This window comes from Rhodococcus sp. UYP9 (genome assembly GCF_040547235.1).
In the GTDB taxonomy this organism is placed as follows: domain Bacteria; phylum Actinomycetota; class Actinomycetes; order Mycobacteriales; family Mycobacteriaceae; genus Rhodococcoides.
On the sequence record NZ_JBEPPH010000009.1, the window covers coordinates 1 to 56,636 of the forward strand.

55 protein-coding genes and 2 pseudogenes (1 of these 57 running past the window's edge) are annotated in these 56,636 nt (G+C 61.6%); 29 read left to right on the plus strand and 28 right to left on the minus strand.

Annotated features, from left to right (window positions below; translation table 11 throughout):
• Positions 1-356, plus strand: a pseudogene (locus tag ABIB36_RS20225) (integrase core domain-containing protein); the annotation flags it as partial.
• A gap of 97 nt (positions 357-453) precedes the next feature.
• On the opposite strand, the gene ABIB36_RS21985 reads toward ABIB36_RS20225, so the two are convergent.
• Positions 454-885: a DUF8548 family protein gene (locus tag ABIB36_RS21985; RefSeq protein WP_502950154.1), complete on the minus strand. Its 432-nt coding sequence runs from the start codon at positions 883-885 to the stop codon at positions 454-456.
• Between the two features lie 781 nt (positions 886-1,666).
• On the opposite strand from ABIB36_RS21985, the gene ABIB36_RS20235 reads away from it, so the two are divergent.
• Positions 1,667-3,274 carry an AMP-binding protein gene (locus ABIB36_RS20235; RefSeq protein ID WP_354562997.1) on the plus strand — a complete coding sequence of 536 codons (1,608 nt, stop codon included), beginning with the start codon at positions 1,667-1,669 and terminating at the stop codon, positions 3,272-3,274.
• 256 nt (positions 3,275-3,530) lie between these two features.
• Entirely contained in the window at positions 3,531-4,373 is an 843-nt protein-coding gene (locus tag ABIB36_RS20240; RefSeq protein ID WP_354563013.1) for a glycoside hydrolase family protein, read from the plus strand.
• Positions 4,374-4,390: 17 nt separating this feature from the next.
• Here the strand turns inward: ABIB36_RS20240 and ABIB36_RS20245 are convergent, their stop codons facing one another.
• Positions 4,391-5,233, minus strand: coding sequence for an alpha/beta fold hydrolase (locus tag ABIB36_RS20245; RefSeq protein WP_354562996.1), 843 nt, complete (start codon positions 5,231-5,233; stop codon positions 4,391-4,393).
• A gap of 195 nt (positions 5,234-5,428) precedes the next feature.
• The gene (locus ABIB36_RS20250; RefSeq protein WP_084347919.1) at positions 5,429-5,809 is read right to left on the minus strand and encodes a hypothetical protein; all 381 of its coding nucleotides are present in this window, start codon (positions 5,807-5,809) and stop codon (positions 5,429-5,431) included.
• A gap of 133 nt (positions 5,810-5,942) precedes the next feature.
• Between ABIB36_RS20250 and ABIB36_RS20255 the strand changes: the two genes are divergently transcribed.
• The gene (locus ABIB36_RS20255) at positions 5,943-6,770 is read left to right on the plus strand and encodes a helix-turn-helix domain-containing protein (protein ID WP_354562993.1); all 828 of its coding nucleotides are present in this window, start codon (positions 5,943-5,945) and stop codon (positions 6,768-6,770) included.
• On the opposite strand, the gene ABIB36_RS20260 is transcribed toward ABIB36_RS20255, so the two are convergent.
• Positions 6,723-7,325 (minus strand): TetR/AcrR family transcriptional regulator, encoded by a 603-nt coding sequence (locus ABIB36_RS20260; protein ID WP_084347923.1) that lies wholly within the window; start codon positions 7,323-7,325, stop codon positions 6,723-6,725. The two genes, ABIB36_RS20255 and ABIB36_RS20260, sit on opposite strands and share 48 nt — an antisense overlap.
• Before the next feature lie 222 nt (positions 7,326-7,547).
• Here ABIB36_RS20260 and ABIB36_RS20265 point away from each other — a divergent pair, with 222 nt between their 5' ends.
• Both ABIB36_RS20265 and ABIB36_RS20270 read left to right on the plus strand, forming a co-directional pair.
• Positions 7,548-8,492, plus strand: coding sequence for a metal-dependent hydrolase (locus ABIB36_RS20265; RefSeq protein WP_084348091.1), 945 nt, complete (start codon positions 7,548-7,550; stop codon positions 8,490-8,492).
• Positions 8,489-9,652: a hypothetical protein gene (locus ABIB36_RS20270; RefSeq protein ID WP_084347926.1), complete on the plus strand. Its 1,164-nt coding sequence runs from the start codon at positions 8,489-8,491 to the stop codon at positions 9,650-9,652. Before ABIB36_RS20265 ends, ABIB36_RS20270 begins: the two co-directional genes overlap by 4 nt.
• A gap of 18 nt (positions 9,653-9,670) precedes the next feature.
• Here the strand turns inward: ABIB36_RS20270 and ABIB36_RS20275 are convergent, their stop codons facing one another.
• A complete protein-coding gene (locus ABIB36_RS20275) occupies positions 9,671-11,119 on the minus strand; it encodes a short-chain fatty acyl-CoA regulator family protein (RefSeq protein WP_084348092.1) in 1,449 nt (482 codons plus the stop codon).
• 171 nt (positions 11,120-11,290) lie between these two features.
• Here ABIB36_RS20275 and prpD point away from each other — a divergent pair, with 171 nt between their 5' ends.
• From prpD to ABIB36_RS20325, 10 genes are all read left to right on the plus strand, one after another.
• The gene (prpD, locus tag ABIB36_RS20280) at positions 11,291-12,793 is read left to right on the plus strand and encodes a 2-methylcitrate dehydratase PrpD (protein ID WP_354562989.1); all 1,503 of its coding nucleotides are present in this window, start codon (positions 11,291-11,293) and stop codon (positions 12,791-12,793) included.
• Positions 12,793-13,707 (plus strand): methylisocitrate lyase, encoded by a 915-nt coding sequence (prpB, locus tag ABIB36_RS20285; protein ID WP_084347930.1) that lies wholly within the window; start codon positions 12,793-12,795, stop codon positions 13,705-13,707. Before prpD ends, prpB begins: the two co-directional genes overlap by 1 nt.
• Positions 13,704-14,825: a bifunctional 2-methylcitrate synthase/citrate synthase gene (locus tag ABIB36_RS20290; protein WP_084347932.1), complete on the plus strand. Its 1,122-nt coding sequence runs from the start codon at positions 13,704-13,706 to the stop codon at positions 14,823-14,825. The genes prpB and ABIB36_RS20290 overlap by 4 nt, the downstream gene beginning before the upstream one ends.
• A 131-nt stretch (positions 14,826-14,956) precedes the next feature.
• Complete coding sequence (locus ABIB36_RS20295; protein WP_502944960.1) at positions 14,957-16,297, plus strand: TrkH family potassium uptake protein; 1,341 nt, start codon at positions 14,957-14,959, stop codon at positions 16,295-16,297.
• A 16-nt stretch (positions 16,298-16,313) separates the two neighbouring features.
• Positions 16,314-16,955, plus strand: coding sequence for a potassium channel family protein (locus tag ABIB36_RS20300; protein ID WP_502944959.1), 642 nt, complete (start codon positions 16,314-16,316; stop codon positions 16,953-16,955).
• Between the two features lie 97 nt (positions 16,956-17,052).
• Positions 17,053-18,357, plus strand: coding sequence for a DUF2254 domain-containing protein (locus tag ABIB36_RS20305; protein ID WP_354562981.1), 1,305 nt, complete (start codon positions 17,053-17,055; stop codon positions 18,355-18,357).
• A 61-nt stretch (positions 18,358-18,418) separates the two neighbouring features.
• Positions 18,419-19,210, plus strand: a complete 792-nt coding sequence (thiD, locus tag ABIB36_RS20310) for a bifunctional hydroxymethylpyrimidine kinase/phosphomethylpyrimidine kinase (RefSeq protein WP_354562979.1) — start codon at positions 18,419-18,421, stop codon at positions 19,208-19,210.
• Between the two features lie 124 nt (positions 19,211-19,334).
• Positions 19,335-20,036, plus strand: a complete 702-nt coding sequence (locus tag ABIB36_RS20315; RefSeq protein WP_354562977.1) for a GAF and ANTAR domain-containing protein — start codon at positions 19,335-19,337, stop codon at positions 20,034-20,036.
• Between the two features lie 101 nt (positions 20,037-20,137).
• Positions 20,138-20,938, plus strand: coding sequence for an alpha/beta fold hydrolase (locus ABIB36_RS20320; protein WP_354562974.1), 801 nt, complete (start codon positions 20,138-20,140; stop codon positions 20,936-20,938).
• Positions 20,935-22,179, plus strand: a complete 1,245-nt coding sequence (locus tag ABIB36_RS20325; protein ID WP_354562972.1) for a SpoIIE family protein phosphatase — start codon at positions 20,935-20,937, stop codon at positions 22,177-22,179. Before ABIB36_RS20320 ends, ABIB36_RS20325 begins: the two co-directional genes overlap by 4 nt.
• Here ABIB36_RS20325 and ABIB36_RS20330 read toward each other — a convergent pair.
• The 6 genes from ABIB36_RS20330 to ABIB36_RS20355 all read right to left on the minus strand — a co-directional run bounded on the left by ABIB36_RS20330 (position 22,131) and on the right by ABIB36_RS20355 (position 26,965).
• Complete coding sequence (locus tag ABIB36_RS20330) at positions 22,131-22,502, minus strand: STAS domain-containing protein (RefSeq protein ID WP_084347944.1); 372 nt, start codon at positions 22,500-22,502, stop codon at positions 22,131-22,133. The two genes, ABIB36_RS20325 and ABIB36_RS20330, sit on opposite strands and share 49 nt — an antisense overlap.
• Before the next feature lie 119 nt (positions 22,503-22,621).
• Positions 22,622-23,824: an NAD(P)/FAD-dependent oxidoreductase gene (locus ABIB36_RS20335; RefSeq protein WP_354562969.1), complete on the minus strand. Its 1,203-nt coding sequence runs from the start codon at positions 23,822-23,824 to the stop codon at positions 22,622-22,624.
• Positions 23,821-24,093, minus strand: coding sequence for a DUF4235 domain-containing protein (locus ABIB36_RS20340; protein ID WP_084347948.1), 273 nt, complete (start codon positions 24,091-24,093; stop codon positions 23,821-23,823). Before ABIB36_RS20340 ends, ABIB36_RS20335 begins: the two co-directional genes overlap by 4 nt.
• On the minus strand, positions 24,090-24,371 hold the full coding sequence (locus ABIB36_RS20345; protein WP_084347950.1) for a DUF3618 domain-containing protein: 282 nt from the start codon (positions 24,369-24,371) through the stop codon (positions 24,090-24,092). Before ABIB36_RS20345 ends, ABIB36_RS20340 begins: the two co-directional genes overlap by 4 nt.
• Positions 24,368-25,900 carry a YhjD/YihY/BrkB family envelope integrity protein gene (locus ABIB36_RS20350; RefSeq protein ID WP_354562966.1) on the minus strand — a complete coding sequence of 511 codons (1,533 nt, stop codon included), beginning with the start codon at positions 25,898-25,900 and terminating at the stop codon, positions 24,368-24,370. The genes ABIB36_RS20345 and ABIB36_RS20350 overlap by 4 nt, the downstream gene beginning before the upstream one ends.
• A gap of 111 nt (positions 25,901-26,011) precedes the next feature.
• The gene (locus ABIB36_RS20355; RefSeq protein WP_084347954.1) at positions 26,012-26,965 is read right to left on the minus strand and encodes a hypothetical protein; all 954 of its coding nucleotides are present in this window, start codon (positions 26,963-26,965) and stop codon (positions 26,012-26,014) included.
• A gap of 357 nt (positions 26,966-27,322) precedes the next feature.
• On the opposite strand from ABIB36_RS20355, the gene ABIB36_RS20360 reads away from it, so the two are divergent.
• Both ABIB36_RS20360 and ABIB36_RS20365 read left to right on the plus strand, forming a co-directional pair.
• Positions 27,323-28,420, plus strand: coding sequence for a ferredoxin reductase (locus tag ABIB36_RS20360; protein WP_179142354.1), 1,098 nt, complete (start codon positions 27,323-27,325; stop codon positions 28,418-28,420).
• A gap of 19 nt (positions 28,421-28,439) precedes the next feature.
• Positions 28,440-29,852 (plus strand): fatty acid desaturase family protein, encoded by a 1,413-nt coding sequence (locus tag ABIB36_RS20365; protein WP_084347956.1) that lies wholly within the window; start codon positions 28,440-28,442, stop codon positions 29,850-29,852.
• A gap of 83 nt (positions 29,853-29,935) precedes the next feature.
• On the opposite strand, the gene ABIB36_RS20370 is transcribed toward ABIB36_RS20365, so the two are convergent.
• Genes ABIB36_RS20370 through ABIB36_RS20380 form a run of 3 tightly spaced genes read right to left on the minus strand, consistent with a single transcriptional unit; the run spans position 29,936 to position 32,739 of the window.
• Positions 29,936-30,316: a nuclear transport factor 2 family protein gene (locus ABIB36_RS20370; RefSeq protein ID WP_354562963.1), complete on the minus strand. Its 381-nt coding sequence runs from the start codon at positions 30,314-30,316 to the stop codon at positions 29,936-29,938.
• Entirely contained in the window at positions 30,313-31,818 is a 1,506-nt protein-coding gene (locus ABIB36_RS20375) for an FAD-dependent oxidoreductase (protein WP_354562961.1), read from the minus strand. Before ABIB36_RS20375 ends, ABIB36_RS20370 begins: the two co-directional genes overlap by 4 nt.
• Before the next feature lie 15 nt (positions 31,819-31,833).
• Positions 31,834-32,739 (minus strand): AurF N-oxygenase family protein, encoded by a 906-nt coding sequence (locus ABIB36_RS20380; protein WP_354562959.1) that lies wholly within the window; start codon positions 32,737-32,739, stop codon positions 31,834-31,836.
• A gap of 186 nt (positions 32,740-32,925) precedes the next feature.
• Between ABIB36_RS20380 and ABIB36_RS20385 the strand changes: the two genes are divergently transcribed.
• The 3 genes from ABIB36_RS20385 to idi all read left to right on the plus strand — a co-directional run bounded on the left by ABIB36_RS20385 (position 32,926) and on the right by idi (position 35,517).
• On the plus strand, positions 32,926-33,351 hold the full coding sequence (locus tag ABIB36_RS20385) for a nitroreductase family deazaflavin-dependent oxidoreductase (RefSeq protein ID WP_084348096.1): 426 nt from the start codon (positions 32,926-32,928) through the stop codon (positions 33,349-33,351).
• Between the two features lie 36 nt (positions 33,352-33,387).
• Positions 33,388-34,686, plus strand: coding sequence for a trans-sulfuration enzyme family protein (locus ABIB36_RS20390; protein WP_354562956.1), 1,299 nt, complete (start codon positions 33,388-33,390; stop codon positions 34,684-34,686).
• Positions 34,687-34,902: 216 nt separating this feature from the next.
• The gene (gene idi / locus ABIB36_RS20395; protein ID WP_354563009.1) at positions 34,903-35,517 is read left to right on the plus strand and encodes an isopentenyl-diphosphate Delta-isomerase; all 615 of its coding nucleotides are present in this window, start codon (positions 34,903-34,905) and stop codon (positions 35,515-35,517) included.
• A gap of 38 nt (positions 35,518-35,555) precedes the next feature.
• Here the strand turns inward: idi and ABIB36_RS20400 are convergent, their stop codons facing one another.
• Entirely contained in the window at positions 35,556-36,152 is a 597-nt protein-coding gene (locus ABIB36_RS20400) for a TetR/AcrR family transcriptional regulator (RefSeq protein ID WP_354562955.1), read from the minus strand.
• Positions 36,153-36,280: 128 nt separating this feature from the next.
• Between ABIB36_RS20400 and ABIB36_RS20405 the strand changes: the two genes are divergently transcribed.
• Complete coding sequence (locus ABIB36_RS20405; protein WP_354562954.1) at positions 36,281-38,032, plus strand: acyl-CoA dehydrogenase; 1,752 nt, start codon at positions 36,281-36,283, stop codon at positions 38,030-38,032.
• Between the two features lie 10 nt (positions 38,033-38,042).
• Here ABIB36_RS20405 and glgX read toward each other — a convergent pair whose 3' ends face one another.
• The gene (glgX, locus tag ABIB36_RS20410; protein ID WP_354562952.1) at positions 38,043-40,091 is read right to left on the minus strand and encodes a glycogen debranching protein GlgX; all 2,049 of its coding nucleotides are present in this window, start codon (positions 40,089-40,091) and stop codon (positions 38,043-38,045) included.
• Positions 40,092-40,163: 72 nt separating this feature from the next.
• Here glgX and ABIB36_RS20415 point away from each other — a divergent pair, with 72 nt between their 5' ends.
• Entirely contained in the window at positions 40,164-40,346 is a 183-nt protein-coding gene (locus tag ABIB36_RS20415) for a hypothetical protein (RefSeq protein WP_084347974.1), read from the plus strand.
• Positions 40,347-40,403: 57 nt separating this feature from the next.
• Here the strand turns inward: ABIB36_RS20415 and ABIB36_RS20420 are convergent, their stop codons facing one another.
• The 7 genes from ABIB36_RS20420 to ABIB36_RS20450 all read right to left on the minus strand — a co-directional run bounded on the left by ABIB36_RS20420 (position 40,404) and on the right by ABIB36_RS20450 (position 46,312).
• Entirely contained in the window at positions 40,404-40,847 is a 444-nt protein-coding gene (locus ABIB36_RS20420) for a PRC-barrel domain-containing protein (protein WP_354562949.1), read from the minus strand.
• Complete coding sequence (locus ABIB36_RS20425; protein ID WP_084347978.1) at positions 40,847-41,461, minus strand: PRC-barrel domain-containing protein; 615 nt, start codon at positions 41,459-41,461, stop codon at positions 40,847-40,849. The genes ABIB36_RS20420 and ABIB36_RS20425 overlap by 1 nt, the downstream gene beginning before the upstream one ends.
• 296 nt (positions 41,462-41,757) lie before the next feature.
• Entirely contained in the window at positions 41,758-42,249 is a 492-nt protein-coding gene (locus ABIB36_RS20430; RefSeq protein ID WP_084348097.1) for a GNAT family N-acetyltransferase, read from the minus strand.
• A 76-nt stretch (positions 42,250-42,325) separates the two neighbouring features.
• Entirely contained in the window at positions 42,326-43,150 is an 825-nt protein-coding gene (locus tag ABIB36_RS20435; protein ID WP_084347980.1) for a glycosyltransferase family 2 protein, read from the minus strand.
• Positions 43,147-44,148 carry a glycosyltransferase gene (locus ABIB36_RS20440; protein ID WP_354562945.1) on the minus strand — a complete coding sequence of 334 codons (1,002 nt, stop codon included), beginning with the start codon at positions 44,146-44,148 and terminating at the stop codon, positions 43,147-43,149. Before ABIB36_RS20440 ends, ABIB36_RS20435 begins: the two co-directional genes overlap by 4 nt.
• Positions 44,145-45,236, minus strand: coding sequence for a glycosyltransferase (locus tag ABIB36_RS20445; protein WP_502944958.1), 1,092 nt, complete (start codon positions 45,234-45,236; stop codon positions 44,145-44,147). Before ABIB36_RS20445 ends, ABIB36_RS20440 begins: the two co-directional genes overlap by 4 nt.
• Positions 45,236-46,312, minus strand: coding sequence for a glycosyltransferase family protein (locus ABIB36_RS20450; protein WP_354562943.1), 1,077 nt, complete (start codon positions 46,310-46,312; stop codon positions 45,236-45,238). Before ABIB36_RS20450 ends, ABIB36_RS20445 begins: the two co-directional genes overlap by 1 nt.
• A gap of 124 nt (positions 46,313-46,436) precedes the next feature.
• Here ABIB36_RS20450 and ABIB36_RS20455 point away from each other — a divergent pair, with 124 nt between their 5' ends.
• Genes ABIB36_RS20455 through ABIB36_RS20465 form a run of 3 tightly spaced genes read left to right on the plus strand, consistent with a single transcriptional unit; the run spans position 46,437 to position 49,713 of the window.
• Positions 46,437-47,366 carry a WcbI family polysaccharide biosynthesis putative acetyltransferase gene (locus ABIB36_RS20455; RefSeq protein ID WP_256895776.1) on the plus strand — a complete coding sequence of 310 codons (930 nt, stop codon included), beginning with the start codon at positions 46,437-46,439 and terminating at the stop codon, positions 47,364-47,366.
• The gene (locus tag ABIB36_RS20460) at positions 47,363-48,379 is read left to right on the plus strand and encodes a glycosyltransferase family protein (RefSeq protein WP_354562940.1); all 1,017 of its coding nucleotides are present in this window, start codon (positions 47,363-47,365) and stop codon (positions 48,377-48,379) included. Before ABIB36_RS20455 ends, ABIB36_RS20460 begins: the two co-directional genes overlap by 4 nt.
• Complete coding sequence (locus tag ABIB36_RS20465) at positions 48,376-49,713, plus strand: glycosyltransferase (protein WP_354562937.1); 1,338 nt, start codon at positions 48,376-48,378, stop codon at positions 49,711-49,713. The genes ABIB36_RS20460 and ABIB36_RS20465 overlap by 4 nt, the downstream gene beginning before the upstream one ends.
• 3 nt (positions 49,714-49,716) lie before the next feature.
• Here ABIB36_RS20465 and ABIB36_RS20470 read toward each other — a convergent pair whose 3' ends face one another.
• Together ABIB36_RS20470 and ABIB36_RS20475 are read right to left on the minus strand one after the other, a co-directional pair.
• Positions 49,717-50,826, minus strand: a complete 1,110-nt coding sequence (locus tag ABIB36_RS20470) for a DICT sensory domain-containing protein (protein WP_354562936.1) — start codon at positions 50,824-50,826, stop codon at positions 49,717-49,719.
• Positions 50,827-50,854: 28 nt separating this feature from the next.
• Positions 50,855-51,313, minus strand: coding sequence for a hypothetical protein (locus tag ABIB36_RS20475; protein ID WP_354562934.1), 459 nt, complete (start codon positions 51,311-51,313; stop codon positions 50,855-50,857).
• 38 nt (positions 51,314-51,351) lie between these two features.
• Here ABIB36_RS20475 and ABIB36_RS20480 point away from each other — a divergent pair, with 38 nt between their 5' ends.
• A complete protein-coding gene (locus ABIB36_RS20480) occupies positions 51,352-52,104 on the plus strand; it encodes an SIR2 family NAD-dependent protein deacylase (RefSeq protein WP_354562932.1) in 753 nt (250 codons plus the stop codon).
• Positions 52,105-52,147: 43 nt separating this feature from the next.
• On the opposite strand, the gene ABIB36_RS20485 is transcribed toward ABIB36_RS20480, so the two are convergent.
• From ABIB36_RS20485 to ABIB36_RS20495, 3 genes and pseudogenes are all read right to left on the minus strand, one after another.
• A complete protein-coding gene (locus ABIB36_RS20485) occupies positions 52,148-52,285 on the minus strand; it encodes a hypothetical protein (protein WP_354563015.1) in 138 nt (45 codons plus the stop codon).
• A 37-nt stretch (positions 52,286-52,322) separates the two neighbouring features.
• Positions 52,323-52,652 (minus strand): annotated as a pseudogene (locus tag ABIB36_RS20490) (FAD-dependent oxidoreductase); the annotation flags it as partial.
• A 72-nt stretch (positions 52,653-52,724) separates the two neighbouring features.
• On the minus strand, positions 52,725-53,330 hold the full coding sequence (locus tag ABIB36_RS20495; protein ID WP_354562930.1) for an SACE_7040 family transcriptional regulator: 606 nt from the start codon (positions 53,328-53,330) through the stop codon (positions 52,725-52,727).
• A 111-nt stretch (positions 53,331-53,441) separates the two neighbouring features.
• Here ABIB36_RS20495 and ABIB36_RS20500 point away from each other — a divergent pair, with 111 nt between their 5' ends.
• Positions 53,442-55,019 (plus strand): carboxyl transferase domain-containing protein, encoded by a 1,578-nt coding sequence (locus ABIB36_RS20500; protein WP_354562928.1) that lies wholly within the window; start codon positions 53,442-53,444, stop codon positions 55,017-55,019.
• Between the two features lie 6 nt (positions 55,020-55,025).
• A protein-coding gene (locus tag ABIB36_RS20505; RefSeq protein ID WP_354562926.1) for an acetyl/propionyl/methylcrotonyl-CoA carboxylase subunit alpha crosses the window boundary here: on the plus strand, positions 55,026-56,636 show its 5' portion. 402 nt of this gene lie beyond the right edge of the window; the window shows 1,611 of its 2,013 coding nt (coding positions 1-1,611); it begins with the start codon at positions 55,026-55,028; its stop codon lies beyond the right edge, outside the window.

The following is a 56,636-nucleotide window of genomic DNA, read 5'->3' on the forward strand; positions in this document are numbered from 1 at the left end:
CGTTGACGAATGCGGCATCGACGACCCTGATCGAGTCGGGAGCGATTTTTCACTCCGATCGCGGCAGTGTCTACGCATCGCGGGCCTACCGGGCTCTGGTGAGCTCGCTGGGGATGCGGTCGTCGATGGGGCGAACCGGGGTGTGTTGGGACAACAGTATGGCGGAAAGTTTCTTCGCGGCCCTCAAGAACGAGTGCGTCTATCGGACGATCTATTCCACGAAAGACACAGCGTGACAGGACATCATCAGATACATCGAGGGGTTCTACAATTCGCGACGCCGGCATTCGGCAATCGGGTACCGATCCCCGAACGACGTCCACTACAGTTATCGGCAGCCCGCGATCGCGGCCTGAGAATAGTCATCTCCATTGTCCGAAATCCTCGCGGCAGATCAGAGCGGACATCGTCGGCCGCGTCGGAAGCGTGTTGCCAAGAGTCATCTGCTGGACTCTACTTGTGAGTACTGACCGAGTTGGTCATGCAGTTCCAGATCGCGGCGTCGAGCGCACCGGGGCTGAACCCCATCTCCGAAGCGGCAGCTTTCACGAGCGAACCGATTGAGTCGTAGTCCAGGCCGGGGACGCCGGCAGCGGCCACGAACGCGGCTACGTGTTGATCTACGGCTACATGCTGGTTCGACCGGGTGAGGATGGCGATGTAGTCCAGTGTCTTGGGGCCGACGTGCTTCACGCGTCGAAGCGCTACACGAGTGGCCCGTTCCAGTACTGGATCACTAAACTTCGTGGCCAGGTCGGCTACCGTCTCGACTTCAGGGCTACTGAGCGCCGTAGCCAGGTCGTGGATCTTCGTGACCTCATCGGACGCGCACAGAAGGTTGAGGTTTTCTCCAGATCGGACACCGGATCCATGGGGATCCGGGATGGAACATCCTGGTCCGAGTGGGTCTGATCAATTGTTCTCGTTGACACGAGAGTGACACAAGTCGGTACAGATCGGCATGGATTGGCATGTACCTGGATGTACGAAACTTGTTGTTGTGCAGAGAAATATGGATTCAGGGGAGTCCATCAGAATTCATCCTTCCGGACTTAATATCCGTACAGTGTCGGTTCGAGTCCGATCGGGGGCACAGGAGTCCATACGGATCCATGATCTTGGACCAGGACAGCGATTTTCGAGGCGTACAGTCGCCGCCCTTGCATCTATTTGATCGAGCGAGGCAAAGGACTCGGATCCGCTACACGGTCCATCGCCCTTCTTGTCGAGTTTTCATTTTGGAGCAGTTGAAGACCTGCCCTACAACGTCTCTCAGAGCCCCGCTCACCCTGCACCGCTGTCCGCTGCACCCAGGTCGTCGCCGCCTACGACACCGGGTCCTGTCGAATCGACAGCTTGCCTGCCGGGTGAATCCGTGGTGCCGCAAGGTCGTGAGCTCTCTCGCGGTTCGGAAGGTTGTTGAGCGGACAAAAGTCAAAACGTCGTACCCCGTGCAACCGGAAGACTCCGGGATCGGTCTTCACCCTTGTGAAGTATCACGGCTGCACCGCGCCTGCGCAGTCCGGCGGAGTGTGGAAGTTGCGGTCTCCCCGGGCGCGACCGAAACAGAACAAATCGGACTGTATTGCTCCGGCAACCTAGAACGTGTTCTAGACTCGGGTCACCCGCTTCGCGATCGCGGCGCTGTCGCTTGAGAGGAATGACGATGCAGTTCAACCTTGCCGACGTTTTCGAGACAGTCGCCGGTGCGGTGCCCGATAGGGTTGCCTTGACCTACGAGGGCGAGAACCTCAGCTACGCCCAGTTGGACGCGGAAGCTAACAGGACTGCCCGGCTGCTCACGCAGGCCGGCATCTCCCGAGGCGACCATGTCGCACTGTTCCTCAAGAACAGTGTCGAGCACGTGACTTCCATCCTGGGATTGATCAAGATCCGCGCGGTCCCGATCAACGTCAACTACCGGTACACGCCCGCTGAACTCGAGTACATCTTCGTCAACTCCGATTCGGCTGCGGTGATCGTCGAAATCCCCGAGCATCAGTGCGTCCTTGCTTCCCTCTTGGAGAAGTGCCCGACGATCCGGACGGTGATCGTGATCGGCGAGATCGCCGCCGATCTGCTGTCCGCCGCAAAGGAGCGCGGAGTTTCGGTGGTTTCATTCGCCGATGCTCATGATTTGTCGCCCACAACCGAGTTCGAGCCCCGCACGGGCGACGATCTGTACCTGCTGTACACGGGAGGGACCACTGGATACCCGAAGGGCGTCATGTGGCGGCAGGATGACTTTTTCCGCAAGCCACTTTCCGGCGGAAACCCATACGGTGAGGGGGCGCGAGAATCCCTCGCCGAGATCGCCAGTGGTGCAAAGGAATTTCCCGAACTCTCGTTCCTGATCGCTGCGCCCCTGATGCACGGTGCGGCGTTGTATTCGTTGTTCACCTTTTTCACCCTCGGCGCTCGTGTGGTCCTCAGGCGTGACTTCGATCCGCAGAAGGTCGTCGAATCGATCGAGAGAGATTCGGTGCAGGTGATCCTGATCGTCGGCGATGCTATGGGTCTTCCGCTGGTCGACGAGATGGAACGACGAAAGGGCGAGGTCGATCTCAGCTCCCTGTTCTCGATCACCTCAGGTGGCGCGATTTGGTCCACCAGCGTTCGGGAACGCATGCTGGCGGTCAAACCGGACCTGCTGTTGCGGGACAATTTCGGCGCCTCGGAGTCCGGGAACGACGGAGCCTTCAGCATCGACGAGGCCGGCACTCTGCGTATGCCCCCCTCGCCGAGCATGACCCTCGTCGACGAGCGTCTGAACGAGATTCCAGCCGGCTCCGAGGATGTGGGCTATATCGCCAGGATCGGCAACGTCCCCCTCGGCTACTACAAGGACGAGGAGAAGACTGCCAGGACGTTCCCGACACGCAGTGATGGCACCCGTCTGTCGGTGCTCGGCGACATGGGCAAGGTGGAGGCTGACGGCACGATAGTCTTCCTCGGACGCGGTTCGCAATGCATCAACACCGGCGGCGAAAAGGTCTTCGCCGAGGAGGTCGAGGCCGCCCTCCACGCGCACCCGTCGATCGCCGATGCGCTCGTCGTCGCGGCACCCGACCCGCGCATGGGCCAACAGGTTGCCGCGGTGATCGCAACCTATCCCGAGGCTCCTGAGCTAACCCTCGACGACATTCAGGAGCATTGCCGCAAGACGTTGGCCGGCTACAAGATCCCGCGTTCGGTCGTGCTGGTCGATGAGGTCAAGCGAACCCCTGCCGGCAAAGCGGACTACCGCTGGGCGACGGCAGTGGCGAGCTCCTGACATCCAGGCGGAGCAGCGGTTGCACGCTATGAATACAACGCCGGCCGGTCAGTGCATGACGGCCGCCCGCCCGTAACGATCTTGATCGGAGTCGGCCAAAACGGTACGAACCGCGGCAGTTGCCGTTGATACTGCTCCCGTGACTTCGACCGAACGAACTTGTTTGTCCGCGATATCTACGGCGTTACTTGTTTTGGCAGCCACACTGGTTGCAGGCCCGGGAAGCAGTGCTGCACAGCCTGCCTCGCGGTACACGATGGTGGCGTTCAGCAACGCCAGTGATCGCGATATGGATGTGTACGAGTCGGGGGACGCTACTTCGTTCCAAGCCGTCCAACATTCGGCGTATCGGCCACCGTCGGGGCTTGTGCGTGACCCGTCCATCTTCAAGAACACAGACGGGCTGTATTACGTCACCTACACAACGGCCAACGGGGCGAATATCGGCTTCGCGCGCAGCCCCGACCGCATCAACTGGACGTCCATGGGTACGTATCCGGTCCCGTTTTGCTGCGCCTTCATGCCAGGTACGGGCGACGGTGTCGGGTTCGTGAATCTACCCGGCACCGGATCGGCGGGGTCGTCGGACGGCCCGTCGTTGTCGCCGTTCGTCACCAAAGCGTGGGCGCCGGAATGGTTCGTCGACGGCGATCGCGTCAAGGTCATACTCTCGCTGTCGACCGGCGGAGGGTTCGTGCCGTACATGATGACCGCGCTCGATCCGTCGCTCAGGTTGTGGGGTCTGCCTGTTCCGCTCGCCGGGATCGGCGCGGACCACATCGACACCACTGTGGTGAAGGTGGGATCGACCTATCATGCGTTCACCAAGAACGAGACCAAGAAAATAATCGACCATGCGGTCGCGTCGTCGGCGGCGGGACCCTATTCCTTCGTCCCGTCCGGAGACTGGGGCACGATGCTGGAGGGGCCGGCCCTGACGCAGCTGCCGAACGGCGATTGGCGGATATATCTCGATGCGTACACCGAGAACAAGTATCTCTATTCCGACAGCACGGATGGCTTGCACACGTGGTCGCCCGCGCGAGAGCTCCCCGGACTTTCGGGGACGGTGCGACATCTGGGCGTGATGAGTGAGTAGTCCGATCGAGGCGACCCTTACAGCGTGAGCATCGCCGCCGCAACGTCGTCGACAGCGTTATCGGGGATCGCAGTCGCGGCGTGTTCGAGCACCAGAAATCGACTGTCGGGAATCTCCTGGGCGAGGGCCTCACCGTTGCCGATCGGGAAGAAGGGATCGCGCTTGCCGTGGATTACCAGCGTGAGGATCGCAATGTCGGGTAGGCGTTCCCGCCAGCGCGGCGTGCACTTCAAGTGCGCAAACACGATTCCCATCTGATTGGCCATCTGGACCGCAACGTCGGTACCTGGCGTGCGATCCCAGATGCGTTCGGCAGTAGCGCGCGCGACGGCGGGATCATCGCCGAGAACTTCGGCGCCTGCGGCGGCGAACTCACCCACGGCGCCGCGGTCGGTCCAATCAGGCATCGGGTGGCTGAAGAGTTGATTCATGGTCGCCCCGTCATGATCGGGCAGGTCGTCATCGACCGGCCCTGGGGCAACGGGTCTGGTTCCGACGAGGGTGAGCGCTCGAAACGCGGACGGATGGTCGAGTGCGGCAACCTGGGCGACCATGCCGCCCACTCCGATACCCGCTAGGTGAGCCGGACGAGAATCGAGTTCGTGGGCGAGCGCCGCGGCGTCGGCCGCCAGATCTCGCAGGGTGTACGAGGGTGCAGCCGGCTGGGCGGTGGTCGACGCCCCCGAATCGCGCAAGTCGTAGCGGACGACATGGCGTCCACCGCTTGCCAGCGCCGCACACAGTGCGTCCGGCCAGGAGAGCATGGTCGTTCCACCGACGAGCAAGATCAATGGCGCCGCAGGGTCGCCGAACTGCTCGACCCCCAGAGTGACGCCGTTCGCGTCAACCGTTGCGCTCATGTACTTCCCCTTGTCGATAGCGTTGGCCCGAGTGCTGCTTGTCGAATCCTGCGTGTACGAAACTGACCCGTCGCGAACTGCAAATTCATCGTTCACGAGCCTGATCACGCCGCCCCTGATGGGGGTGACGGCAGGCCACCGGTGAAGCCTGCCGTCACGCAAGTCGTTGTCTCGAGGTCTCCCGCGCTCCAGGTGTCAGGCAGGCGCCGGCGTCCGCAATTCCCGCCGGGCCGCGGCTTGGAGCGCAGTCAATGCTGCGACGGCGAGCGCCTGGGCCAGGACGAACAGCACACCCCAGCCGGTGAGGCCGCCCCAGCCGCCGATGGCGAACGTGATGCTCGCGGCAACCCAGACCAGGTTGAGGGCGACGACCTCGAGCATCATGGACGGACTCGGATGGGCTGAGACCCAGGTGAGAAAACCGGCCCATGCCAGTAGGCCGAGGCCGACCACGACGGACAAAGTCTCGTCCAGTCCCAGTGGGCCTTCCAGTGCTCCTGCGAGAGCAACAAGTAGAACTCCGAGGCCGCCGGAAGCCAGGGCGTCGAGTCGAAGGAGAGTGCGGATCTGGTTCATGGCTTGCTCCTAAGGAATGTCGGATCGACGGCATGTCCGTCGACCATGACGACAACGGTGCCTTCCGCACGGAGCAGAGTCGATTACCTACGAGGTCATGGTGATTACGTCGATCCGTTGTCAGACTGGTCCGATGACGACCACTACTGCTCCGGTCCCGTTCGGCGCTCTGCTGCGGCAGTGGCGATCTCATCGACGAGTGAGTCAGCTCGAGCTGTCGAGTAAGGCAGAGGTGTCGACCCGGCATCTGAGCTTCGTCGAAACCGGCCGATCCCAACCCAGCCGTGAGATGGTGTTGCGGATGTGTGTGCACCTCGATGTGCCTCTGCGCGAGCGCAACCGGCTTCTGCTCGCCGCCGGATTCGCGCCGGTGTATCCCGAGAACGACTTGGCCTCACCGCAGATGGAGCCTGCGCGTATCGCAGTACGCGAGGTTCTCGAGGCGCACCTGCCCTATCCCGCTGTGGCGGTGGACCGAACCTGGAACATCGTCGACGCGAATGCCGCGGTCGTTGTCCTCACCCAGGTCGTGTCACCTGCCCTGCTGGCACAGCAACCGCTCAACGCGCTGCGGCTCACCCTGCACCCTGACGGTATGGCACCGCACATCACCAACCTCGGCCAGTGGCGCGCCGCGGTACTCGCTGCGCTGCTGCGTAGTGCCCATGCCCGAGCCGACAACGAGATGCTCGCACTGCACGACGAACTCCTCGCTTACCCTGGGGATGAATCGGATAGCGATCAGGCGGTCACCGACCCGGGTGCCATATACGTGCCGCTGAAACTCCGTGTCGGAGACACCGATCTATCGTTTCTGGCGATCATCGCCACCTTCGGAACCGCATTGGACATCACCTTGTCCGAGCTTGCCATCGAGTCGTTCTTTCCTGCAGACACCGTCACCTCGGACTATCTACGCAGGTTCGACCAGCAGGACGACGGGACCCAGCCAGCGTTGTAGATAGCTGCGCAGGTCTTGCTCGCTGCGGGGTGGGTTTCCCGGGGAGATGAAGAACGACTGCATGGTTCGAAGTTGATGCTCGACGAGTCCGCGGAGAGCCTGCTCGTCGTAACCGTGATGTTCCCAGTCGACGTCGAAGCGTCTGATCATGGTCATTCCGAAAGCCATGGCCTCGTCCGAGGCGATGCCTTCGGTGTGGGAGTACGCACCCGAAAGCATGATGGCCAGGTGGGGGGTTCTGGGGACGTCGCTCAACGCATACAAGACCGCCTCGATGACGGCTTCGGCCGGATCGTGAAGGCCACGTACATGATCGGTGAGTCGATCGAGGAAGGCGTCGACCGAGGCGATAGCCGCTGCTCGCAGGAGAGCGTCGGCGCTGGGGAAGTACCGGTAGACGGTTTGTCGGATGACATTGAGGGACTCCGCAACGTCGGCGATGGTGACCTCACCGCCAGTGGCACTGATGAGTTCGACGGCAGCAGCGACGATCCGTCGCACAGCTTCGTCGTCGCTCTCGGGGGGTGTTCCACCCCACCCGCGCCTACGTGCCACTTCGGTTCGTCCTCGTTTCTCCGGTAGGGCCCGAACGAGGCCGGTTGGGCGAACACCGTTCGTTGCCGGATTGCCGAGCGTATCGCGAATGCCGCTGCAGCTGTGTCATCCCGCGCCAGGACTGACCGGCGGTTCGATGGACAACTAGAGCAATATCAACATACGTAGCGACACCTTGATGTATGTTCGTCGCAATATGTCAGCAATAGAGAGGTGTCGCACATGACCGATCTTCATCCCCGAAAGATGGACTTCGGATTCGAGGACGCGGACGTTCCATTCGTGTGGAACCCGGAGAACCCTGCGTGGTCGAGCATGTCGAACGCGGTGTCGTTCCTGGCAATTGGTTTCGAAAAGATGATCGTGAAAGCAATCATCCAGTCCAAGCCGTTGATGACCGACCCTGTGGTCGCAGAGGAGGCCATGGCGTTCATGCGTCAGGAAGGTCATCACTCGACCGCTCATCGGCAGCACGTGAAGGCCCTGATCAGGCGGTATCCCGGACTGCAGAACACGCTCGATGCAGTACTCGGTGAGTACGACGTACTCACTGAGGCGACCTCGTTGAACTATCGACTCGCCTACACCGCGGACCTCGAGGCGACGTTCACCCCGGTGTTCAAGCTGATGCTCGACAACGAAGCCACCTTGTTCGCGCCGGGCGACGACCGTGTTGCGTCACTGTTCCTGTGGCACTTCGTAGAGGAAGTCGAGCACCGCAGTTCTGCGCTCATCATCTTCGATGCCCTCGTGGGCAATGAGGGCTATCGCGTGCGGATGGCACCGTCGATTTTCGCCCACGTGATGAAGGTGATTCGGATTGCCTGCGCGGGGTTCAACCAGCATGTTCCGCTCAAGGATCGGCAGGTCGACTCGTTGTCGATGTTCGCCTCCCACCGCGCGAAGCAGAAAGTGCTCACCCTCTTCGTTCCCTACCTGAGCAAGGGGACGATGCCGCGAGCCTTCGACGGCCTGCCCCTCAAAGAACAGCTCACTGCCCTCGCAGGGGCCGCCCGGAGTCAAATGCCCCGGCACAAGCCTGAACACGAGAAGCTCCCGGCGCTTGCCGACGAATGGTTCAAACGCTACGACGAGGGTTACGACTGCACTCGCTGGTACAGCGCTACACCGTCCGATCAGTCGGTTGGATCGAGGTCCGACAGATGACAGATCTCTGTACGTCCACGTTCGATCAGCTTTCGACTGCGCTGGGATTCTCCTGCGAAGAAGCCGGCGGGTTGTTCGATCTCCGCAGTCCGTTCGGATTGGAGAACTGGACTCTTCCGGTGCTCGAGCTCATGATCGTGCTCGGATCTGTGATCGCGCTCGTGTACGCGGTCGTGCGCCTTCGTCGGCATGGGGATCCCACCAACTTGGTGCTGTGGTTCGGTGCGACGGCGTTCCTGTTCATCATCGAACCGCCGCTGTACTTCCCGGCCGCTTTCGGGATAGAAGAACAAGTCGACACGATGTTCGCGCACAATCTGTTCACCGTCGAGTTCATGTGGGGACGACTCCCGCTCTACATTGTCGCGATCTATCCGCTGATGGCGACGCTCGCCTTCGAGATCGTCCGGATGCTCGGCGTGTTCCGCAGGTACGGCGTTCTTCTCGGCGCTGTGTGTGTCGGATTCGTCCACCACGCGTTCTACGAGATATTCGATCAACTGGGCCCACAGCTGCGGTGGTGGGAATGGTCGACCGACAACCCGATCAACCAACCCATGTTCGATTCCGTCCCGATACCGAGTGTCGTCGTGTTCGCTGCGCTGTGGCCGATGTCGTTGGCGTTGTGTGTCCAGTTCTTCGTAGGCCGTCACGTCGATCAGGGCCGACACTTCACCGGTCTCGAACTTCTCTGGCGCACAGTGGTGATCGGATTGGCGGCGTCGGTCGGCACGTTCGTCCTACCACTTCCGGCGACGGTTTTCGGGATGGGTAGCGATACCGTCCGCGGTTTCCTTTACGCGGCCGAGCTTGTGGCTCTGACGCTCGTGGCGATCCCACTTCTCGTTCGCCAATGGCGCGCAGTGCGGGTTGGGCAAGCGCGCGAGCCGGTGTATTCGAACGACTTGGTCCGTATCTACAGCCTCGTCTACCTCGGCGTGATGGGGTTGCTGTGGGCGAGCGCGTTGCCGGACTACTTCTCGGCAGTCGACGGCGTCACCGACAACGGCGATCCGATCGGCAACCTCTGGTACACGCTCGCATGCTTCGCCGTCGTAATCGGTTGTATTGCCGCGATATTCACTATCCCACGCACGAGTTCAACCAGCCTACGCGCTGAACCGGACACCGCTACTCAACCGCATATCGACGCGCAGTAGGGCGGCCGGTCGAACGGTTCAGGTGCGGGCTGGGGGCTGCGAGATGTACGGGTACGGCAAGTCCGTGTCGACGTTGTCGTCGACGACCAGTGGGCGTCCCAACTGGGGGAACGCGCGTTGGGCACAGGAGGTACGTTCGCACACTTTGCAGCCCGGCCCGATCGGGGTCGACGCGCTGGGGGAGTCCAGTGGGAGACCGTCGGCATAGACGAGTTTGTTCGCGTAGGCGATATCGCATCCGAGGCCGATGGCGAAACTCTTTCGTGGTGATCGGTATCCGAGTCCACCGCTGTCGGTGGTCCGCGCTATCCAGAGGTAGGACCGGTCGTCGGGCATCGTCGCGATCTGGGTGAGAATGCGGCCCGACGCGGCGAAAGCGTCGTGCACCACCCACAGTGGACAGCTGCCGCCCACGCGCGAGAAGTGAAATGCGGTGGCGGACTGTCGTTTCGAGATGTTGCCCGCGCGATCGGTGCGGACGAAGAAGAAGGGGACACCTTTGGCGCCCGGCCGTTGCAGGGTGGAGAGTCGATGGCACACGGTTTCGAAACCGACCTCGAACGTCAACGACAGCATCTCGATGTCGTAGCGCAGTGATTCTGCAGCCGCCAGAAACTGTCGGTACGGCAGCAGTAGTGCGCCGGCGAAGTAGTTGGCCAGGCCCACGCGGGCCAACTCACGTGACTGGGTACTCATCGCGGTGTCGGAATCCACCACCGCGGCGATCGTCGACGAATGCGAGACGAATGCCAGCTGTGTAGCGATCTGATACGCACGCTGTCCCGCCGTCAACCGCCGCGCAAGTGTCAGCGTCCGCGTTGATTCGTCGAAGACTCGCTTGGGCCCCAAAGCGCCAGGGTCGTCGTCGCGGATAGCGACAGAAATGCCGTGATCCTCGTAAATGAGCTGCGCTAGTTGCAGATCCAGTGCGCCGATGGTCAATCGGCGACGGAAGAACAACTCTTCTGCGGCCACGTCGAGTTCGGGGATGTGGTTGCGGCGATCGTAGAAGAAGTCTCGGACCTCCTCGTAGGGCATCGGTGCTCGGCTGTCCAAAGCAATGTCGGGCCCGCGGCCATCGAGTCCCGCTGACAATCGCTCCACCTGGTCGGTCGCAGCATGCAGGCGCCGATGCAGCGCAACCAGGGTTCGGCCGACATCGGGCATACGCGAGACGAGTTCGTGTACCTCGGACATCGAGACTTCACCGCGATCGGAGGTCTCGGTGAGAACATCGTGAAGGTCCGCGACCAGTCGAGCATCGGTGTCGGTAGCGAAGAACGCTGGATCGAGCTCGAACATCGTGTTCAACTTCAGCAGTACCTGGACCGTGAGCGGACGCTGATCGTTCTCGAGCTGATTGAGATAGCTCGGCGATAGTTCGAGCGTCTTCGCCAATGCCAACTGTGTCAGATTTCGACTCTCTCGCAGGCGACGCAGACGACTGCCAGCGTAAATTTTCTGCACCTCGATCACTTCCTCTCGACGAGAGCACACTGTACTCGGACCGCATTCGCAAGATTCGCTGATTTGCAACAAAGGTCTCGCAAAAATAGGCAATTGCGAGACCTTCCGCAGCTCCGAGCGTGTACGTAAGGTTGCGAATCAAGCGTAGTCACCACCAGCACGGAGGATTTTGTGAAGACTCATCTCGTTCGTACCCATCGATCCGCCGAGGATTTTCCGCAGTCCGATCACCTCGCATGGAAGATCGCCGAGGTAGCTACCGATGCGGTCGAGGTCTCCGCCTCCACCTCCGAGATGATCGTCAACCGCATCATCGACAACGCCTCCGTCGCGGCCGCCTCACTGGTGCGACGCCCGGTGACGAGCGCCCGCGCACAGGCGATGTCGCATCCATACAGTCCCGGTGCGACGGTGTTCGGTGTCGATGGAAAGTACTCGCCGGAGTGGGCAGCGTGGGCCAACGGCGTGGCAGTGCGTGAACTCGACTTCCACGACACCTTCCTCGCTGCCGAATACTCCCACCCTGGCGACAACATTCCGCCGATCCTCGCTGTCGCGCAGCATGCGGGCCGTAGCGGGCGCGATCTGATTCGCGGCCTCGCCACCGGCTATGAAGTTCAGATCGATCTGGTACGCGCAATCTCGTTGCACGAGCACAAGATCGACCACGTGGCCCATCTGGGGCCGTCGGCGGCTGCCGGCATCGGAACACTCCTCGGTCTCGACACCGAGACCATCTACCAGGCGATCGGCCAAGCACTTCACACCACCACCGCTACACGCCAGTCACGCAAGGGGCAGATCTCGAGCTGGAAGGCCTATGCCCCAGCACTCGCAGGCAAAGTAGCAGTCGAAGCAGTCGACCGTGCCCTGCGCGGCGAAGGTGCACCGTCGCCGATCTGGGAAGGCGAGGATGGCGTCATCGCCTGGCTGCTCGGCGGGCCCGACGCGGAATACCGTGTGTCACTGCCCGGACCTGGCGAGTCCAAGCGCGCGATCCTCGACAGTTACACCAAAGAGCATTCCGCCGAGTACCAGAGTCAGGCGCCGATCGACCTCGCGCGCCGGATGCGCGAGAAGATCTCCGATTTCGAACAGATCGAGAAGATCGTCCTGCACACCAGCCACCACACGCACTACGTCATCGGCACGGGATCGAACGATCCGCAGAAGTTCGATCCGACGGCATCACGCGAGACTCTCGATCACTCGGTCATGTACATCTTCGCTGTCGCGCTCGAGGACGGAGATTGGCACCACGAGTATTCCTACGCCCCCGAGCGTGCGCAACGACCTGACACGATTGCACTGTGGAACAAAATCTCCACCGCCGAGGATCCCGAGTGGACTCGCCGCTACCACTCGGTCGATCCGGCGGAGAAGGCGTTCGGTGCCCGCGCCGAAATCACCTTGAAAGACGGCACCGTGATCGTCGACGAACTCGCTGTCGCCGACGCGCACCCGCTGGGAGCTCGACCCTTCGCTCGCGAGCAGTACATCGCGAAGTTCCGTTCCCTCGCAGACGGCGTCATCGCACCTGCCGAACAGGATCGCTTCCTCGCCGCCGCACAGAATGCTGCGAGCCTCGACGCTGGAGATCTCGATCAACTGACGTTCACCGTCGAAGCCGATGTACTCGCGCGCGCACCGAAGACGCCGAAGGGCATCTTCTGATGTCCGGCCTCATCACAGCGGTGACCTCTGCAGCAGCCAAGCGGGATGCTTTCCGTGCCGGACTGAACTCCGGAACCATCCAGCGAATGCCGGGAGCATTCTCTCCGCTGGTAGCAAAACTGGTGCAGGAGATCGGCTTCGAGGGCGTCTACATCTCAGGCGCGGTAGTCTCCGCTGATCTGGGTCTGCCCGACATCGGACTCACCACTTCGACCGAGGTCGCAGCCCGCGGCCAGCAGATTGCCCGGGTCACCGACGTGCCGGTATTGATCGACGCCGACACCGGTTTCGGTGAACCCATGAGCGCTGCCCGGACGGTGACGATGCTCGAGGATGCCGGTGTCGCCGGGTGCCACCTAGAAGATCAGGTCAACCCCAAGCGCTGCGGCCATCTCGACGGTAAGGCAGTGGTGGATACCTCGGTGATGGTGCAGCGCATCCACGCTGCGGTGTCGGCCCGGCGTGATCCGAACTTCGTCATCTGCGCTCGCACCGACGCCCGTGCCATCGAAGGAATCGATGCGGCAATCGATCGTGCAAAAGCCTACGCCGACGCGGGTGCCGATCTGATCTTCACCGAGGCACTCACCGACGAAGCAGAGTTCGCACAGTTCAGAGCAGCCGTCGACACTCCGTTGCTTGCCAATATGACCGAGTTCGGCAAGTCCGAGCTGATCTCCGCGCACACATTGGAAGACCTGGGCTACAACGCGATCATCTACCCGGTCACCACCCTGCGCTTGGCGATGTTCTCAGTAGAGCAGGGGCTGCGTGAGATCGATTCGACTGGAACACAATCGGCGATCGTAGACAGGATGCAGCACCGCAGCAGATTGTACGAGCTGCTCGACTACGAGAAGTACAACGAGTTCGACACCGGCATTTACAATTTCGGCCTAGGAGCACATCGATGAGTGAAGCGATTCCTACCATCTTCAAAGGCTTGGCCGGTGTCGTGGTGGATACAACGGCGATCTCCAAGGTTGTGCCGGAGACCAATTCGCTGACCTACCGTGGGTATGCAGTTCAGGATCTGGCCGCGCACTGCAGTTTCGAACAGGTGGCATACCTGTTGTGGAACGGAGAGATCCCCTCGGTGCAGCAACTCGAGTCGTTCACCCAACGTGAACGTGCGCTGCGCCGGGCGGACCGGTCTCTGTTGTCCCTGGTGACGAAGATGCCCGACAACTGCCATCCGATGGATGTGGTGCGCACCGCGATCAGTTACCTCGGTGCGGAGGATCCTGCCGAGGACGACAACAGTCCACAGGCGAACTTGCAGAAAGCGCTTCGGATGACGGCAGTGTTACCCACGATCGTGGCCGCTGACCATCGCCGACGTCGAGGCCTCGATCCGATCGCACCGCACCCGCATCTCGGGTTCGCCGAGAACTTCCTGAACATGTGTTTCGGGAAGGTGCCGGAGCCGGAGATCGTGAAAGCGTTCGAGGTGTCACTGATCTTGTACGCCGAGCACAGCTTCAACGCCTCGACGTTCGCTGCGAGAGTCGTGACGTCGACGCTGTCGGATATCTACAGTGCCGTCACCGCTGCCATCGGCGCCCTGAAGGGTCCGCTGCACGGCGGCGCGAACGAGGCCGTCATGCGGGACATGCTCGAGATCGGTGACCCCGATCTGGCCGAGCGATGGTTGAGGAACAAACTTGCGGCCAAGGACAAGGTCATGGGTTTCGGTCACCGGGTCTACAAGAACGGTGACTCGCGGGTGCCCACGATGAGCAAGGCCTTCCGGGAAGTTGCGGCAGTGAAGGACGGTCGGAAGTGGGTTCGGATGTACGACACACTCGAGAAGACAATGAACGAGGCCACCGGAATCGAGCCGAACCTCGACTTCCCGACCGGACCGGCCTACTACCTCATGGGCTTCGATATCGACGTGTTCACACCGATCTTCGTGATGAGCCGCATCACGGGGTGGACCGCGCACATCATCGAACAAGGCGCATCCAACGCACTCATCCGTCCGCTCAGCGAATACTCGGGAGTGCCGCAGCGCGCCGTCGTTGCATGACTCTCGGCGGGGCACGTGAAGGTCGACGGACGTCGTTGGCCCTCGTTGTGATCGAGAGTGATCACGCCGTGGTTAGGCTCTAGTGCGTGACGCCCCCCGCCGACGATCCCCCTGAGAAGCGTCGATGGTTCATAGACGCCGCGAAGTTGACTCCGGTTCGTTTCGTCTCTCTGGGATTTGCGGTTGCTATTGCGGTCGGAACGGGTCTTCTCAGCATCCCTTGGGCCAGCCAGCCAGGATCGGGCGCAAGTCCACTGCAGGCATTGTTCACCGCGACGTCGGCGATGTGCCTTACCGGTCTCGTCGTGGTGGATACGCCGACGCAGTGGTCGGGTTTCGGGCAGGGCATCATTCTGGCGCTGATCCAGCTCGGCGGGCTCGGCATCATGACCATGGCCTCGTTGGTGGGGTTGATCCTCGCCGATCGAATCGGTCTGCGGAGTCGGCTCAACACGGCCGTGGAATTGCGCGCAACGGGGCTGACCGATATTCGCAGTGTCGTGACCGGAGTCGTACGCACCAGTTTCGTCATCGAAGCCGTCATAGCATCAGGTCTCGCACTACGTTTCTGGTTGGGATACGACGAACCGCCGCTGCGAGCGGTGTGGCTCGGAGTTTTTCATTCGATCTCGGCGTTCAACAATGCTGGGTTCGTCCTCTTCGAGGGCAATATCATCGGCTTCGCCACCGACCCTTGGATTTGCATACCCCTGATAGTCGCCGTCGTGCTGGGAGGACTGGGCTTCCCGGTGCTGTTCGAGGTGATTCGGCAGGTTCGTCGCCGCCCGTCACAGTTGTCGCGTCGTTGGTCTCTACATTCTCGACTGACACTGTCGGTCACCGGAGTTCTTCTGATCGTCGGACCCGCGCTGGTATTGGTACTCGAATGGTCGCGGACCCTCGCACCCTTCGGAGTCGCTGACAAAGTACTGGTCGGCAGTTTTCAAGGAATCATGTCGAGATCCGCGGGCTTGAACAGCATCGACTGGGCAGAGGCCGACCAGGCGACTCTCCTTGTCACCGATGTGCTGATGTTCATCGGTGGGGGAAGCGGCGGCACGGCCGGCGGAATCAAGGTCACCACGTTCGCAGTGCTGTTGTTCGTCATCATCGCCGAAATCCGTGGAGATCGGACAGTGACGGTCTTCGACCGACAGATCAATGCACGCGTGCAGCGGCAGGCCTTGACCGTCGCATTGTTCGGTATCGCACTTGTGGTGATTCCGACCGTGGTCCTCTTGGCAGGCACACCTTTCGGCCTCGACGAGCTGTTGTTCGAGGTCGTATCGGCTTCAGCGACTGTCGGACTGTCGACCGGGATCACCGGCCAACTTCCACCTTGGGGGCAGTTGATCCTGATTCTGCTCATGTACGTCGGCCGAATCGGGTCGATCACCTTGGTCAGTGCACTTGCGGCGCGTGATCGTGGGCGCCGCTACACTCTCCCCGAAGAAAGGCCGTTCATTGGTTAAGAAACCTTCCTCCAACGTGGTCGTTGTCCTCGGGCTCGGTCGATTCGGCAATTCCCTTGCACTCGAGCTCATGTCGCAAGGTACCGAAGTTCTCGGAATCGACTCCGACGAAACGCTTGTCCAACGTATGTCGGATCGCCTGACTCACGCAGCCGTTGCCGATACCACCGACGAGGAAGCGCTTCGGCAGCTCTCGGTGCACGAGTTCGACCGTGCGGTGGTAGCCATCGGTTCGAAACTCGAAGCGAGTCTGCTCACCGCCTCGGCCCTGATCAATCTGTCGGTCACCAACATCTGGGCCAAAGCCACCAGCAATGCGCACGCAAAGATCTTGACGCAGATCGGTGTCCACCACGTGGTGCGACCCGAACACGACATGGGCAAGCGGGTAGCGCACCTCGTTCGTGGACGAATGATGGACTACATCGAGTTCGACGACGAATTTGCCATGGCCAAGACGTCGCCACCGAAATTCGTCATCGGAATTCAGTTGGGTGACAGTGCTGTTCGTACCAAGCACAAGGTGACGGTGGTGGCGATCAAACGGTCTGGCGAGGGTTTCACCTACGCTGCCGCTGACACGATCGTCGCCGCGGGGGATACCATCATCGTCTCGGGGAAGGTCCGGGATATCGAACGATTCAGCGAACTGCTCTGAGGTGTTCCGACATACTTTTGGACGGGTAGAGAGCTGAGCGTCGTGGATCGAAGGAGTTGCCCGTGAGTGTCCCTGGTCTTTCCGGTGCGAGCCCGTGGTGAGCGCTCTACGTGTCCGGCTCCTCCGGGCGCGTGAGTCGTTCTGGTTTCTTCCCGCGCTCCTCGGTATCGTGGCCATCGTTCTGGCGCAACTTCTGATCACGCTCGACCGCCGTCTCGACGGTACAGATTTCGGCGCCTGGGGATTTTTGTTCTACCGGGTCGGAGCCAGCGGAAGCCGGGACATCCTCGGTGCCATCGGTGGCTCGATGCTGGCGGTGGCTGCGACATCTTTTTCCATCACGATCTCGGTACTTGCGACCGCAAGTTCCACTTATGGTCCGCGGCTCGTGCGAAATTTCATGTCCGACCGAGGTAATCAGTTCGTACTCGGAATCTTCGGATCGACGTTCCTGTACGCACTGATGGTATTGCGTTCGATCCGCTCCGAATCGAACGACGGGATCTCCTTCGTTCCCGATATAGCCGTCAATGTTGCAGTCCTACTGGCGGTACTCGATGTCGCGGTATTGGTGTATTTCATTCACCACATTGCGAATTCGATCCAGGTCTCCACGCTCTCCGCACGGGTTCGAGGTGAGCTGGTCGCGGTAGTCGATTCGTTGTACCCGGAGACTTCGCCCGACAATGCGGTTGCTGCGCGTTCTGTACCTTCACCTTCGGCGGTTGTGCTTGCGCAATCGTCGGGGTTCGTCGTTGGTGTTGACGAGCAAGCACTGGTTTCAGCGGCTCGCGCCGGTGACTGCGTCATCGAACTGCGCATCGGGCCCGGTGACCACCTGATCGTGGGCGAGCCGATCGCTATCAAGAGTGGCGACGTGGATTCCGATGTCGACGAAGCAGTCAGGGGAGCACTCAATCTAGGGGACACCCGTACCCCGAACCAAGACATCCAGTTCGCAGTACAGCAGCTGACGGAGATGGCGGTGCGGGCAATGTCGCCGAGCACCAACGACCCCTATACGGCCCGAAACGCGCTCGCCGAACTGGCCGTCGGACTGGTGCCGCTCAGCACGCGACCGACACCGCTTCTCGGACGCGTCGACGGGGAGGGGAACTATCGGGCCACCCTGACTCGCCCGACAGTGACAGAGCTGGTCGATCAAGTCTTCGACGCCATGCGCCACTACGGTCTCGGGAATCCGCTTGCGGTGACCGCAGCAGCGGAGTTGGGTCAGCGGATCGGTACTGCCACAGTGTATTCCGAGATCCGAGTGGCGGTTCTGCGGCAGCTGGCGGCTCTGAATCGCGCCTATGGCGACAGCGACAACGATCCGATCGACATCGAATCCGGTCGAACGCGCATCGTCGCGGCAACCACCGCGATCACCGCCCAGCGTTGATCACTCTCGGTAGTAGCAAATTACGCTGGTGAAGAATTCGGCCACGAAAAGAAAGAAGTACATGTCGACACGCGCATTTGTCATAGCAGGGTCCGAAGCCACGGGTGGCGCGGGACTGCAGGCCGACCTCAAGACTTTCGAAAAGCTCGGTGTCTACGGCGTCGGGGCAATTACCTGCATAGTCTCGTTCGATCCCGCGTCGGGTTGGGGGCACCGATTCGTGCCGATTGCCGGCTCGGTCATTGCCGATCAGATCGAAGCAGCAACCTCGGCGCACGACCTCGACGTCGTCAAAATCGGCATGCTGGGCACACCGGAGACCGTTGCCACTGTGGCGGAATCCCTGGGCAGACAGCCTTGGCGTCACGTCGTCGTCGACCCGGTTCTGATCTGCAAGGGTCAGGAACCGGGTGCTGCCCTGGATACGGACACCGCGCTGCGTACCGACATACTGCCGCTGGCAACCGTCGTTACTCCCAATCTGTTCGAAGCTCGAACACTGGCAGGGATGGACGCCATCGAGACTGCCGAAGACCTGGCCGAGGCGGCAAGGAGAATTGCCGACCTAGGGCCTCGATATGTCGTTGTCAAAGGTGGCACCGGCCTGCCCGGTGACGATGCCGTCGACGTGCTCTACGACGGGCAGGACATCACCTTCTTTCGGGCGCCGAAGATCGGGAACGAACGGGTATCCGGTGCAGGATGCGTCTTCGCAGCCGCCATTACCGCTGAGCTTGCCAAAGGTGCGAGTGTCCTCGACGCAGTGTCTACGGCCAAGGATTTCGCGCACGCGGGCATCGTCGGCCGAATTACGACGAATGCTCCGTTCGCGGCTGTCGGGTGGCATGACTGAGGACGGGTGAATAGCTTCTTTCTGCAACTCGTGATTGCCGAGTCGACCGGATCGGGGTGGTTTTCGAAGTAGGGTCGGACACACGCCAGGCGGGTCAGGGCAAGTCAGCCGATGGGTGGGGACGATGAGTTTGGAGTCACCGGATCGGCGTCCGCTCGACGGGGCGCTGAGTCGAGAGATGTCGGACATGGCGCGCGTCTTTCAGCAGAATTATGCGAGTATCGAAGACACGCTGGCCTCCATCACAAGAATGGCAGTCGAGATGGTCCCAGGTACCGATCACGCCGGAATAACGCTGGTCACCGGACGCCGCACAGTCGAGTCGAGGGCAGCGACGGGCGAATTGCCACGTCGACTCGACTCCCTGCAAGAGCACTGCGGGCAGGGGCCATGCTTGGACGCAGTGTGGGAACAGCGCACGGTCTACGTGGAAGACATGAGATCGGAACATCGATGGCCGCAATTCGCCCCTGCTGCAGCGGGCTTGGGTGTGCACTCGATGCTGGCGTTCCAACTTTTCACTCGGCGTGACAATTTGGGAGCCCTCAATCTGTACTCCGAGAGGGCCGACGGGTTCGATTCTGCAAGTGAGGAACTCGGCTTGGTGTTGGCCACGCACGCTGCCGTTGCGCTGATCGCTGCTCAACACGAGGATCAGATGCAGTCCGCGCTCGCCTCGCGTGACCTCATCGGCCAGGCCAAAGGCATGATCATGGAAAGATACGGCATCGACGCGGTCCAAGCGTTCGACCTACTCAGCAGGCTTTCGCAGGACTGGAATATCGGCGTCGCCGAACTGGCGGGTCGAGTGACACTACGGCGGTGAACGGCGAGATTGCGCAGTGAACATTCGGTACTGGCCGCTCTGCTTCGCCCCTGAACCAGGGTGCGCCCGACGGCTCTGCGGCCCAGTGTCAGAATGTGCTGGTGAACGTGCGCGTGAAGAACAATGTGAGGATCGTCGGAGCTGCCGACGGTCCGGTAGTGATGCTCTCGCACGGCTTCGGTTGCGATCAAAGTTTGTGGAGTTCGGTCACCGAGCGCCTGGTGGCCTCCTTCAAGGTGGTCCTGTTCGATCATGTGGGTGCAGGCGGATCGAGCCCGGACGCTTGGGACGCCGGAAAGTACGCTGACCTCGAACAATATGCCCGCGACGTGCTCGACATCGTCGAGGAACTCGATCTACGCGACGTCGTGTTCGTCGGCCACTCGGTCGCGTCGATGATCGGGGTCCTCGCCGTGGCTGAGGCGCCCGAACGATTCGCGAAGTTGGTCTTGTTGACGCCGTCGCCGTGTTACATCGACGATGGCGATTACCGAGGTGGATTCACCAGGGCCGACATCGACGAGTTGCTCGATTCTCTCGACAGCAACTATCTGGGTTGGTCAGCAGTCATGGCTCCGACCATCATGGGCACACCGGATCGACCCGAACTTCAAGGGCAACTGACCGATAGCTTCTGCCGAACGGATCCGGCGGCTGCCAAAGTGTTCGCGATGGCGACGTTTCTTTCGGACAATCGTGCCGATCTCGAGCGCGTGACGGTCCCGACACTGGTGGTCGATTGTGCACGCGACACGCTCGCTCCGCCCGACGTCGGCCGATACGTGCACGACAACATCGCCGGGAGTGCGTTGCAGACGCTCGACGTGAGCGGACACTGCCCGCAGGTCAGTGCTCCCGAACTGACAGCTGCCGCCATAGCTGGGTTTGCGGCGCGGTCGTGAGTGCACCGAAGGAACCCGCTTCGGGCGATGCACTCGAAGAAAGCCTGCTCGATCTATACGAGAACGCGCCGTGCGGATATCTCTCGCTATGGCCGGATGGAACCATTGCGAAGCTGAATTCGACGATCGCCAGATGGCTTGGCCATCAACAGGACTCGTTGATCGGGACGTCATTCACGCGACTGCTCACTGCGGGCGGTCGCATTCACTACGAGACCCATTTCGCGCCGATTCTGCACATGAACGGGCACATCGACGGCGTCACGGTAGATCTCGTGACCGCGGACGGTGACCGCTTGCCGGTGTTCTTGACCGCGAACGTCAAGACCGACGATTGCGGTGAGCCAGTGTTGATCCGGATCACTGCTCTCGATGCTCGCCATCGGCGGGCTTATGAGCGTGAACTACTCGAGGCCCGTAGACGTGCAGACGACAGTCGAGCGCGAGTCGAAGTGTTGGCCAAGACATTACAGCGATCACTACTGCCATCTTCGCTGTCTCCACCCGCGGGAATGGATGCCAAGGCCTCCTATCACTACGCGTCGACGGAAGACGTAGGCGGTGACTTCTACGACCTCTTCCCGCTCGCGGCCGACCAATGGGGCTTCTTTCTCGGCGACGTCTGCGGCAAAGGTGCGAGCGCGGCGGCGGTGACGTCGTTGACGAGATATACGCTCCGTGCCGCTGCGGTGTACGACCGGGACCCAATTGCCGTGTTGCACAATCTCGATACCGTGCTCGAGCAAGAGTTCCACGCAACCGAACCGCAGTTCTGCACCGTGATCTTCGGCGTCCTGACAATCGTCGACGGCGGTTTCGAGGTGGAGTTGGCCGGTGGCGGGCATCCTCCGGCGCTCCTTCTTCGCGCCGACGGCAGTGCACGTTACATGGAGACGACAGGTGGCCAATTGGTCGGCATACTTCCCGATGCCAGGTTCGTCTCGACCCGACTGTTCCTTCGGCCGGGAGACACTCTCGTGCTCTACACCGATGGATTGACAGAAGCGCGAGTCGGTCCCGGCCGTGAACGTTACGACGACACCGGGGCACTACTCGACTTCGCGAGGTCACATTCTCCGACGACCGCCGAGGCAATCATCGATGACATCCGCGCACTACTGGACAGCTTCGGGTCGGGCCTCGAGGACGACGCCGCTGTACTGGCGCTCGGTGTGCCCGCCGGACCCGATGCTCAGCTCGGTGAGTCGATTGCTGCAAGCGCGGTCGGCAGATCTTCGTAGAGAGAGAAGACCTGATCCAGGCCCATCAGCCGGATCGGACGGCTGGTGGCCGGACCGTCGGCCACGACGGCGAACTTCAGTGTTTCGCCGAGCTTGTTCTGAGCAATTGTCAGCACGGTCATCGCGGCCGAGGCCACGAAAGTCACCTCGGACAAATCCACCACCAGGGCAGTCGGTGCCGTCAGTGCGCCTTCAGAGATTTCCTTGTCGAGGGCGGGCGAGGTCCGCATGTCCAGCTCGCCGGAAACCGTCAGCACAAGCGTCGACCCGTGGTGGTGACGCGCAATGTCGAACTGCGCTGCCTGGGTCTCGTCGACCGGCATGGGCACTCCTCGCTCAGAAGCGGTCCGAAGGTGGACGCTTACCGGTCGATTAAACCAGGCCCGCGTTGCTGCCCTGCGAGCACCGACGGCTGAGTGATTGGTCCGGTACTCGATCGCGGTCAGAGGCGTCCTTTCAAGATCGAATTCCAATAGACCCGAGGTAGTACGTACCGATCGAAAGCCCAAGCAATTCGGCGGGGAGTGAGCGGATCGAGAAACGATGGAAGTGACGAGGTCACCGCACCCGTCCGGTCGAATTCTCCCGCAATGAGCCGGTGTGCGTCGACCGTCACCGGGGCGACGGTGTACCCGTCGTACGAGGACAGCTCGGTGCCGGCGCGAGCCGCCAGCATGTTGTCGACCAATATCGAAACCTGTTGGCGTAGTGCGCCACCCGAAGGATCTGTGTGCACAGCAGCGCCGTCTCCGACTGCCCATACGCTCGGGTGCGTGCGATGCGCGAAGGTCAGCGGATCGATGTCCACCAATCCATGTTCGTTGTCGCCGGTCAAATCCGAGGAGTGCAACCACTGTGGGCCTCGGAAGGGCGGCACCAGGTGAAGGAAGTCGTACTGCAGTTTCTCGGCGTTGCCGTCGACATCCGTCACGGTGATTCGGCGTTCGTCCGGTTCCAGCGACGTGACCGTCGTGCTCGACAGTATCCGGACCCCGAGCTCTCGCAAGCGGCTCAGCAGCCGAGCGTCCAGGTCTGGAACCCCCAGGAGGCGGGGGCGGTCGACGACGAGAGTGATCTCGATGCTGTCCAACTGCCCGGTCCGTCGCCAGTGAGCGACCGCGAGGAACAAAGGTTTGAGCGTCGTACCGGTACAACTGACCGGAGCCCTGGGCACGGTGAATACTGCGTGACCGGCACTGGGCATCGCCTCTACCAGTACCCATGTCTTCTCAGCACGGTCGAGGTAGTTGCTGGCCACCTCAGGCGAGTCGAGCGCAGTGTAGATGCCCGGCAACGCATCGGCATCCGGAACCAAACCGGGACCCAGCACCAGGTCGCGGTATCGGTAGCGTCTCCCGGACGCGCACGTCACGGTGCGCTCCGCAGCGTCGACGACGGTGACCGAGTCCTCGATCCACGTGCATCCGCGCGGCGTCACCGATCGTTGGGTGCGTTGTGCGCTGCTCAACGAAGCCTGGCCGCCACCGACATAGGACAACAGCGGTCGGTAGGTGTGAACTTGCTGGGGTTCGATCACCGCGACGGAATCGATTCCCTTGCGCATGAGGCGTGCGGCCGCGCTGATACCGGCGTTTCCACCGCCGACGATCACAACGTCGAAGAAGGTAGCGGTGTGGTCCTTCACGTGGGGTCTTCGTGGGCCAAAGCGCGATAACCGTGGGCGCCTGCGCGATCGATAGCAGCTTTCACCAGCCCGAACACAGCGCCATGAACTGCCGCAGCGATCAACACCTCCCGCGCGGAGCGTCCGAGATCCTTCGGGTCCGGGGCTTTGTCGTCGTCGTCCCCGATACGCTTCCACACCTGTTTGAACACCATTCCGGCTACAACTCCGCCGAGCACGCTCATTGCCAACGACAGTGGCTTGTACATCGTCTTCGATACCGCGCTCATCGGAGGACTCCTCGTCTCGACCTGCGTCGCCGGACGACGACGTATGCAATGACTGCGCCGATCGCGGCTGCTGCCAGCGCAGCAACGATTCCCGGATTGGATTCCGCAGTGGTCTTGGCCTTCTCGACGCTTGCCGACGCGCTGTCGTGGACGCGGGCAGGGACATCGGCCTTTGCTGCGAGCGCTGCCACGGTTTCCGAGAGTTCGGCACGTAGTTCGTCGACGCTGGGTGTCTGCTCGTTCGATGGCTGGGCTTCGTTGGAGTGTTTTCCGGTCATCGGATGCCTTTCTTGATTGCGCTGATGTCTTTGTCGACGCTGGCCACAGTGTCTTCGGGAACGGGAGGGAGCGCGTTCTTCGCGCGCTTGGCTCCGAAGAGGGCAAGAATCGCACCGACAAGGGTCACCGCCGCCGCGATGATCAACGCGGCGAGCCAGGGATCCAGCACGGTCGACAGACCGAGAACAGCCGTTGCAATGAAGGTGGCAAGCCCGAAGAACAGCAGTAACGCGCCGGCGCCGGAAATCCCGATTCCGATTCCCAGGCGGGTGCCTTTGGTTTTCACCTCATCCAGACCGGCCGAGATTTCGGTGCGTACCAGGGTCGAGACTTGCTGGGTGAGCCGCTCGACGAGTTGGACGGTGGACAGATCTGCAACCTCGCTCCTACTTGCCTGCCGTAGGTGGTCGGGTCCGGTGTCGGGTCGGTCTGTCACGGTTGCTCCTTTCGTGCCGATGGGAGAGTCGGCGTCCTCAGACTGGTCGGGATTGTGTTGTGTGCGCAACAGGCGGCCTTGTTCGATCGCTTCGGCATCTTTTTCGGCGTTCTTGTCCGAGACTCGCGTATCGCGTGGCGGCAACTGAAGCTGCTCCTCGGCGATCATTCCTGCCTGTAGCTGACGGCCTCGCTCCAATTCGGAATCGAGTTCTGCTCCGAACAGCAACGCCAGGTTGGTGATCCACAGCCACAGCAGAAATATGATCGCGCCCGCGAGCGACCCGTAGGTTTTGTTGTAACTGCTGAAGTTGGCGACGTAGAACCCGAAACCTGCCGATGCCAGAATCCACGCGAGGATGCCGACGCCAGCGCCTGCGCTGATCCAGCGAAACTTGGGCTGCTGGACATTCGGGGTTGCGTAGTAGAGAACGGCTACGGCGAGAACGACAAGTACCAGGACGATCGGGAAACGGGCGATGTTCCAGACAGTCAACGCGGTTTCGCCGAGCCCCACGGTCTCGCCCACTGCTTTGGCGACCGGGCCGCTCAAAGCCAACATCACCGCAGCGCATGCCAACAGCGCGAGGGCAACCAACGTCACCACAAGCATGATCGGCCGCAGCTTCCAGACGGGCCGCCCCTCGTCGACCTCGTACATCCGATTCATCGCCCGCCCGAATGCTCCCACGTAGCCTGAGGCCGACCACAATGCGCCCAACAGGCCGGTGACAAGCGCAAACCCGGCAGCCGGCGCCTGAACCAATTGCTCGATAGGTCCGCGCAGCGTGTCCACCGCAGAGGACGGACCGAGATTGCCAACGACCTCGAGTACTCCGTCCACCGTTGCCTGGCCCTGGCCGAACACTCCCAGTAGCGACACGACAGCGAGCATCGCCGGAAACAGTGATAGCACAGCGTAATAGGTGAGCGCCGCGGCGAGGTCGGTACATTGATCGCGCGAAAACTCTCTTGCAGTCTTGCGAACGACGAACAACCATGAGGGCTTGGTCAGCTCGGCCGGTGACTCCGGCTTGCGAGGGTCGTCGGGGTCGGCGTCGACCGGGGCTGGTGAATCGTTACGTACGTGCACGGTTCGGACATACCCGTCCGTCGATTCTGGAAACCGTGTCGACTCACCAATGATGGAAGCCGGCCGAGCTGATCAGCTCGGGCCGGCTTCCATTATTCGAAACATCATCGATCAGGGCGTCGAGACAACTTCCTTGGCGATTGCAGCCAGCCGTGTCTGGGCCGCGGATACGACCCCGTGACGATTCTTGTGCGCTTCTTCGAAGGCGAGCACGACGCGAATATCCGACGGATCATCCAATTCCTTGATCGCAGAAACGGACTCGGAAACATTCAGATCCTCGTAGCCATCGATGGGAAGCTCCTCGGGATCGAGAATGCCACCCGCTGCCCGTGCAGAATGAATAGCGTCGGCTACCCCGTCAGCGCCCTCTTCGCGAGTGACACCCTCGGCAGCTTCCAGGGCTGCGTCGCGGCTGGCGGCGAGAGTCTTTGCTGCAACATCGCCCGCGTGTGCACCTCGACCGAGTAGCTCGCTCACCCGATTGGGTGTGCCGCGGGCCGCGTCGAGTGCTCGATCGAGACTGCGCGCGGACCACGTCGCGGGAGCATTGACCAACTTGACGGCGCCGCCCGCTGCAGCCTGCAGAGGTGACCGGCGCAAGGCTGCAGGGCCGCCCAGTGCGTCTTCGGCGAGGACGGTTTCGAGCCAATCCACAGTGGCACTGTGTGCGGTGATCAAGCGGTCGGCCAGAGCGACCACCTTGGGTTCGTGGGCGGCGGTCGCGAGAGCCTTGATGTACTTAGCGCGGCCGAGCAGCTGTTGTTCGAGTGCAAGGTCTCCGAGAAGCGCCTCGTCGAAGGGCTGGGCCTGCTCGCCGAGGGTCTTGAAGAGTGCGAGGGTGCGTCCGACCAGCGGTCCGACGACGTCAGGAAGGCCACCGAGATCACGAAGTGCGGATTCGATGGCGTCGGCGCGGTCACGGCCGTTCGACGCATTCTGTTCGAGCTCTGTCCGGACTGCTTCGGTGCGAGCTTGAGCGGTGCGGGTCTGAGCTGTCTGGATCTCGGTGTTGGTCAGTTGGAGAACGGCCCGCAACTGTGCGAGCAGGGTGGATGTAGCCATCGTGCGCTCCTTTTCGGTTGTGTGGGTCTCTCGTTTCTGGTGTGCCCCCCACGTAGTCAATGGCACTGCGTAGTGCGTTACCCGTCGATATTTACAACAAACACCCAGAGTGCGAGAGTGATGCGCATCACTGGGTGTTTGTTGGTGGGCTCACCGGAGCGCGTGTTCGCAGGGTGCTGTCGAAATGTCCCTTTTCGAAGTCGATGGCGGTGGGTGGTTTTCGCCTGGGATGGGGGTCGTTGATTCTGTGTATTTCCCTGCGCTGCAATGAAATACCGACCGTTCCGCGACGCCGTCGGTTCAGCCGATTCGCGAATCCAACACAAAACACGCGTGACCGAGGTTAACGTGTACATCGTGGCAGAGCGCGGGGCCAGACCCCAGGTTTCGATAGTTCGCAGGACGATGCTGAGAGCTGTCCGATTACTGTTCAATCCGCTGAGACCGGACGACTATCTCTCGATGATCAATCCGCTCTGGACCACCCGTGAGCTGCGTGGCAAGGTCGAGCGAGTCTCTCCGGAGGGGTCGGAGGCGGTGTCGGTCTACATTCGACCAGGCTTCGAATGGGCCGGCCACACCCCGGGGCAGTACGTACGGTTGGGAGTGCTCATCGACGGCCGGTACCACTGGCGAGCGTATTCGATCACCTCCGATCCCGACCCGGTCGACGGCCTGGTGAGTGTCAGTCCCAAGCTTGTCCCGGAAGGCACGGTGTCGCCCTACCTGGTCGGCACCATCAGGGCCGGCGACATAGTCCGGCTCAGTGAGGTCGAAGGGGAGTTCACGCTTCCCGATCCGTTACCGGTGAAGATGGTGTTCATCAGTGCGGGGAGTGGCATCACACCGATCATCAGCATGCTTCGAAGCCTGGACCACCACGATCACCTGAAAGACATCGTCGTAGTCCACTCGGTTCACAGCCGTGAGCAGTTGATGTTCACCGACACCCTTGCCCAACTGGAAGCGAAGCATCCTGGCTTTCGTTTCGAACTGCGCATCACCAGCGACGAAGGTCGAATGAAAGCTGCCGAGCTCGACGAACTCGTTCCGGACTGGCGTGAGCGTGAGGCGTTCTGTTCCGGTCCGGGGGAGCATCTGGACGACCTGCGGTCCTACTGGAAGGACGAAGGGGACTACGAACGGTTCCATCATGAAAGCTTTCAGCCAGTCATCGGTGGTAATTCCGAGGACGGCGAGGGCGGCACTATCCGGTTCGTCAACAGTGACAAGAACGTGGAGTGCGACGGCGGAACCACGATATTGGTAGCCGGTGAAGACGCAGGCCTCGACCTGACGTTCGGCTGCCGCATCGGGATCTGCCACACCTGCGTCGGAACGTTGAGGTCTGGGCGTTTACGCGACTTGCGCAATGGGGATGTGTCCGAACCAACGGGACAAGCCGTGCGAATTTGTGTGAACACGGCCGAGGGCGATATCGAAATCGAGCTATGAGATCTCCGGAGGGACTTTTATGACCATCGACCACTCGACCCGCACGGAGCCGGTCAATCCGCTGGCACATCTGAGCGAGGAGACCATCGCCGAGTTGGCCAAAGAGTTCGACGCCATTCACGACGAGGTGTACGCGAGCCTGGGTGCGAAGGATCGAAAATACATCACCTCGGTGATCGCGGCACAACGCCAACTTCTGGTCGCTGGGCGCGTACTTCTGCTCGGCTCGACGAGCAAGCCTGCTTGGCTGGCGGGCACGGCGTGCCTCGGAATTGCGAAGATCCTCGAGAATATGGAGATCGGCCACAACGTCATGCACGGGCAGTGGGACTGGATGAACGATCCGGAGATCCACTCTTCGGTGTGGGACTGGGACACCGCATCGACGGCGCAATCGTGGAAGCACTCACACAATTACGTGCACCACACTTATACGAACATTCGCGGCAAGGACAAAGACCTCGGGTACGAGATCATGCGTATCGACCCGCGGCAGAAGTGGCACCCGGTCTATCTGGCGCAGCCCTTCTACAACGTTCTCCTCATGGCGTTCTTCGAATGGGGGGTGGCCCTGCATGATCTGGACCTCGATGCGTTGCGACACGGCGATAAGTCGCCGAAGGAACTGCTGGCAGATCTCGCGGGGATTGCAGGCAAAGCACGTCGGCAGTTCGTCAAGGACTATGTTGGCTGGCCAATTATCAGTGCGGGCGCATTTGGCTTGGCGCAGCTGATATCCGGAGGGCATCTGCGCGAGAGCAAGAAGTCGAGAGTGGCTGCGCGGTTGCGTAAGTCGACACGATTCGGGAAGAACAACGCCGTAGCCAATGTGCTCGATGCTCGCTTCAGTGGCGTGGAAAGCACGTTCGTCGCAACGTTTGCCGCGAATTTCTTTGCGAACATCATTCGCAACGTTTGGTCACACGGCATCATCTTCTGCGGGCATTTCCCGGATCAGGCCTACACGTTCAGTGAAGAAGAAGTGGAGAACGAAACCCGCGGCGGCTGGTACGTTCGCCAACTCGTCGGGGCCGCCAACATCGATGGCGGTCCACTGTTCCATCTGATGAGCGGGAACTTGAGTTACCAAGTAGAGCACCATCTGTACCCGGATATGCCGAGTACGAGGTATTCCGAAGTGTCTCCGAAAATCAAGGACATCTGCGAGCGGTACCAGCTGCCGTACAACAGTGGACCGCTGATGCAGCAGTGGGGGATGGTGCACCGCACGATCGCCCGACTCGCTTTGCCCGGTGGCAAGGTTCGGCCGAAGCCCGGCCCCTACCGGCCCGAAGAATCCTGGCGTAGGAAGTTCAACGACAGCGAAGCCGCCAATTCGCGCAGCCGTGTTCCGGCGAACCATCCTGACGCGGGGCCCGAGCACCGGGGCGGAGGCGTGGATGTCGAGCCGCCTCCCCGCGGGGACGACTGATCTCGCTGACGGTGCGGTGCCCGATCCCGTAGAACGGGCACCGCACCGTTCGGCCTATCCCAGGTGAGAGTGCTTCGTGCGAGTCAGCTTTCGGCCACCCGATCGCTTTCCGACATACCTGTGGCAGAGAGGGCCGATTCGAGGTCGGTATGACGGAAGATCGACGTGACGTGGTCGTGCACGACTCGGAAGCTGGCGGCCTCAATGGTGGTTCCCGCCGACTCGTCACCACTGGTTGCTGATTCCTCGACCACAACGACGCCGTCCCGGTAGAACATCGCACCTGGAGTGAGCGTCACTCCCGGAGTGCGCACCCACTCCTGCAGGTGCTCGAGCCCCTGCGCGGCCCCATCGGCCGAGCCCACCTCGATATCGTCGCTCGACAGAGCCAATACCGTGTCCACGTCGTTCGCGTTGAGTGCGTCGTGCCAGGCCAATACGGTCGCGATCTCAGAAGTACTCACCGATCGAGTATAACGACGTCCTCGAGAGTTTTCGCTGATGCAGAAAGTCTTCGGTACCAGTCGCGAGTTCGTCGGGGACTGCGCGCTGCGACGTCCTCGACGAGCGCGTCCACAGTCAGTTCGGCGTCGACCTTGTTGTCGCCGATTCCGCCGGTGGCGCCACGCTTGGCCCAACCGACCACGTAACAACCGGCTACGAGTGTTCCATCGTGGTCGGACACTCGGCCGTCGATATTGTTGATCGTCCCAGAATGCTCGTCGAAAGGAACTCCCGCAGAAGGTGTTCCGCGATATCCGATCGCGAGTAGCACCAGCTCGGTGGGAATCGATCGTGCATCGTCTCCGGTTCCGACGAGGACCGACTCGACACGGTTGTCGCCGTGAACGGAGAGAGGTGCCCGTCCGAAAGCGAAGACGATCCGGCGCGAAGAATGCGGTGAACCCAGTTCGACGACGTTCGCGCCACGCAACGCCGACGCCGGAGCCGAGGCGGGAAGCGCGTCGATCATCGGCAAAGTCTCCGGCGATCCGGCTACCACCACATCGACGTGTGGGCGGTCGATCAGCGCCTGGCACTCGGAACGGGTGAATGCGGCGAACTCAGGACCGCGACGAGCGAGAACGACCACTTCCTCGACCCGGTGCGCTCGGAGCGCCGCGAGGGCATGGGGTGCGATGGAGGTGGATGCGAGATCGTCCGGGTCGGCGGTGAGGATGCGCGCCGCATCGAGGGCCACGTTGCCGTTGCCGAAAATCGTGACGCTCCGAACGCCGGTCAGGTCGACGGCATCGGCGGCGATGTCAGGATGGCCGTTGTACCAACCGACTACGGTGCGAGCGCTGATCGAACCGGGCAGGTCGAGGCCGGGAATGTCGAGGGGGCGATCGTTCTCCGCACCTACGGCGTACACGACGGCGTCGTAGCGTTCGGACAGCGCCTGCTGGTCGATGTCGACTCCGACCTCGACGCCGAGCTTCATGCTGACGCGGGGGTGCGCGAAGATGCTGCGGAAATGCTCGTTGATTCGGCGGGTTCCGAGATGGTCGGGTGCCACCCCGTAGCGAGCCAATCCACCTGCGCTCTGCAGGCGGTCGTAGAACGTCACCCGGCTGCTCGGAAGCCGCAGGAGTGCCTGCGCGGTGTAACAGGCAGCCGGGCCGGTTCCGATGATCGCGACATCGATTTTTCGAAGTTCGTTCACCGCCGGGGACGGAAACCGCGGAGGTGCCCATGCCGGATCGGTCGGTTTGTCCTTGTAGTAGTCCGCATTGATGTCGGCGTAGATCGACTGCTCCGGTGTCAGACGCGAAACGCGGGCAATCGCGTCGACCGGACATGCATCGGCGCATGCCCCACAGTCGATGCAGGAGCGTGGGTCGATGTACAGCAACTCGGTCTTGCCGAAATCCGGCTCATCAGGTGTCGGATGAATGCAGTTGACCGGGCAGACCGACAGGCAGGACGCGTCGTTGCAGCAGTTCTGGGTGATGGCGAAAGCCATATCGTCAGTCCTTCTTCACAGCATGTGCAGCCGACGATAAATAGCCTCCGCCGGCTTGGTGATCAGGCCGCAGTCCAGCAGGAAAGCCATCAGGTGTTCGCTGCTGGTTCGCATCATGGTGTGGTGATGGGCGTTGTTCTTGGCCTCCTTGATTGCACGATTCGCGTCGAGACCTGCAGCCTCGTACACCCCTTTGTTGACCATGTTCGAGACGATGATGCGAGCGGCGATGGCAACGACCAGCGCACTCGACTTACGCCGCGCGACGCTCTTGCCTTGAATCCGTTCACGCATCTGCGCACGGGCGAAGGTCATGTGTCGCGATTCTTCGACTACATGGATCTTGCTGGTGGTGCGCACCAGCGGGAGGACGTTCTCGCCGCGCATCCAATCGCGTTGCATCACGTCGAGAACTTCTTCGGCCACCAGTATTCCGCCGTAGGCGGCTTCGGCAGATGCAATAGCTTTGAAGCCGCGGCCGAGTTCGATGCTCATCCGGCGCGGTAGGTACGCCTTGATGCCCATGGTCGTGCACGCACGAGCGAACATGATGGAGTGTCGGCACTCGTCGGCGATCTCGGTCAACGCGAACTGGAAGTCGGAGTTCGACGAGTCCTTGCAATACTGGTCGCGAAGAACCATCTGTTGCAGGATCATCTCGAACCAGATTCCGGTGCTCATGATCGAGCACACCTCGTGGCGGGTGAGCAGGACGCGCTGTTCCTGCGTCATCTCCTCCCACATCGCGGTGCCGTAGAGAGTGCTCCATTCCGGATTGAGGCCGAAAAGGGCGGGGTCGAGGGGTTCGTCCCAGGCGACTTCCTCGGCCGGGTCGTACGACAATTGCGCGGCGGAATCGAGCAGCCGTGCTGAGACATCCTCGGCTTCGATGGTGTCGATCGAGCTGACGGTGCTGTTCATCGCGGGTGCATCCCTTCGTCGAGGTTCTACCAATGTAACTGTTACGGAGATTACCAGTTACTTAAAGAAACGGGTAGAGCTCAACAGGATCATCGACGGCTGCGGCCTCGCGGCCTTAGACTGCCCGACGTGACGACATCTCCCGCACGGCCATCCCATCTCGACTCACCGATCGTTCCCTCGGTGATGAAATACGGCGCCAAGGCTCAGGTCTGGTTGTACCGACGCACCGGTGGCCGGATCGGTGGGAAATGGCGTATCGGCAGCGGATTCCGCAAGCCGGTGCCAGTGCTCCTGCTGGGGCATCGAGGCCGAAAGTCGGCCACCGAGTACACCACTCCGCTGATCTATCTGCTCGATGGCGACAACGTGATCGTGGTGGCCTCGCAGGGCGGAATGCCCAAGAACCCGCAGTGGTATTCGAATCTGATGGCGAGCCCGGATACGTGGCTGCAAATCGGCTCCGAGCGACGTGACGTGCATGCACGCACAGCAGACTCCAGCGAGCGTGCGCGGCTGTGGCCGTTACTGGTGAATAGATATGCAGACTTTGCCAACTATCAGGCGTGGACCGACCGCGAGATCCCGGTGGTCGTTCTCTCACGCCGCTAACGCACGCGCGGTCTGGTGTTCGATAGATTTCTCGGTATGACATCGCGTCCCGACAAAGAAGACCCATCGACACTGGCGTTCCCCACGCAAGCGGTACATGCGGGCAATCGAACAGACGGTGGTTCGGGAGCGATCAGGCAACCCATCGTCATGGCCAACTCTTATGCACTACCCGAGGATCCGTCCTCGTTGAGTTGGTCGGCCACCGACGTGCCGCTCTACACGCGCAATTCCGGTGCGAATCAGATTGCGTTGCAGGAGAAGTTGGCGGCACTCGACAACGGTGAGGACGCCGTCGTTCTCGCATCCGGAGTGGCCGCGCTGCATGCGGTGTTCTTCACATTTCTCTCCTCCGGTGACCACGTGGTCGTCGGCGATGTCACGTACGAAGCGACCTTCCGGTTGTTCTCGGAGCTACTGCCGCAGAAGTATGGAATCGAAGCAACGTTCGTCGACAGTTCGGACGCCGCCGCGGTCGCGGCCGCTGTGCGCGAGAACACCGTTCTGGTGCATGTCGAGGCGATCGCGAATCCGACGACCAAGGTCACCGACATCGCGGCAATCGCACGGGTAGCCCACGACGCAGATGTCCTGTTGTCGGTGGACTCGACCTTCACCCCGCCTCCGATGTATCGACCGCTCGCCGATGGCGCAGATCTGGTCGTGCATTCGCTGACCAAGTACATCAACGGGCACGGTGACGCAATGGGTGGTGCGGTCATCGGATCGAGCGCGCTCATCGGTCGGATCAAGAACGACGCAATGGTCGATGTCGGCGGTGTCATCTCACCGTTCAATGCCTGGCTGATCAGTCGTGGCTCGATCACGCTTCCACTTCGAGTGAACCAGCAGACGAGCTCTGCCGCGACCATCGCCAGGTTTCTCGACAACGATCCGAGGGTGGCGTTCGTTGCCTATCCGGGATTGGAATCGCATCCTCAGCACGAGGTCGCCGCACGCCAGTTCGATGGTCGGTTCGGCGCGATGATGGCTTTTGCGATCGACGCCGACTCCGATACCCACAACGTGTTCGTCGCCAATCTTCGAGTGATCACCTCGGCGGTATCACTCGGCCACGACGAGTCGTTGATCGTGCATGTAGGAACCGAAGGTGCGCGGGTCGCCCGATATCCGGATTCCTTCCGGACCTTCGGACACTTGCGATTCTCCGTCGGGTTGGAGGATCCGGCCGATCTGATCGCCGATCTCTCGGCGGCTCTGGACCTCACATTTGCGTCGAGTTCTCCAGCGACGTCCGCTCCATCGGTGTCCGGGAGTAAGAACGACCGGGAGGCTGTGTGCTCAACCTGCCCGGACGCTCCGGCGGCGAAGTGAACCAACACGGCCCCGCCTGCGTATCGCACTACCCGTTCCGTCGGTAACTACAAACATCGAACTTTTCCGCCCACGCATGGTGTGGTCTTCGACCGTGGAATGAAAGAGAACGCGCCGACCGGTGCCGAAATGTTTCGAATGTGGCGGGGTCTGGGAACATGATGTTATGGATCGGATAGCTTGCGCGCCCCTCACCTCATCCACCGGCAGTGCCCGATGCTGACCGAGGAGGTCGTCCTCCTCGACGATGCCGGTCGGAAGTTGGGAACGCAGGCGAAGTCGACAGTGCATACGACGACGACTCCGCTGCATCTGGCGTTCTCGTGCTACGTGTTCAACGGCAAGGACGAGGTACTGGTTACCGAGCGTGCCCACCACAAGTCGACCTGGCCGGGGGTGACTACCAACAGTTGCTGCGGGCATCCGGGACCAGGGGAGAATCTGGGCGATGCGGTCCTGCGCAGGTTGAGTCAGGAGTTGGGAATCGAGGCAGGAGGCGTGCGGCTGCTGCTACCCGATTTCCGGTATCGAGCCGTCATGGCAAACGGAATCGTGGAAAACGAACTGTGTCCGGTGTTCGGCGTCGTCTACGACGGGCCCGCTCCGAAACCGAATCCCGAAGAGGTTTCACGCGCCGATTGGGTTCCCTGGCAACAGTTTTCGAGGTTCGTTGCCGAGGGGGGTGCGGTATCGCCTTGGTGTCGTGAGCAAATGGAACGCTTGCATGCGCTCGGTGAATCTCCAGCACGTTGGCCTGCAGGTGACCCGAACTCACTCCCGATCGTCGTGCGTGACCCACACCAATGGCAACCTACGCTGTCGTCGGAGTGAGTCGATAGCTATCTGAACGAGCCGGCTTGCCGTGGAAACTACGACGGCGGTGCGCCGACCATCCGAAGCGCCAGTTCCACATAACGCGAGGCCAGGATGTCCGGGTCCGAGAACGACTTACTAGGAAACCATCGGCTGACGTCGATTCCGAGCGAGGTGATCGCCAACGTGGCAGCGCCGGTATCGGCGACCGAAAAATCTCCGGAGCTCACGCCCGCGTCGATGATGTCGGTGAACACCTTGGAGGTGGCCCGTCGAACAGCGGCGATCGTGCGAAAGTGCTCGGGTGTGAGCGACCGCAGTTCGTATTGGATGACCCGTGCCAATGCGTGATGACGGGCATGGAACCGGACGTACGCGCGGACTGTGGATGCGAGTCGAGCCGGCGGCGGGTCGGTGTGGATATCGGCCTGTTTCGTTTCGGCGAGCGCACGTCGGTGTCCGTCGAGGCTCGCGTCGAACAGTAGCGACTCTTTGGTTTTGTAATGAGGGTACATAGCCCCGGGACTGAGATCGATGCTTGCGGCGATCTCGCGCGTCGACGTCGCGCCGTACCCCTTGGCAGCGAAAATCTCGACGGCAGCGCTTCTGATCCGGGCGGCGGCTTTGGAGGTGCTCACTTCGTCGACACTCATTTCTCGCGCGATCCCTCCTCTCCATGTCCAGGGTTGACACGATCGGGTGCCGGGTCGATTATAGGCAGGTGCATAGAAACTATGCACTTGCATAGTTCCCACTGCGACTTTCCGACACGAGGCATGACATGACCGACGTACTCTCTCGCCGCGATCTCGACTTTCTGCTCTACGAGTGGCTCGACGTCGTATCGCTGACGGACCGCGCGCGGTTCGCCGAACACTCGAAGGAGACGTTCGACGCGGTACTGGACCTATGTTCCGACATTGCGCACAAGCACTTCGAACCGCACAACAAGAAGTCCGATGCGCACGAGCCGACCATGCGTCCCGACGGCTCGGTGGACATGATCGACGAGGTCAAGGCCGCACTGGACGTATATTCCTCTGCCGGGCTCATTTCAAGTCAGTTCGACGAGAGCGTCGGCGGTATGCAACTGCCGACGACGGTCGCTCGCGCATCGATGGCGTACTTTCAGGCGGCCAATGCGTCGACGGCGTCGTACCCGTTCCTGACTGTCGCCAATGCCAATCTGATCTCGACGTACGGAACCGCCGAGCAGATCGACGAGTATGTGCGTCCGATGTTGGAGGGCAAGTACTTCGGCACGATGTGCCTGTCCGAGCCGCAGGCGGGTTCCTCGCTCGCCGACATCACGACCCGGGCCGAGAAGCAGGACGACGGCAGCTACCGGATCACCGGAACCAAGATGTGGATCTCGGCAGGCGACCACGAACTCACCGAGAACATCATCCACCTCGTGTTGGCCAAAATTCCAGGTGGGGGAGCGGGAGTCAAGGGCATCTCGCTGTTCATCGTCCCCAAGCTGCTGCCGAACGCGGACCGCAACGAGGTGACTCTCGTCGGTTTGAACCACAAGATGGGCAACCGAGGGACGACCAACACCCTTCTCGCTTTCGACGGATCGGTCGGCTACCTCGTCGGGGAGGAGCATCGCGGTCTCTCCTACATGTTCCACATGATGAACGAGGCGCGAATCGGGGTCGGGTTCCTGGCAATTGCGTTGGGTTACGTCGGATACCTGAAGTCGCTCGAGTATGCGAAGGTTCGCACTCAAGGTCGGCCGCTGGGGTCCAAGGATCCGTCCTCTCCTGCGGTACCGCTCGTCGAGCACGCCGACGTCAGGCGAATGTTGTTGGCACAGAAGTCATATGTGGAGGGAGCGCTTGCGCTCGGTCTCTATTGCTCCAGGCTCGTCGACGAGCAGGATTCGACGACCGATGACACCGTCAAGGCGGAGTCGACGCTACTGCTCGATGTGTTGACGCCGATCGCGAAGAGTTGGCCGTCGCAGTGGTGTCTCGAGGCCAACAGTCTGGCGATCCAGATTCACGGCGGGTACGGCTACACCCGTGACTACGACGTCGAGCAGTACTACCGCGACAATCGGCTCAATCCGATTCACGAGGGGACACACGGCATTCAGGGACTCGATCTGTTGGGCCGAAAGGTAACCATGCAGGCGGGGGCAGGGGTGGCGCTCCTCGGTTCCAAAATTTTGGCTACCGTCGAACGGGCCCGGCCGCTGAGCCCCGACACCGCCCAATTCGCCGGTGAATTGGAAGCGGCATGGAACCGCACGGTCGAGGTCACCGCAGCACTGTGGTCGACGGGTGATCCTGCTGTGGCACTGGCGAATTCGACCGTGTATCTCGAAGCCGTCGGGCATGTGGTGATTGCCTGGATGTGGCTCGAGCAGCTCACCGCCGTTGAAGACAAGACCGGAGCCTTCTACGACGGCAAGCGTCAAGCCGCTCGGTACTTCTTCGGCTACGAGCTACCGAAGACAGGCCCGCAATTCGACCTCTTGGCGTCCCTGGACCGTACGACCCTGGATATGAATCCCGAGTGGTTCTAGGTCCCGCCTTCTAGTTTTCTGCTGCCAGGAGGGTGAACGAGTGCTCACGAATCAGAATTGTCGGGCCTTCGCTTTCGTAGGCCTGATCGGGGTCACTCGATAGACTCTGCGCCCACTTTCCCTCCGGCAGTGAGAAGTCCACTGGGCCGGAGGAAGAGTTGACGAGCCAGGCGAAGGTGGTGTCGTCCTCGGGCGCCGTCATGCGCACGAGCATCGACAGAGCGGTGCCGTCCTCCCAATCCTCCGCGCCGAGCTTGGCGCCGTCCGCCCGGTAGAAGTCCACAGAGTTTTCGGCATTGCTGTCGCTGTCGTGCCGGAACCACTTCGGACGCAGTGCCGGATGCTCACGGCGCATGCGTAGGAGCTCGCGGGTGAAGTTGCGGAGATCGAGATCGGCGCCCGCCCAGTCGAACCACGACAGCTCGTTGTCCTGACAGTAAGCGTTGTTGTTGCCCTGCTGCGATCTGCCGATTTCATCGCCACCGAGGATCATCGGCACACCGGCAGACAGCAACAACGTCGCCAGATGATTTCGTTGTTGCCGCGCGCGCAGGGCAAGGATGCCCTCGTCCTCGGTCGGGCCTTCCGCTCCGCAACCCCACGAACGATTGTCGGACTCGCCATCCTCGTTGTTTTCGCCGTTGGCCTCGTTGTGCTTGTCGTCGTAACTGTTGAGGTCGGCGAGGGTGAAGCCGTCGTGCGCGGTGATGAAGTTGACGCTCGCCAAGGTCGGCCGACGGCTGGCCTCGTAGACGTCGGGGCTACCGGTGATGCGTTGTGCGAAGGCGCCCAGCGATCCGGGTTCACCGCGCCAGAAGTCTCGAACGTCGTCGCGGAACTGGCCATTCCATTCGGACCAGCGAGCGGGAAATCCACCTACCTGATAACCGTGGGTGTCCCAAGGCTCGGCGATGAGCTTGACCGGCGCGAGTGTCGGGTCCTGGTGAACCAGATCGAGGAATGCGCTGTGCTTGTCCAGATCGGAGTCCTGGCGGGTAAGCGTGCTCGCAAGATCGAATCGGAATCCGTCGACGTGCATCTCGGTGACCCAATATCGCAAGGAGTCCATGATCAGAGCCAGTGCGGCTGGGTGGCCGACGTTGAGGCTGTTGCCCGTTCCCGTGGTGTCGAAGTACGACGCCCTGTCGTCCTCGACCAATCGGTAGTAGGACCTGTTGTCTATTCCCTTGAGCGACAACGTCGGTCCCAGGTGATTTCCCTCGGCTGTGTGGTTGTACACCACGTCGAGGATCACTTCGATTCCTGCGTCATGGAGAGCTTTCACCATGGTCTTGAACTCGTCCACCTGCCCTCCGGTGTCACCGGCACTGCTGTACTCGTTGTGCGGGGCGAAGAAGCCGATCGAGTTGTATCCCCAGTAGTTTCGACGGCCCGCTTCCAGAAGATGGGAGTCCTGGACGAATTGATGAACGGGAAGCAGTTCGACGGCAGTCACGCCCAGTTCGACAAGCTCGGCTATCGCTGCGGGATGGGCCAACCCTGCATAGGTTCCGCGGATGGACTCCTCCACGTCGGGATGTGTGGCAGTGAAACCCTTCACGTGAACTTCGTAGACGACCGTGCGGTCCAACGGAATTCGAGGTGCGGCATCGCTGCCCCAGTCGAACTCGGATGCCGAGACCACCGACAGCGGCATCGAGGCCGCGGAGTCGTCGTCGTTGCGAGTTTCGGGCTCGTCGTGGTGGTGGCCGAATACCGACTCGTTCCACTCGACTCCACCGGCTATTGCCCTCGCGTAGGGGTCGAGGAGGAGCTTGTGTGAATTGTGGCGTAGACCGGACTCGGGATCCCATGGTCCTTCTACCCGCAGTCCGTAGCGCGAACCCGCTGTCAGATCCTCGACGATCCCGTGAAATACATGGCCGGTTCGGCTATCGAGCGTGGTCGAGGAGACTTCGGCACCGTTCTCGTCGACGACAACGACAGCGATGGAGTCGGCGGTTTCGGAGTACACGGCCACGTCGGCCCCGCCCGTGGAGAGTAGAGATGCACCGAGTGGGTACGGCCTGCTGATGGTCGTGGGGCTGGCGTCGTTCATTGCTCTGATTTACCCCGGACCCCGGGTGACAAACCACGTTTGAATTCGAGCGAATCGCGGGTACATGCAGATATGGCAAATTACAGAGTTCTGGATCCCAAAGGCGAAGTCGTCGAAACCAAAGACATAGACAGTGCGGACGACGCACATGCCTGGTTCATCGACAAGAAGGCCGACAATTCCGAACTGGGTTGGCGCCTCGAGGTCGACCACGACGGGGAGTGGGCATTCGTCAGCGATACCGAAGGCAGCTGACACTCTCTGTCATATCCGTACGTGAATCGGGCCACTCACACATGTGGGAGGCCCGATTCACTGCTGTCGGTGGTCGACGATCACTGCGTACGATCCCACTCCGATCAGGGCGCGTCCCTCGATCTGCTCGGCGCCGACGATGAGCGAGGTGATCGCTCCCGTTTCAGGATCGAAATCGACGTCGTCGACTTTTCCGAGCTCGACACCACCGGTGCTGAGTACACGCTTTCCGAGAACGTCGTGGGTCTTTCCTTCCAGCGCCGAGAGCGACGCCTCGTCATGGGCATCGACGATCGAGTCCGAGGATTCGATGGTGACCGCATCGATTCCGAACGCGGAAATCCCCGACCACGCGAGCGCGTTCCCGGACTTGGCCTTCTTGAGATGAACCCCGGCAACTGCGCGGTTGTGTGGATCGACAAAGAACCCGGCGATGGTGCCTACCGTGTCGGCGGTGGTTGTGCTGACCACCTTGCGGCCGGTGGACTCGGAGAACAACATCAGTTCGTACCCCCCAATTGCGCGCGGAATGCGTCGACGGCGGCACCGAACCCGGCGAGATCATCACGCACGAAGTCGGTGGCGCTGGCGGGCACCATCAGATGCTCCCCGGATGCGGCGAGTGTGTCGGGCAACGGAATGAGCACCGTTGTGCCCTTGTTCTTCATCGCCTCCGAGGACTTGATTTCGTAGCCCACTACTTCGCACTTTCCGCCGTAGCGGCCACTGACCTCGATGATGACGTCGACAACGGTGCCCAATTCGATACCGGAGTCGGTGAGGACGTTGGAGCCGAGGATGTCGCCACGCCGCTCATGTGAGGGTTGTGGAGTGTCGTCGCCGGAGTCTGGAGCGGTGAACATCTCGCCTGCCGGGGAAAGCATGTCCTCGCGGAGAATCATCACTGCGTCGGGCCCCAGTGCTGCAACGGACCGCCACGGAAGAACCTCTTTCCGGGGACCGGAGAACAATCCGCGTCCGGCGAGAGTGAAACCGGCGACGGCTCCGCCGTCGGGGGCGTAGATGATGTCCTTGATCTGTGAGATATCTTCACCGGTGAAAGTCACAACCGGACGCTTGGCGATCTCACTGGACCGCATCAACTGTTCGATCATGGTTTTCTCGACCTTCCGGTCTTGCCTGGCCGGCCAGTGATGATCACACCGCCGGATCGGCGCTTGGCCTGAACGGCCAGCACGAGCGCCACGAGCGCCACGATCACGACCAGGGCCACGATAACCCATCCCCACCACTGCATGTTGTTCTCGACTCTCTCGCGACCAGATCCTTCAGGGGTACAGCATCAATATCGTCGGGAAGCGGGCTTCACCAGTTCGCTACTGCGCGTACGAGTCCAATCTACCCGGTCGAGCCGCGCCTGCTGGGCGTAGTTCGACCGAAACTTCCACATTCACTTGGATTCTCGCACCAATGGGATGACAGGAACTCCGTTGTCGAGGACCTCGTCCCCACACGGCACGAATCCGTGCCCGGAGTAGATGTCCACGAGGTAGCTCGGCGAATCGATTCGGCATCTGGCCGAACCGACATCGGCCAAGGCTGCCTGGAGCAGGCGGGTGGTATGGCCCTTCCCGCGTTCGGAGCGTCGGGTACACAAATGGCCGATGCGCAACACCCGATCAGGTCCGTTGCCCTCTTCGGTCAGTCGTAACGTGCACAGGACTTCATCGTCACGCTCGAGCCAGAAGTGCCTGGTCAGCAAGCGTAAGTCCTCACCGTCGAGCTCAGGGTAGAAGTAAGCCTGTTCCACCACGAACACCTCCACGCGCAGCTTGAGCAGCGCGTACAACCGCTGGGTACTGAGGTCTGCTGCCCATTCCCGCTTGGTTGTCACAGCTCGCGCCGCTGGTGCCGACGCGCCGATGTTGATTACTCGATTCATCGTACGGACCTCGCATCCTGTGTGGGCACCTGCGTTCAGTGCAGAGCACGTACGGCTTACCCCGTAGTCGAGTGGTTCATGCAATGCGATCGATGGATCCGTCGGGATTGCGCACGATGCGGCCATCACGCTCGAACTCGTCCAGCCACCCTGCCATCGGCCACCGGCTCCAACGGCGATGGAACAGAGCCGCATTGCGGACGATGTCGTCGAGGTGTTCGATCGGCGGTGAGGAGACGCGGTGATGTTGATGGTAAGCATGCGCGCCGCCGACCCAACGCAACCCGACTCCGATCGAGCGAGCTACAGCTGCGAAATCGGTGTCCTCGCCGCCGTATCCGACATACTCGTCGTGAAATCCGCCGATACGGTTCCAGGTATCGGTCGACAGAGCAAAGGACAGTGACCAGAAGAGATCGAAATTCTTGCCTGTCTCGACCACTCCAGCAACCGGATTCGGACGCGCCGGATGAGGGTCGGTGTGGGCTTGCAACTCCTCGATCGCCCACGCCGAGCTTCGAGCGGGTAAGTAAGTAACCGGTCCGCAGAGTAACGATGTGCGGTGATCAGGCTGTGTTGCGCAATCGTGATAGCGCGTAAGCAGTTCGGGTGACGGAATGCAGTCGACGTCGAGAAAGACGAGAAGATCGGCTCCGCCGTCCAATGCCACTCGGGCGCCCTCGTTTCGTGCCTGCCCGATCGGAAGCCTGCCTTGGGGTGCGGCGAGGTCGACAACCTGCGCCGTGCTTTCCGTGTCGGCGACGACACGAGCGATCTCGCCGTCGCCGATGGCGACGACGATGTGCTGTTCGGGTTCGAGCATCGACTGGGCGAGGCCACGCAGTTGTCCCCGAAGGTGCTCGTGCCGCCCTGACACGACGGTGATCACGGATGTCCTCATACTGCGGCCGTCTCGGACAGCAGTCGCGCTGCGCGGTAGGCGGCACCGGACGCTTCGACGCGATGCCAGCCCTCCGACCCCAGGCGTACCGCCTCCGCCAACAGGGCCCGCCAACGATCGGGGGAAGGCCACGACGGCGCGACTACGGCCACTCCCGCCCCTGCTAGTGCGTCGGCGGTCGCGTCCTGTTCACCGTAGGGCCGATCCTGGGGCACGACGACTGCAGGCACCGCCGCAGATGCCACGTCGGCGAGTGCATTCTGCCCAGCATGGGTGATCACCACCGATGCCGCACACAAGTGCGGCCAGACATCGTCTATCCATGTTCGTGCATCGAGTCCCGCTGCCGTCCAGGTGAATTCGGAGTTGAGTTCGGCCGCTTCGTCGATATCCTTCTTCGTCAGCGACGTCCCGCCCGCGCCACCGAGAACGAAGACATTCGGCTCGGTTGTCGTGTTCGGAGTGCGCGGTCGCCCAGCGAAACGACTGATCGACCCCACGTAGGTGGTCTTGGTGGAAAACGCATGAAGCGAGGCCGGGTCGTACACATTGTTGGACCACGGGGCGATGATTGCTGTTGCGATCCGATAAACCAACTGATGTTGCTCGTCCGTTCGATCACCGGGCATGGCGACAACGACAACAGGAATTCCGAGCAACCGGACGAACAGGGCTACCTCGACGGACACGTCGACGACGACGAGCCGTGGATGTGTTCGTGCGACCCACTCGGCAAGCATCGCCATGCGCTCGGTGAGGCCGCGGACACCGATCGGTGCCCAATGGAGCACCCCCGATGCAGTCGAGTCGAGATCGGACGCTCGATCGCCCATCGTCGAGTCCACGTCGAGAGGCAACGGCAACCAGTCGAGGTGAGCGTGTTCGGAAGATCGCGGGCGCGAAGACAGTACGGTCATCGGTTCTTCGAGCTCAGCGGCGATCGACGCCGCACGAGTCACATGTCCCGATCCATGATGATGCGCGTAGTACCCGATCATGCCGCACCTCGACGAACCGTCGTTTCGCGAACCATGTGCTCGTAGAGCTCCGAATAGTGGTCCACCATCACGGTTTCCGAGCATGCAGTTTCGGCACGGGCCCGGGCATCGCTCCGCGAGAGTGCTGCGGCGTCGACGAGCGCGATTGCCAGATCCTCCACCGAATCTGCGGTAGCGAGACGGCCACAGGCGGGGGTGAGAATTTCCGGAATCCCGCCACGGTCGAAAGCGGCGACGGGGGTTCCGCACGCCAAGGCTTCGGCGACGACCAGGCCGTAGGGCTCTTCCCAGACGGGCGTAACCAGAGCGACTGCGGCGCCACCGACGAGTGTCGCGAGCTCCCGCTGACGAAGATGACCGACGTAGGTCACCGAGTCGTCGAGGTGCGGCTCGATGTGGTCCCGAAAGTACTCGGTATTCGAGACAGGTCCGGCGAGACGAAGTGGAACTCCGGCCATACGCGCGGCATCGATCGCAAGATGGGGTGCCTTCTCCGGCACCATACGGCCGGACCAGACTGCATAGTCTCCGCCGGGTCCTTCCGGCCACCGCTGCGTCGAGATGCCGTTGGGAACGACATGAACCTCACCGAGCACGGGTGCCCACTGGCGAGCGGCATGCTCACTGACCGCGACGAACGACGACGCAGGACTCGCCGACACAGCGATGGCCGACTCCAGCCAGGCGAATGGGGGAGTGTGCAACGTGGTGAGCATCGGCGTCTGCACTGTCGGAGACATGGCAATGGGCAGGTAGTGAAGGCTGTGATTGTGGATGATGTCGAAGGAGTCTCGCAGGTCCGAAGCCAGATCCATCATCACCGACAGGTACGCGTGATGCTCGCTCACTGCCAGCGCTGGTGTGGTGATGTCCGCTTTGGAAATCGCACTCAGTTCCAGTCGTGCGACCCTGAGATTTCCGCCGGTGACCTCGACCGAAGACCCCTCTGCGGCGAAAAGCGTCACGATGTGGCCGCGTTCGGTCAGGGTGTGGGCGAGTTGCCAGATGTGCGCCTCCATACCCCCGGCAAACGGTTCGGCGATAGGGAAATTCGATGAACCGAGTAGCGCAATGCGTAATGGTCGCATCAGCGGGCCTCGGTCAGGACGCGGCTACCTCGCGACAGAGCACGTTCGTAGATTTCGTAGTGTTTTCGGGAGAGCATGGTGCGTTCGCGTTCCCGTTCGGCTCTGGATGCGGCCGGAGTCCGGTTACGGGAGGCGTGGACATCCCGCAGTGCCTGCGCAAGGCTATCGGGTTCGAATCGGTCTATCCCGAATTCATATGTAATACAGGGTTTCTGATCGCTGTAGTATCCGCAGTCCGGGGCGACGACGGCGGTTCCAAGGTCGTAGCATGCTTCGAGCCAGCCCGAGTGTGTGCCGAATCGATACGGTAGTACCGACACGTCGATTTCTCTCAGATAGCGCCACAATTCGGTGTCGTCGAAGCGGCGATGCACCCGAACGTCGACGCTGCGGAATCTGTTGTACGCAGTCAACGCTGCACCGACTGCTCCCCGCTGATCACGGTGGGCGAACACCTCCTCGTCGATGTCGAGTTGCACTCGTGTGTTTCCGAGTTCTGCTGCGGTGCAGACTACGACGTCCATGACCGCCAGCGGATCGAGATTTGCACGAAGGCTTTTCGCGTGAATCCCGATGACGAACTCCCGCTCGTGGTCCGCCCGCGCCTGCCCGATCAGGTCGAGCGGAGCGACATGGGGATGTGGCAGCACAGTGGCAGGGGTGTTCCATCGTGCAGTGATCTCCGCGGCAGCGGCGTCAGTGAGAGTGATGACGTCGTCCGCGGCAGTCACGAGAATGTCGAGTTGTGCCAGGTGCATGGAGTTGTCCGCGAAGTGTGGATTGTGCAGATCGTGCACGGTGAGCACGAAAAGCTTGTTGTGCGTGCGCAGAATCTCGACGATTGCGGCCAGCCTCGCAGGCTCGACCGCATCGAACCCGAAGTGAAGATGGAACACGTCGAAGGTATCGATGTGCTCGGTCAACCATCGAGGTTCGAGCCACCGAGGAGGCCACCACCGGGCGTCTGTCTCCTCGGCGTCGACCGGCCGTGGATCGGGTAGCCGGAGACAGGCCGGCTCACCCATGTCCACGGTGTCCGGTTCGAGATTGGTGATATATCGGTGGTTAGTGGGCACCGAGGCGATCGTGATCAAAATAAAGGGTTCCTCTGTCGGCAGAGTGGATATACGGGAGAGTGTCGAACCCGGCCCGGCTGCTCGAGAGGGAGTGTATTTGCGTGACAAACGAATACTACAGCGCGTGACCGCGGACGGCCGAACCCTGCATTACGGCAGCTTCTACGGCGTCGATGCAGACACCTCGGACGCCCGTCCGGTGCTGCTCGTCTGGGGAAACTGCCAGGCGGAAGCGCTGCGTATCGTGCTGGCTTCCTCGGCGAGCAGCCCATTCCGCACCGTCCGCGTGCCGCCCGTTCACGAGCTGACTGCCACTGACATTCCGCATGTCGAACGCCTTCTGCGGCAGACTCTTGCCGTGATCGCACAACCGGTCCGGGCCGGTTACCGAGGGCTGCCCATCGGTACCGCAGACCTCACGGACATGGCCCCGTCCATCACGACCAGGATCGTCTGGCCGGTCATCCGGTACGCCGGGTTGTACCCGTGGCAGATCATCGTTCGGCATCCCAGCGACCCCTCGGCCGTGCCTCCTGGTGTGCCGTACCACGACCTTCGGACCGTGCTGGCGGTCCGCGACGGGCGAATGCGGTTCGACGAGTGGGATCTCGAAATCTCATCGGCGGGAATTGTCGATGCCGCGCAGGCGAGCGTCGCCGAACTGGACCGACGCGAGCGGCGCGACTGCGACGTCGCGATCTCCGATGTTCTTCGCCCCCTCGGCGGTGCTGCCGCGCACACCATCAACCACCCGGGCAACGCGGTCCTGATCGAGCTCGGTAGTCGTATCCTCGACGCCCTCGGTCTGCCAGGTCCGTATTCGCTCGATCGCGAACTGCTCGGCGTCGTCCGAGCACCGCTGGAGCGACGGGTGATCGATGCGCTCGGTCTCGATGCGGTAGCCAGGTCCTCGTGGACTGTCGATGGAGAAATAGTGGAGGAGAAGACTATTCACGATCAGCAGATGTCCTGGTACGCACAGCACCCGGAGTTCGTGGACGCTGCGCTGAGCCGCTACAGCGGTCTGATCGACATTCTCGGCCTGCGGACATGATGGGCACTGTGTGTCATCTGGTCGTCGGTCCTGAAACGCACGGCGTCGTCCGGTACGGCTTTGCCGTGTACGACGCGGCGCGGGCCGAAGGTTTGGAACACCGCTTGATTCGGTCCTACATTCCAGAGACAATCGACGTACTCGAGTGCGTTCTGGTCCACATTCATGTCACCGACAGATTGTTCGGCAGTAGCCCTCGGCAAGCGCTGACCGATCTTCGAGCATTGATCGCAGCAATCGGAAGGCCCGTTTCGGTTACGTTGCACGACCTTCCGCAACCCTCGGATGGACCGTCGATGTCGGACCGGGTCGAATTCTATCGATCTGTTCTTGATCTCGTTGTGGGAGTGGTGGTGTCGAGCGAACACGAGGCCGAGCTGCTGCGCGAGTTCGTACATCCCGCTGCGGACTCACTCGTCGAGGTTGCGGTAGTGCCGTTGATGATTGCCGGCCCGATGGGACCGAAGCGAGTACCGCCGACGGTGGGACGGACTGTCGGAGTGCTCGGGTTCCTCTATCCGGGTAAGGGCCACATCGAGACCATGCGGGCAATGCAGACGCTGCCTGCTTCCGTGGGGTTCACGGCTCTGGGAATGCCGTCCCCCGGGCACGAGTATCTGGTCGATGAACTGCGTACCGAGGCGGCAGTATCGGGGCGGGAATGTCTCGTCACGGGATTCGTAGACGACGAAGAACTTTGGCAACGTATGTGGGAGGTCACGGTTCCAGTTGCCCATCATCGACACCTCTCGGCATCGGGTTCGATCAATACCTGGATCTCGGCAGGGCGGCGCCCACTCGTACCGCGGACCAGGTACATCGAAGAGATGGACCGTCGGTCACCGGGAGTGCTCACCGTGTACGAGAACGTCGACGGTGCACTCGATGCGGCGCTTGCGGCTGCTATGGAGAACCCTGCCGACTCGTGGACGGATCAGTCTGTCGTTCCATCACCGTCGCCCGCCGAGGTCGCGAACGCCTACGACGCGATCCTCCGACGTTGGTCCGCGTGACCGGCACGGTAGATATCGGTGATGGCCGGATACTGGTGCCCGACAACGAGTGGGACCGTGTGCACGGCCCGTCGCGATGTCCCGTCGTCAGCGTCATCATTCCCTACTACGACCAACCGAGTCAGTTGTCCCTCGTCCTGGCCGCGTTGGCCGAGCAGACCTACCCGGCAGATCGACTGGAAGTCGTCGTTGCCGACGATGGATCCTCGCAGCCGCCGCCCATCGATCGATGGTGCGCACGGCTCGACATCGTGACCATCCGACAGGAAGACAAGGGTTTTCGAGCGGCTGCTGCACGGAATCTCGGGGTGTCCGCCTCGCGCGGTTCGATTCTGTGTTTCCTGGACGCAGACACCGTGCCGACGCCCGACTACATACGCGCGGCAACACGCTTGCCCTCGCTTCTTCCTGATGCGCTGGTGGTCGGGAGGCGTAAACATTCCTCGGCCGCGGTGACCGAACCAGCCTGGCTGGTCGACGCTTACGAGCGGACGGGGGATCTCCTGCACCCAGGATGGGACGCGTACAAGTACATGATCAGCGCCGTGATGACCTGTGGACGTTCACTGTTCGATGCCGTCGGAGGATTCGACGAGTCTTTCGTGCAGTACGGAGGGGAGGACTGGGAGTTCGCCAACCGCGCCTTCATGGCCGGCGCCGTATTCGCCTACGAACGCACAGCCCTCGCCTGGCACGACGGTCCCGATTGGGCTGAGCGATCCGTGTCGGCACGAACGGACTCCAAGAATGCCGAGGCCTTGAAACTTGCGCCGCTGATCACCGATCCTGCGGCCAGAAGGTCGGGGCTTCGATACCGCGTTCCGGACTGTGTCGTGATCGTAGCGTCGGACTCGCACAGCGCGGCGTCGTTGTCGGTGACGATCGCGACTTCGGTCGGTGCAGCAGCGGACTGTGGTGTCTGGATCGTAGGAGCGAACGCCGCGAATCTCTATCACGAACTGGGACTGGATGATTCGAGGGTCCATCTCGATGAACCCGATGACTGGATACGTGCTCGGTGCCGATTCGTCGTCGAGGTGTCCGGTCGGGTGGTGTTCGGCGAGGACTCGTTGCAGAGGTTGTGTGCCGAGGTGGGGCCCGGCGCTGCAGGCGGTGTGAAAGTCGACTTCGCCGGCGATAGCAGTAGTAGTGAGAGTTGCGATGCAGCACTGACGGTGTGGACGTCGCGAGCTCTCCATCGAAGCCGCCGTTGGGTCGCCGAGTCCGGACGAAGTGAATCGGAGTTGATGAACGCGTTGTTCGGCGTGCGTAGAGCCTCCGCTGCGACCGTAGGTGTGCAGGTGGCACGGTCGGAGCCGTGGTTGTCCTGGTGAAGTTCAGTTCGGCTCGCAAACCCCAGCTGGCCCGTCGAATCTGTGCAGAATGGCCTTGGCGCAGCGAACCACCGTGCAGCGATCGTGTGAGATGACGTAGTCGAACTCCCGATCCGGTACCAAGTCTCCGGAGTTCATCTCTCGCGCGGACAATACACAGCAGAAGTGAACCCCCAGAACCACGACATTCCATTCCTCGGTCATGCAGTCGGCAGGGGCGAGGGGCGCTCGGTGGATATGGGTATCGGACGTATCGGCCATCCCGACGCCGCACACGCCGGTATAGGCACTGTGTTCGGCCATTGCCTGCCAGCGAGCCTTCGTGCTGCCTCGGAAATGTCGATCGTGTTGAAAAGTTCCGAGCACCAAGGTCTCCGGTCCGGCCACCGACGCCTGCCATTCGATGTGTGTGCTCATCTCCACGAGCAGGTTCTTGCGGCTTCGGGTCGCAACACGACCGGCAGATGCGATGGCGAACGGCGACGTCGAGTCGGCATCGGGGGTACTCCAGGTGCGCGATGCGAGGACTGCACGAGAAGTGCTCTCCGACAGCGACTTGGGTGAGGACATGGGTGGATACAACCGACCGATTCCGAAGGTTGCCCCCAGTTCTAGTGCTCTGACGCGGTGTGCTTCGGAATCGACGCCACTGGCGACTATGACTGCTCCGGTCCGTTCGGCTTGGACCGCGAGAACATGCGTGGCCCTGGCCACATACGGGTCGGGAACGGAAGCGCTCAGCTCGGGTGCCAGAACGATGATGTCGGGTTCGATCAGAGGCAGGATGCAGAAGGACGCGAGCTGTCCGCCGACGTCGTCGACTGCAATTATGCTGTTTCGTGCTCTGGCCTTCTCGACCGCGAGCAAGGTCTTCGCCGGGTTGTCGACCATCGAACTCTCGCGCACGACGAACGTCCCGCAAGCCTCTGACGCTATCCCGTTGCCGACCAGCAACGGCGTCATCCATCCGGTGCTGTCGAGCACCGCGCTCGATGCGCTGTGCAGAGCATCGTCGAACTCGTCCATTCCGTCGTTGCGCTCGTCCAGATCGATCTTCACACCGCCGATGGCGTCGTCGTCGAGTCTGCAGATGGGGGAGTAGTGAAGTGTCATGATGTGTCGCTCGCGGGTTCCGGGGAGATCAGAGGGTGGCGGCGAGGAGACCGACGATGCCGAGTACCAGAGCACCTATCATCAGTGTGATGGCGTGTCCGCCCACCGACAATGCGATCGCGGCGGCCACGATCGCTCCGAATGAGGAACCGAGGACAAGGCGATGATGCACCTGAGGGATCAGGGTCATGCTTTGGGAATCTTCGTCGAGCGTTGCGTAGTTCATGCCCACTCCTCGTTGCAGATCGTGCTGAGGTAAGCATGAAGCAAGGAAGTCGCCGTCCTGCAACCCATTGGATAACAGATTGATCACAAAAGTAACGAACGGGTAACGCGGCGCTGGAATTGAAAGTCGTAACATGCTGTCACACAAGCCCATTGCCGTCCAGATAGGCAGTCTTCTTGGGTCGAGCCCGATCTCATCGGTCGCCGGGTTTCGTCTGTGGGCACGCGCATCAGTAGGCACCGTGATCCCTGCCGAGATCATCCAGATCCCCATCGGTATGCCATGGCACACTAACCACCATGAACAATGTCGAGCTGCCAAGCGCCATAGTCACACTCGCGCGAAGTGCGTCTCGTGTGGCGGTACTGACGGGCGCTGGGATGTCGGCCGAATCCGGGATACCGACCTTCCGTGATGCGCAAACTGGGCTGTGGTCCAACTTCGAACCCGCTGCTCTGGCGAGCCCGGAGGGTTGGGCACGTGACAGCGATCTGGTGTGGGGTTGGTACCAGTGGCGCACAGAGCTGGTCCGCCGGGCGCAGCCGAATGCCGGTCATAGTGCACTGACTACCTGGCAACAGCGTGCGCATCTCGACATCGCTACCCAGAACGTCGACGATCTGCACGAGCGCGCAGGCTCGAAGGTCATATCGCACGTGCACGGTAGTTTGTTCGATCCACGTTGTTCCGAATGCGGGGTTCACTCCCAGCCTTCACCCGATCCGACTGATGAGCAGTCTGATCGGGTTCCACCGCCGCCGTGTCCCGAGTGCGGGGGGCCCATGCGGCCGGGCACAGTGTGGTTCGGCGAACCGCTGCCGGAGTCCGAGTGGACGTCGGCAGTGAACGCCGTCGAAAGCGCTGATCTCGTGTTGGTCGTCGGGACGTCCGGCGCAGTCTTCCCGTTCGCTGGGCTGCCGGCAATGGCACGCAGCTGCGGCGCAACCGTGGTCGAGATCAACCCCGTGGAGGCGGAGATTTCCGACATCGCCGATCACCGCTGGCGAACCACTGCGGCAGTAGGATTACCGGCATTGGTGCAAGCGCTCTAGCTGCAAGGGTGAGACTCTGCAATCGGGCCTCCACAGACCCGCGTTACGTTCGGAGTTGCGCGATGATAGCGGCGGCTGTGCGTTCGCCCATCCGGACCGCGCCGTCCACGTGCTGGTATCCCTCCGCTGCAATATCGGAGCAGGAGAACAAGATCGGCCCCACCTGTGTCCGCTGGTCCATACCGTATCTGTGTAACCCGCCGAGGTCGAAGCCGGCCGAGCCATTGCTCGAAAGAGACCGCGTCGAGCTCGCGTGCTTTGGCGTGCTCCCATGGCGCTTCGGCGCCGATTTCTGCCGCCAACGCGTCGAGCACCTCGATGAGTCGATCCATTTCGGTCGCCGTGGTGTGGTCGACGGGGAACGAAGTACCGCTGTAGCTCGTGGGTTTGCCATAAGGTGCGATGTACACCGAGTAATCGTCGCGATGACGCGGGACAGTGTACAGACCGAGCTCGTCGAGCAACGAAATCAGTGCCGTTCGATCGGGCGACACCCATTGCCCGCCGATTTCGACCGTCGCTCCGTCGATTGTCGAGGTCCACGTTCGATGATGGGCACACGTCCCCCTCTGCTCGCGGTTCTCACGACCATAGTGTCGTGCGGGTCAGTCCTGGACCTGTTAGGCCCCGAGCGCGGCGTTCGCCATCTCTCTGAGCACTTCGCGCGATCGGCGAGACATACTCCGGCCGATGCTGTGAGGGGTCGAATTCAACAGGCCGAACACGGCGTGCGCTTTGGTGCGGGCATCGTCTTCGTGAAGTTCCGGGTCGGATCCGCGGAGTGCGCCGACCCAGACCTCGACGTATTCGCGCTGCTTGCGCCGTACATCGCGTCGAGCGGACGTCGGCAGATTCGCCAGATCGCGGTCCTGAATCCGGATCAGCGCCGGCTTGCTCAGCGCGAAGTCGAGGTGGAAGTCGACCAGTTCGGAGATCGTGTCGGACGCGTCCGCGGTGTTCCGCACGACCCGTCGGCCACCGGCCAGTAGGTAGTCGGAAATGTCCACCAGTAACTCGACGAGGACTGCTTCCTTGTTGGGGAAGTGGCGATACACCGCAGGTCCACTGATGCCGACTGCGGCGCCGAGGTCCTCGAGCCGCACGGCTGCGTAGCCGCGCTCGGCGAAGAGTTCGGCTGCCGCATCGAGGAGCTCGATGCGTCGCGCGGCCTTGCGCTGCTCGCGAATGGTCGGTTTCGACTCGGCAGGCGGCGACACTGTGCTCATGGTGAAATCCACGCCTTCGGTTCGATACTGGACAACTCAGTTAATCAGAGTTTACTATTAATTTCGGTTAGTGATGATTAACCCAAGGTTCGGTCAGGGAGTGGCACCACTATGGCGATCGATATCGAAGCCAACAGGCTCGAACACAAGAGGCTCGTCGAACAACTGGGCGACAAGCTGGACCGCGCTGCATTCGGCGGCAGCGAGAAGTCCCGCGAGCGACATATAGCAAGAGGCAAGCTACTACCGCGCGATCGTGTGAACGAGTTGCTCGATCCAGGCAGTCCCTTTCTCGAGATTGCCGCGCTGGCAGCCGACGAAATCTACGAAAACGAGTGCCCCGGCGCCGGAATGATCGCGGGAATCGGCAGAGTGTCGGGGCGTGAGTGCGTGATCGTCGCCAACGATGCGACCGTCAAGGGCGGCACGTACTATCCGCTCACGGTGAAGAAGCACCTGCGCGCGCAGGAAATCGCAGCGCAGAATCGACTGCCCTGCATCTACCTCGTCGATTCAGGCGGCGCGTTCCTTCCGCGGCAGGATGAGGTGTTTCCCGACCGCGAGCACTTCGGCAGGATCTTCTTCAATCAGGCGACGATGAGCGCGGCAGGTATTGCGCAGATCGCGGCTGTCATGGGCTCGTGCACGGCAGGCGGCGCCTACGTTCCCGCGATGAGCGACGAAGCGATCATCGTCAGAGACCAGGGCACGATTTTTCTCGGGGGACCGCCGCTGGTCAAGGCAGCGACGGGTGAGGTTGTCACCGCCGAGGAGCTCGGTGGCGGTGACCTGCATTCGAAGGTATCCGGGGTGACCGACTACCTGGCCGACGACGACCGGGACGCGCTGCGCCGAGTGCGTCGAATCGTCGCAAATCTCGGGCCGATCCCTGCGGCACAGTGGCCGATACTGCAGGCCCGCGATGCCACCGTCGATCAGCAAGACCTCTACGACGTGGTGCCGATCGACTCGCGCATCCCGTACGACGTTCGCGAGGTCATCATCCGCATCGTCGACGGCGGTGAGTTCGACGAGTTCAAGTCCGAGTACGGCAAGACTCTGGTCACCGGGTTCGCGCACCTGCACGGACATCCGGTCGGCATCATCGCCAACAACGGCGTGCTGTTCGCAGAATCGGCGATGAAGGGCGCGCACTTCATCGAACTGTGCGACAAGCGCAGCATTCCACTCGTGTTCCTGCAGAACATCGCTGGTTTCATGGTCGGCAGAGACTACGAAGCAGGCGGCATCGCCAAGCACGGCGCCAAAATGGTGACTGCCGTCGCGTGCGCTCGGGTCCCGAAGTTTACCGTCGTCATCGGCGGTTCCTACGGCGCGGGCAACTATTCGATGTGTGGCCGCGCCTATTCACCGCGCTTTTTGTGGATGTGGCCGAACGCCCGCATCTCCGTCATGGGCGGCGAACAGGCAGCCTCGGTACTGTCCACGGTCCGCAGTGAACAACTCGATGCCGCCGGCAAGCCATGGTCCGGCGAAGAGCAGGAAACGTTCAAAGCGCCGATTCGAGAGCAATACGAATCGCAGGGCAACCCGTACTACTCGACCGCGCGATTGTGGGATGACGGAATCATCGACCCCGCGGACACCAGAACTGTTCTCGGACTTGCTCTGTCGGCGAGCGCTCACGCGCCGCTCGGGCCGGTCTCCTACGGCGTTTTTCGGATGTGAGTTGTGATGACGAGACAGATCGACACAGTGCTGGTAGCCAATCGCGGCGAGATCGCGGTTCGGGTCATTCGAACGTTGCGGCGCATGGGTATTCGATCCGTTGCGGTGTTCAGTGACGCCGACTTCGACGCACGGCACGTCCATGAAGCAGACACCGCTGTCCGCCTCGGCCCAGCCTCCGCGCGTGAGAGTTACCTCGCGATAGACAAGGTCGTCGAAGCCGCGCACCGCACCGGAGCACAGGGCGTCCATCCGGGCTACGGATTCCTCTCGGAGAACGCCGAATTCGCTGCAGCCTGCGAGGCTGCCGGATTGGCGTTCCTGGGCCCACCCGTTGCAGCAATCGAGGTGATGGGCGACAAGATCACGGCCAAGAACGCAGTGGCGGAGTTCGGTGTCCCGGTAGTGCCCGGTATCGCGCGCCCAGGACTTTCCGACGCGGACCTCCTCGATGCGGCCCAGGACATCGGCTATCCGATCCTGGTCAAGCCGTCGGCAGGCGGAGGCGGCAAGGGCATGCGACTGGTCGAGGAGCCGGGAGCGCTTGCCGGTGCGTTGGCGAGTGCACGACGCGAAGCGGCCTCCTCGTTCGGTGACGACACGCTGTTCCTCGAACGGTTCGTTCTGCGGCCTCGGCACATCGAAGTGCAGATACTCGCCGATCAGTACGGCAACGTCGTGCACCTCGGTGAGCGCGAATGCAGTCTGCAGCGCAGGCACCAGAAGGTCGTGGAGGAAGCGCCGTCGCCGCTTCTGGACGAGGAAACACGAGAACGGATAGGGAAGGCGGCGTGCGACACCGCCCGCAGCGTCGACTACACAGGCGCGGGCACCGTGGAGTTCATCGTCTCGGCGGATCGCCCCGAAGAATTCTTCTTCATGGAGATGAACACCCGACTTCAAGTCGAGCATCCGGTGACGGAAATGGTCACGGGGCTGGACCTGGTCGAGTGGCAGGTTCGAATCGCACGCGGTGAACCGCTTGCGATTAGGCAGGACGAGGTGACACTGACCGGTCATGCGATCGAAGCCCGCGTCTACGCCGAGGATCCCGGTCGGGGATTCCTGCCCACCGGAGGGACCGTCCTTTCGCTTCGGGAACCGTTACCCACTCCAGCAGTTCGCGTCGACTCCGGCCTCGAAGTCGGGTCCGTCGTCGGCAGCGACTACGACCCGATGCTGGCCAAGGTGATCGCACACGGCCCCGATCGAGCTTCGGCGCTCGCTACCCTCGATCGCGCGCTTGCCGACACCGCTGCATTGGGCGTTGTCACCAATATCGAATTCCTTCGGTTTCTGTTGGCGGACAATGATGTCGTCGCGGGAAGGCTCGATACCGGATTGCTCGATCGCAGGTTGGAGGACTACGAGGCAGTGCCCGCTCCGGACGACATTCTCGTGGTAGCGGGCGTCCATCTGTGGTCGTCACTATGGACGGCGTCGGACCCTGCCCAACCGTGGTCGGTCCCGAGCGGTTGGCGAATCGGCGGTCGGGTCCATCCAGTGACCTATCGCCTGTCATCGGGAACACGGACGGTGCATGTGCACGTGCGCGGCACTCTGTCGGAGGCATGGGTCGCGGTCGACGACGGAGAATTGCAGCCGATGTCGTTCGCT

Excerpts from the sequence above, each read along its gene's own strand:
- ABIB36_RS20235 (WP_354562997.1), top strand. The coding sequence starts at position 1,667 with ATGCAGTTCAACCTTGCCGACGTTTTCGAGACAGTCGCCGGTGCGGTG.
- ABIB36_RS20240 (WP_354563013.1), top strand. The coding sequence starts at position 3,531 with ATGGTGGCGTTCAGCAACGCCAGTGATCGCGATATGGATGTGTACGAG.
- ABIB36_RS20245 (WP_354562996.1), bottom strand. The coding sequence starts at position 5,233 with ATGAGCGCAACGGTTGACGCGAACGGCGTCACTCTGGGGGTCGAGCAG.
- ABIB36_RS20250 (WP_084347919.1), bottom strand. The coding sequence starts at position 5,809 with ATGAACCAGATCCGCACTCTCCTTCGACTCGACGCCCTGGCTTCCGGC.
- ABIB36_RS20255 (WP_354562993.1), top strand. The coding sequence starts at position 5,943 with ATGACGACCACTACTGCTCCGGTCCCGTTCGGCGCTCTGCTGCGGCAG.
- ABIB36_RS20265 (WP_084348091.1), top strand. The coding sequence starts at position 7,548 with ATGACCGATCTTCATCCCCGAAAGATGGACTTCGGATTCGAGGACGCG.
- ABIB36_RS20270 (WP_084347926.1), top strand. The coding sequence starts at position 8,489 with ATGACAGATCTCTGTACGTCCACGTTCGATCAGCTTTCGACTGCGCTG.
- prpB (WP_084347930.1), top strand. The coding sequence starts at position 12,793 with ATGTCCGGCCTCATCACAGCGGTGACCTCTGCAGCAGCCAAGCGGGAT.
- ABIB36_RS20290 (WP_084347932.1), top strand. The coding sequence starts at position 13,704 with ATGAGTGAAGCGATTCCTACCATCTTCAAAGGCTTGGCCGGTGTCGTG.
- thiD (WP_354562979.1), top strand. The coding sequence starts at position 18,419 with ATGTCGACACGCGCATTTGTCATAGCAGGGTCCGAAGCCACGGGTGGC.
- ABIB36_RS20315 (WP_354562977.1), top strand. The coding sequence starts at position 19,335 with ATGAGTTTGGAGTCACCGGATCGGCGTCCGCTCGACGGGGCGCTGAGT.
- ABIB36_RS20330 (WP_084347944.1), bottom strand. The coding sequence starts at position 22,502 with ATGCCGGTCGACGAGACCCAGGCAGCGCAGTTCGACATTGCGCGTCAC.
- ABIB36_RS20340 (WP_084347948.1), bottom strand. The coding sequence starts at position 24,093 with ATGAGCGCGGTATCGAAGACGATGTACAAGCCACTGTCGTTGGCAATG.
- ABIB36_RS20345 (WP_084347950.1), bottom strand. The coding sequence starts at position 24,371 with ATGACCGGAAAACACTCCAACGAAGCCCAGCCATCGAACGAGCAGACA.
- ABIB36_RS20355 (WP_084347954.1), bottom strand. The coding sequence starts at position 26,965 with ATGGCTACATCCACCCTGCTCGCACAGTTGCGGGCCGTTCTCCAACTG.
- ABIB36_RS20365 (WP_084347956.1), top strand. The coding sequence starts at position 28,440 with ATGACCATCGACCACTCGACCCGCACGGAGCCGGTCAATCCGCTGGCA.
- ABIB36_RS20375 (WP_354562961.1), bottom strand. The coding sequence starts at position 31,818 with ATGGCTTTCGCCATCACCCAGAACTGCTGCAACGACGCGTCCTGCCTG.
- ABIB36_RS20380 (WP_354562959.1), bottom strand. The coding sequence starts at position 32,739 with ATGAACAGCACCGTCAGCTCGATCGACACCATCGAAGCCGAGGATGTC.
- ABIB36_RS20385 (WP_084348096.1), top strand. The coding sequence starts at position 32,926 with ATGAAATACGGCGCCAAGGCTCAGGTCTGGTTGTACCGACGCACCGGT.
- ABIB36_RS20390 (WP_354562956.1), top strand. The coding sequence starts at position 33,388 with ATGACATCGCGTCCCGACAAAGAAGACCCATCGACACTGGCGTTCCCC.
- idi (WP_354563009.1), top strand. The coding sequence starts at position 34,903 with ATGCTGACCGAGGAGGTCGTCCTCCTCGACGATGCCGGTCGGAAGTTG.
- ABIB36_RS20400 (WP_354562955.1), bottom strand. The coding sequence starts at position 36,152 with ATGAGTGTCGACGAAGTGAGCACCTCCAAAGCCGCCGCCCGGATCAGA.
- ABIB36_RS20405 (WP_354562954.1), top strand. The coding sequence starts at position 36,281 with ATGACCGACGTACTCTCTCGCCGCGATCTCGACTTTCTGCTCTACGAG.
- glgX (WP_354562952.1), bottom strand. The coding sequence starts at position 40,091 with ATGAACGACGCCAGCCCCACGACCATCAGCAGGCCGTACCCACTCGGT.
- ABIB36_RS20415 (WP_084347974.1), top strand. The coding sequence starts at position 40,164 with ATGGCAAATTACAGAGTTCTGGATCCCAAAGGCGAAGTCGTCGAAACC.
- ABIB36_RS20420 (WP_354562949.1), bottom strand. The coding sequence starts at position 40,847 with ATGTTGTTCTCCGAGTCCACCGGCCGCAAGGTGGTCAGCACAACCACC.
- ABIB36_RS20425 (WP_084347978.1), bottom strand. The coding sequence starts at position 41,461 with ATGATCGAACAGTTGATGCGGTCCAGTGAGATCGCCAAGCGTCCGGTT.
- ABIB36_RS20430 (WP_084348097.1), bottom strand. The coding sequence starts at position 42,249 with ATGAATCGAGTAATCAACATCGGCGCGTCGGCACCAGCGGCGCGAGCT.
- ABIB36_RS20435 (WP_084347980.1), bottom strand. The coding sequence starts at position 43,150 with ATGAGGACATCCGTGATCACCGTCGTGTCAGGGCGGCACGAGCACCTT.
- ABIB36_RS20440 (WP_354562945.1), bottom strand. The coding sequence starts at position 44,148 with ATGATCGGGTACTACGCGCATCATCATGGATCGGGACATGTGACTCGT.
- ABIB36_RS20445 (WP_502944958.1), bottom strand. The coding sequence starts at position 45,236 with ATGCGACCATTACGCATTGCGCTACTCGGTTCATCGAATTTCCCTATC.
- ABIB36_RS20460 (WP_354562940.1), top strand. The coding sequence starts at position 47,363 with ATGATGGGCACTGTGTGTCATCTGGTCGTCGGTCCTGAAACGCACGGC.
- ABIB36_RS20470 (WP_354562936.1), bottom strand. The coding sequence starts at position 50,826 with ATGACACTTCACTACTCCCCCATCTGCAGACTCGACGACGACGCCATC.
- ABIB36_RS20475 (WP_354562934.1), bottom strand. The coding sequence starts at position 51,313 with ATGATCTCGGCAGGGATCACGGTGCCTACTGATGCGCGTGCCCACAGA.
- ABIB36_RS20480 (WP_354562932.1), top strand. The coding sequence starts at position 51,352 with ATGAACAATGTCGAGCTGCCAAGCGCCATAGTCACACTCGCGCGAAGT.
- ABIB36_RS20485 (WP_354563015.1), bottom strand. The coding sequence starts at position 52,285 with ATGGACCAGCGGACACAGGTGGGGCCGATCTTGTTCTCCTGCTCCGAT.
- ABIB36_RS20495 (WP_354562930.1), bottom strand. The coding sequence starts at position 53,330 with ATGAGCACAGTGTCGCCGCCTGCCGAGTCGAAACCGACCATTCGCGAG.
- ABIB36_RS20500 (WP_354562928.1), top strand. The coding sequence starts at position 53,442 with ATGGCGATCGATATCGAAGCCAACAGGCTCGAACACAAGAGGCTCGTC.